The 57671-nt window shown below is 66.4% G+C and carries 50 protein-coding genes and 1 tRNA gene (1 of these 51 running past the window's edge); 26 read left to right on the top strand and 25 right to left on the bottom strand.

From position 1 onward, the window contains the following. The first annotated feature begins 188 nt into the window (after window positions 1–188). The gene (locus NDN16_RS00005) at window positions 189–902 is read left to right on the top strand and encodes a L,D-transpeptidase (protein WP_251111574.1); all 714 of its coding nucleotides are present in this window, start codon (window positions 189–191) and stop codon (window positions 900–902) included. Window positions 903–927: 25 nt separating this feature from the next. Here NDN16_RS00005 and glcF read toward each other — a convergent pair whose 3' ends face one another. From glcF to NDN16_RS00020, 3 genes are read right to left on the bottom strand one after another with little or no spacing between them, the layout of a single operon-like run. After that, entirely contained in the window at window positions 928–2268 is a 1341-nt protein-coding gene (gene glcF / locus NDN16_RS00010; RefSeq protein ID WP_251111575.1) for a glycolate oxidase subunit GlcF, read from the bottom strand. Between the two features lie 4 nt (window positions 2269–2272). Continuing rightward, complete coding sequence (gene glcE / locus NDN16_RS00015; RefSeq protein ID WP_251111576.1) at window positions 2273–3490, bottom strand: glycolate oxidase subunit GlcE; 1218 nt, start codon at window positions 3488–3490, stop codon at window positions 2273–2275. 8 nt (window positions 3491–3498) lie between these two features. Next, entirely contained in the window at window positions 3499–4992 is a 1494-nt protein-coding gene (locus tag NDN16_RS00020) for an FAD-linked oxidase C-terminal domain-containing protein (RefSeq protein ID WP_435301025.1), read from the bottom strand. Window positions 4993–5108: 116 nt separating this feature from the next. Between NDN16_RS00020 and NDN16_RS00025 the strand changes: the two genes are divergently transcribed. Both NDN16_RS00025 and NDN16_RS00030 read left to right on the top strand, forming a co-directional pair. After that, window positions 5109–5657 (top strand): O-acetyl-ADP-ribose deacetylase, encoded by a 549-nt coding sequence (locus tag NDN16_RS00025; protein WP_251111578.1) that lies wholly within the window; start codon window positions 5109–5111, stop codon window positions 5655–5657. A 31-nt stretch (window positions 5658–5688) separates the two neighbouring features. After that, entirely contained in the window at window positions 5689–5865 is a 177-nt protein-coding gene (locus NDN16_RS00030; protein WP_251111579.1) for a hypothetical protein, read from the top strand. Window positions 5866–5918: 53 nt separating this feature from the next. Here the strand turns inward: NDN16_RS00030 and NDN16_RS00035 are convergent, their stop codons facing one another. Continuing rightward, a complete protein-coding gene (locus NDN16_RS00035; protein WP_251111580.1) occupies window positions 5919–6716 on the bottom strand; it encodes an SDR family NAD(P)-dependent oxidoreductase in 798 nt (265 codons plus the stop codon). Between the two features lie 142 nt (window positions 6717–6858). On the opposite strand from NDN16_RS00035, the gene NDN16_RS00040 reads away from it, so the two are divergent. From NDN16_RS00040 to NDN16_RS00085, 10 genes are all read left to right on the top strand, one after another. After that, window positions 6859–7602 (top strand): 16S rRNA (uracil(1498)-N(3))-methyltransferase, encoded by a 744-nt coding sequence (locus NDN16_RS00040; protein ID WP_251111581.1) that lies wholly within the window; start codon window positions 6859–6861, stop codon window positions 7600–7602. 132 nt (window positions 7603–7734) lie between these two features. Continuing rightward, window positions 7735–9108 (top strand): glutamate--cysteine ligase, encoded by a 1374-nt coding sequence (locus NDN16_RS00045; protein ID WP_251111582.1) that lies wholly within the window; start codon window positions 7735–7737, stop codon window positions 9106–9108. Window positions 9109–9176: 68 nt separating this feature from the next. After that, the gene (locus tag NDN16_RS00050) at window positions 9177–9953 is read left to right on the top strand and encodes a hypothetical protein (RefSeq protein ID WP_251111583.1); all 777 of its coding nucleotides are present in this window, start codon (window positions 9177–9179) and stop codon (window positions 9951–9953) included. A gap of 107 nt (window positions 9954–10060) precedes the next feature. Further along, entirely contained in the window at window positions 10061–11377 is a 1317-nt protein-coding gene (locus tag NDN16_RS00055; protein WP_251111584.1) for a hemolysin family protein, read from the top strand. 7 nt (window positions 11378–11384) lie between these two features. After that, window positions 11385–12293, top strand: a complete 909-nt coding sequence (locus NDN16_RS00060) for a LysR family transcriptional regulator (protein WP_251111585.1) — start codon at window positions 11385–11387, stop codon at window positions 12291–12293. A 109-nt stretch (window positions 12294–12402) separates the two neighbouring features. Further along, a complete protein-coding gene (locus NDN16_RS00065; RefSeq protein ID WP_251111586.1) occupies window positions 12403–13623 on the top strand; it encodes a CaiB/BaiF CoA transferase family protein in 1221 nt (406 codons plus the stop codon). After that, the gene (locus NDN16_RS00070; RefSeq protein ID WP_251111587.1) at window positions 13620–14552 is read left to right on the top strand and encodes a hydroxymethylglutaryl-CoA lyase; all 933 of its coding nucleotides are present in this window, start codon (window positions 13620–13622) and stop codon (window positions 14550–14552) included. Before NDN16_RS00065 ends, NDN16_RS00070 begins: the two co-directional genes overlap by 4 nt. Before the next feature lie 63 nt (window positions 14553–14615). After that, window positions 14616–15506: an ABC transporter ATP-binding protein gene (locus NDN16_RS00075; RefSeq protein WP_251111588.1), complete on the top strand. Its 891-nt coding sequence runs from the start codon at window positions 14616–14618 to the stop codon at window positions 15504–15506. Further along, complete coding sequence (locus tag NDN16_RS00080; protein WP_251111589.1) at window positions 15503–16294, top strand: ABC transporter permease; 792 nt, start codon at window positions 15503–15505, stop codon at window positions 16292–16294. Before NDN16_RS00075 ends, NDN16_RS00080 begins: the two co-directional genes overlap by 4 nt. Before the next feature lie 25 nt (window positions 16295–16319). After that, window positions 16320–17357 (top strand): ABC transporter substrate-binding protein, encoded by a 1038-nt coding sequence (locus NDN16_RS00085; protein WP_251111590.1) that lies wholly within the window; start codon window positions 16320–16322, stop codon window positions 17355–17357. 81 nt (window positions 17358–17438) lie between these two features. On the opposite strand, the gene NDN16_RS00090 is transcribed toward NDN16_RS00085, so the two are convergent. Continuing rightward, complete coding sequence (locus NDN16_RS00090; RefSeq protein WP_251111591.1) at window positions 17439–17705, bottom strand: DUF1127 domain-containing protein; 267 nt, start codon at window positions 17703–17705, stop codon at window positions 17439–17441. Between the two features lie 174 nt (window positions 17706–17879). Between NDN16_RS00090 and NDN16_RS00095 the strand changes: the two genes are divergently transcribed. Further along, the gene (locus NDN16_RS00095; protein WP_251111592.1) at window positions 17880–18836 is read left to right on the top strand and encodes a LysR family transcriptional regulator; all 957 of its coding nucleotides are present in this window, start codon (window positions 17880–17882) and stop codon (window positions 18834–18836) included. Continuing rightward, window positions 18836–20407 (top strand): exodeoxyribonuclease VII large subunit, encoded by a 1572-nt coding sequence (gene xseA / locus NDN16_RS00100; RefSeq protein ID WP_251111593.1) that lies wholly within the window; start codon window positions 18836–18838, stop codon window positions 20405–20407. The genes NDN16_RS00095 and xseA overlap by 1 nt, the downstream gene beginning before the upstream one ends. Before the next feature lie 26 nt (window positions 20408–20433). Here xseA and NDN16_RS00105 read toward each other — a convergent pair whose 3' ends face one another. From NDN16_RS00105 to glsA, 5 genes are all read right to left on the bottom strand, one after another. After that, the gene (locus NDN16_RS00105; RefSeq protein ID WP_251111594.1) at window positions 20434–21675 is read right to left on the bottom strand and encodes a glycosyltransferase; all 1242 of its coding nucleotides are present in this window, start codon (window positions 21673–21675) and stop codon (window positions 20434–20436) included. A 6-nt stretch (window positions 21676–21681) separates the two neighbouring features. Further along, on the bottom strand, window positions 21682–22914 hold the full coding sequence (locus NDN16_RS00110) for a glycosyltransferase (RefSeq protein ID WP_251111595.1): 1233 nt from the start codon (window positions 22912–22914) through the stop codon (window positions 21682–21684). Window positions 22915–23074: 160 nt separating this feature from the next. Further along, complete coding sequence (locus tag NDN16_RS00115) at window positions 23075–24520, bottom strand: metal-dependent hydrolase family protein (protein ID WP_251111596.1); 1446 nt, start codon at window positions 24518–24520, stop codon at window positions 23075–23077. A gap of 43 nt (window positions 24521–24563) precedes the next feature. Further along, window positions 24564–26186: an MFS transporter gene (locus NDN16_RS00120; RefSeq protein WP_251111597.1), complete on the bottom strand. Its 1623-nt coding sequence runs from the start codon at window positions 26184–26186 to the stop codon at window positions 24564–24566. Between the two features lie 29 nt (window positions 26187–26215). After that, window positions 26216–27217 carry a glutaminase A gene (gene glsA, locus NDN16_RS00125; RefSeq protein ID WP_251111598.1) on the bottom strand — a complete coding sequence of 334 codons (1002 nt, stop codon included), beginning with the start codon at window positions 27215–27217 and terminating at the stop codon, window positions 26216–26218. A 213-nt stretch (window positions 27218–27430) separates the two neighbouring features. Between glsA and NDN16_RS00130 the strand changes: the two genes are divergently transcribed. After that, window positions 27431–28405: a sensor domain-containing diguanylate cyclase gene (locus tag NDN16_RS00130; protein ID WP_251111599.1), complete on the top strand. Its 975-nt coding sequence runs from the start codon at window positions 27431–27433 to the stop codon at window positions 28403–28405. Between the two features lie 19 nt (window positions 28406–28424). Here the strand turns inward: NDN16_RS00130 and NDN16_RS00135 are convergent, their stop codons facing one another. After that, entirely contained in the window at window positions 28425–29807 is a 1383-nt protein-coding gene (locus NDN16_RS00135) for an MFS transporter (protein ID WP_251111600.1), read from the bottom strand. Window positions 29808–29899: 92 nt separating this feature from the next. On the opposite strand from NDN16_RS00135, the gene NDN16_RS00140 reads away from it, so the two are divergent. Further along, window positions 29900–30793, top strand: a complete 894-nt coding sequence (locus NDN16_RS00140) for an SDR family oxidoreductase (RefSeq protein WP_251111601.1) — start codon at window positions 29900–29902, stop codon at window positions 30791–30793. A gap of 42 nt (window positions 30794–30835) precedes the next feature. Here NDN16_RS00140 and NDN16_RS00145 read toward each other — a convergent pair whose 3' ends face one another. The 3 genes from NDN16_RS00145 to NDN16_RS00155 all read right to left on the bottom strand — a co-directional run bounded on the left by NDN16_RS00145 (window position 30836) and on the right by NDN16_RS00155 (window position 32167). Further along, the gene (locus NDN16_RS00145; RefSeq protein ID WP_251111602.1) at window positions 30836–31360 is read right to left on the bottom strand and encodes a GNAT family N-acetyltransferase; all 525 of its coding nucleotides are present in this window, start codon (window positions 31358–31360) and stop codon (window positions 30836–30838) included. Between the two features lie 99 nt (window positions 31361–31459). Further along, window positions 31460–31536, bottom strand: a tRNA-His gene (locus tag NDN16_RS00150). A gap of 112 nt (window positions 31537–31648) precedes the next feature. Then, window positions 31649–32167 (bottom strand): phasin family protein, encoded by a 519-nt coding sequence (locus tag NDN16_RS00155; protein ID WP_251111603.1) that lies wholly within the window; start codon window positions 32165–32167, stop codon window positions 31649–31651. 237 nt (window positions 32168–32404) lie between these two features. Between NDN16_RS00155 and NDN16_RS00160 the strand changes: the two genes are divergently transcribed. From NDN16_RS00160 to NDN16_RS00170, 3 genes are all read left to right on the top strand, one after another. Then, window positions 32405–35101: a PAS domain-containing sensor histidine kinase gene (locus tag NDN16_RS00160; protein ID WP_251111604.1), complete on the top strand. Its 2697-nt coding sequence runs from the start codon at window positions 32405–32407 to the stop codon at window positions 35099–35101. A 102-nt stretch (window positions 35102–35203) separates the two neighbouring features. Continuing rightward, the gene (locus tag NDN16_RS00165; protein ID WP_251111605.1) at window positions 35204–37075 is read left to right on the top strand and encodes an AsmA family protein; all 1872 of its coding nucleotides are present in this window, start codon (window positions 35204–35206) and stop codon (window positions 37073–37075) included. A gap of 54 nt (window positions 37076–37129) precedes the next feature. Beyond that, window positions 37130–38182, top strand: a complete 1053-nt coding sequence (locus tag NDN16_RS00170) for a hypothetical protein (RefSeq protein ID WP_251111606.1) — start codon at window positions 37130–37132, stop codon at window positions 38180–38182. An 8-nt stretch (window positions 38183–38190) separates the two neighbouring features. Here NDN16_RS00170 and NDN16_RS00175 read toward each other — a convergent pair whose 3' ends face one another. From NDN16_RS00175 to NDN16_RS00205, 7 genes are all read right to left on the bottom strand, one after another. After that, window positions 38191–39036, bottom strand: coding sequence for an ABC transporter permease subunit (locus tag NDN16_RS00175; protein WP_251111607.1), 846 nt, complete (start codon window positions 39034–39036; stop codon window positions 38191–38193). After that, window positions 39033–39959, bottom strand: coding sequence for an ABC transporter permease subunit (locus tag NDN16_RS00180; protein WP_251111608.1), 927 nt, complete (start codon window positions 39957–39959; stop codon window positions 39033–39035). Before NDN16_RS00180 ends, NDN16_RS00175 begins: the two co-directional genes overlap by 4 nt. A gap of 9 nt (window positions 39960–39968) precedes the next feature. Further along, entirely contained in the window at window positions 39969–41120 is a 1152-nt protein-coding gene (locus NDN16_RS00185; RefSeq protein WP_251111609.1) for an ABC transporter ATP-binding protein, read from the bottom strand. A 25-nt stretch (window positions 41121–41145) separates the two neighbouring features. Further along, window positions 41146–42252 carry a polyamine ABC transporter substrate-binding protein gene (locus tag NDN16_RS00190; RefSeq protein ID WP_285292255.1) on the bottom strand — a complete coding sequence of 369 codons (1107 nt, stop codon included), beginning with the start codon at window positions 42250–42252 and terminating at the stop codon, window positions 41146–41148. A gap of 80 nt (window positions 42253–42332) precedes the next feature. Beyond that, the gene (locus NDN16_RS00195) at window positions 42333–42845 is read right to left on the bottom strand and encodes a GNAT family N-acetyltransferase (RefSeq protein WP_251111610.1); all 513 of its coding nucleotides are present in this window, start codon (window positions 42843–42845) and stop codon (window positions 42333–42335) included. Then, window positions 42842–43582 (bottom strand): aspartyl/asparaginyl beta-hydroxylase domain-containing protein, encoded by a 741-nt coding sequence (locus tag NDN16_RS00200; protein WP_353050177.1) that lies wholly within the window; start codon window positions 43580–43582, stop codon window positions 42842–42844. The genes NDN16_RS00195 and NDN16_RS00200 overlap by 4 nt, the downstream gene beginning before the upstream one ends. 73 nt (window positions 43583–43655) lie before the next feature. Beyond that, window positions 43656–45068, bottom strand: a complete 1413-nt coding sequence (locus NDN16_RS00205; protein ID WP_251111611.1) for a helix-turn-helix domain-containing protein — start codon at window positions 45066–45068, stop codon at window positions 43656–43658. A 204-nt stretch (window positions 45069–45272) separates the two neighbouring features. Between NDN16_RS00205 and aceA the strand changes: the two genes are divergently transcribed. From aceA to NDN16_RS00235, 6 genes are all read left to right on the top strand, one after another. Then, window positions 45273–46577 (top strand): isocitrate lyase, encoded by a 1305-nt coding sequence (gene aceA / locus NDN16_RS00210; protein ID WP_251111612.1) that lies wholly within the window; start codon window positions 45273–45275, stop codon window positions 46575–46577. 32 nt (window positions 46578–46609) lie between these two features. After that, window positions 46610–46867: an SMc00767 family acetate metabolism repressor gene (locus tag NDN16_RS00215; protein ID WP_251111613.1), complete on the top strand. Its 258-nt coding sequence runs from the start codon at window positions 46610–46612 to the stop codon at window positions 46865–46867. A 93-nt stretch (window positions 46868–46960) separates the two neighbouring features. After that, the gene (locus tag NDN16_RS00220; protein WP_251111614.1) at window positions 46961–48484 is read left to right on the top strand and encodes a glutamine synthetase family protein; all 1524 of its coding nucleotides are present in this window, start codon (window positions 46961–46963) and stop codon (window positions 48482–48484) included. After that, window positions 48477–49769, top strand: a complete 1293-nt coding sequence (locus NDN16_RS00225) for an NAD(P)/FAD-dependent oxidoreductase (RefSeq protein ID WP_251111615.1) — start codon at window positions 48477–48479, stop codon at window positions 49767–49769. Before NDN16_RS00220 ends, NDN16_RS00225 begins: the two co-directional genes overlap by 8 nt. Window positions 49770–49803: 34 nt before the next feature. Then, window positions 49804–50418, top strand: a complete 615-nt coding sequence (locus NDN16_RS00230) for a biliverdin-producing heme oxygenase (RefSeq protein WP_251111616.1) — start codon at window positions 49804–49806, stop codon at window positions 50416–50418. After that, a complete protein-coding gene (locus tag NDN16_RS00235) occupies window positions 50415–53009 on the top strand; it encodes an HWE histidine kinase domain-containing protein (protein WP_251111617.1) in 2595 nt (864 codons plus the stop codon). The genes NDN16_RS00230 and NDN16_RS00235 overlap by 4 nt, the downstream gene beginning before the upstream one ends. A gap of 7 nt (window positions 53010–53016) precedes the next feature. On the opposite strand, the gene NDN16_RS00240 is transcribed toward NDN16_RS00235, so the two are convergent. The 4 genes from NDN16_RS00240 to NDN16_RS00255 all read right to left on the bottom strand — a co-directional run. After that, complete coding sequence (locus NDN16_RS00240; protein ID WP_251111618.1) at window positions 53017–53493, bottom strand: hypothetical protein; 477 nt, start codon at window positions 53491–53493, stop codon at window positions 53017–53019. Between the two features lie 77 nt (window positions 53494–53570). After that, on the bottom strand, window positions 53571–54383 hold the full coding sequence (locus NDN16_RS00245; protein ID WP_251111619.1) for a glycosyltransferase family 25 protein: 813 nt from the start codon (window positions 54381–54383) through the stop codon (window positions 53571–53573). After that, the gene (locus tag NDN16_RS00250; protein WP_251112063.1) at window positions 54383–55783 is read right to left on the bottom strand and encodes a TrkH family potassium uptake protein; all 1401 of its coding nucleotides are present in this window, start codon (window positions 55781–55783) and stop codon (window positions 54383–54385) included. The genes NDN16_RS00245 and NDN16_RS00250 overlap by 1 nt, the downstream gene beginning before the upstream one ends. Window positions 55784–55937: 154 nt before the next feature. Then, window positions 55938–57671, bottom strand: partial view of an ABC transporter ATP-binding protein gene (locus tag NDN16_RS00255; protein WP_251111620.1) — the 3' portion only. The gene runs 66 nt beyond the window's last position; the window shows 1734 of its 1800 coding nt (coding positions 67–1800); its start codon lies beyond the right edge, outside the window; the stop codon is at window positions 55938–55940.

Consider the following 57671-nt stretch of genomic DNA (forward strand, 5'->3'; position numbering starts at 1 on the left):
CGGCGGGGCGGTTTCGTCCGCGCTTCCGCCCCCTCGCCCGGCACGGCCGCGCAAGCGCGCCCTGTGCCCGTACGGCAACAGCCTGCCGCAATTACGCCGGAATTCGAACTCGGCAACGCAACTATAAGTTGATCGTCCTATTCTTATCCCTCACGGGGCGCGCATGCCCCTTCCATGGGGGATCTCCGATGAAAAGTCTTCGCCTTGCCGGGGCCGTTCTGGTTTCGCTTGCCGCCCTCGGCAGCGCCCTTCCCGCCGCCGCACAGACCACCCGTTACTACGATCATACCGAGCAGCGCTGGGTGCAGGGCGCGCGCGAAACCCGCGCCATGCCCGCGCCGGACAAGCGCTTCGCGCGCACGCCGGTGCTGATCACCACGCGCGAGAAGGTCGGCACGATCATCATCGATACCGACCGCAAGTTCCTCTACCACGTCCATGCCGACGGCAAGGCCACCCGCTACGGCGTGGGCGTCGGCAAGGAAGGGTTTTCCTGGGGCGGCGCGATGAGCGTCGGCCGCAAGGCCGAGTGGCCGGGCTGGACGCCCCCTGCCCGCATGCGCGAGCGCGAGCGCGCCAAGGGCCGCATCCTGCCGGCCTACATGGAGGGCGGGCCCAACAACCCTTTGGGCGCGCGGGCGCTGTACCTGTATCGCGGCGGCAAGGATTCGCTGTTCCGCATCCACGGCACCAACCAGCCCTGGACCATCGGCCAGAACATGTCGTCCGGCTGCATCCGCATGATGAACGAGGATGTCACCCATCTGTACGAGAACGTATCGCCCGGCACCAAGGTGGTGGTGATCGGCCCCGGCGGCGCGGGCCGCGACCGCATCTACACCGAAAACGCCGTGGGCCGGTACAAGCAGCCCGGCTTCCTCGCCAACATCTTCGGCGGCTGACCGCCCGCAGGGAAGGCGGCGGGGGCTACTCCGCCGCCTCCGCCATCGGCTGGCCTGCCAGCTTTTGCGGCCGCGCGCCGCCATAGGCCCAATCCAGCAATTCCACCGTATGCAGGATCGGGACGCCCGTGCCCGATCCGATCTGCGTCATGCAGCCGATATTTCCGGTTGCTATGAGATCCGGCCCGACGCTTTCGATATTGCGCACCTTGCGCTCGCGCAGCCGCGCCGAAATCTCCGGCTGGAGCATGTTGTAGGTGCCGGCCGATCCGCAGCACAGATGCCCCTCGGGCACGTCGCGCACGGTAAAGCCCGCCCTGGCCAGCAGTTCCTTCGGCGCCCTGGTGATGCGCTGCCCGTGCTGCATGGAACAGGCGGAGTGATAGGCCACCACGGCGCCGCCGGGGTTGGCCGGGGCCGGCAGGTCCAGCGTCGCCAGAAACTCGGTCACGTCCTTCGCCAGCGCCGAAACGGCCTTGGCCTTGTCGGCATAGGCCGGGTCCAGCCGCAGCATATGGCCGTAATCCTTGATGGTCGTGCCGCAGCCGGATGTGGTGACGATGATTGCGTCCAGCCCGCCCTCGTCCATCGCACGCGTCCACGCGTCCACATTGCGGCGGGCGGAGTCCAGCGCCTCTTCCTCGCGCCCCATATGGTGGGTCAGCGAGCCGCAGCAGCCCTCGCCGCGCGGGATCACCACCTCGACGCCCAGCCGGTTCAGGAGGCGCGTGGCGGCGCCGTTGATGCCGGGATCCAGCACGGATTGCGCGCAGCCGGACAGCAGCGCCACCCGCTTGCCATGCGCCGGGCCGGCGGTCGCGCCCTCTGCCCTCATGCCGGGGCCATGGCCGCGCGCGGCGGCCGGCACGGATTGCGGCGCAAGGCGCAGCATGGCGGCCAGCGGCCGCAGCGGCCCGGCCTTGTCCAGCAAGGGGGCGAAGGGCCGGCCGAGGGCTGCCAGCTTCAGCGCGGCGCGGAAACGCGCCGGATAGGGCAGCACCTTGGCCAGCATGGCGCGGATGAGCCTGTCGGGCAGCGGGCGGGTGTAGGTTTCCTCGATATGGGCGCGGGCATGGTCCACCAGATGCATGTAGTTGACGCCCGAAGGGCACGTCGTCATGCAGGACAGGCAGGACAGGCATCGGTCGATATGGGTGACGACCTGGGTATCGGCGGGCCGGCCGTTTTCCAGCATGTCCTTGATGAGGTAGATGCGCCCGCGCGGGCTGTCGAGCTCGTTCCCCAGCGTGACATAGGTGGGGCATGTCGCGGTGCAGAAGCCGCAATGCACGCATTTGCGGATGATCTCTTCCGAATGCGCGACATCGGGGTCTGCAAGCTGCGCCAGGGGAAAATGTGTCTGCATGGCGTCAGCCCATCCTGCCGGGGTTGAGAATTCCTTGCGGGTCGAACTGGGCGCGCAGCCGTTGCGACAGTGCCGCAAGCGCCGGCGGCTGCGGCTGGAAGACGGGGGTGGACAGGCGCTCGTCCAGCCCGGCCCGCACCAGCGTCGCGTGGCCGCCGCCATGCTGCGCGACCACGGCGCGGATACGCTCCGCCTCCACCCCATGCTCGAGCCGCAGGAAGATCAGCCCGCACTGCCAGTCGTAGAGCGCGTCGGCCGCCATGTGCATGCGCAGCGCCATGACGATCTCCGGCCCGCGCGTCGGCGTGACGGACAGCCGCCACACCGCGCGGTGGTCGGGCCCGGCAAAGGGCGCGACGTCGCGCACCTGCCGCCACAGCAGCCGGGATTCGTCCCGCTCCAGCCGCTCCACCGGACCGACGCGCTCCATCGCCGCGGCCAGATGTCCGGCCCGCGCGGCGACGGACGGGCCGAAGCCCTCCAGCCGCACCAATGTCGCCGCCTGTTTGCCGAAGCGCCCGTCCAGCACGCCGGCCGCGACGCCGTAGGGCAGATGCGCCGCGCCGGATGCCTCGGCGGACGAGCCCATGGCCGCCGACAGAGCGCCCGCGGCCTCGTCGTCCTGCAGGTTGCGCAGGACCAGCGTCGTCTCGGTTTCCGCGTCCGGCATCACCTTGATGGTGATGTCGGTCAGGATGGACAGCGTGCCCCAGGCCCCCGTCATGCCCTTCGACAAATCGTAGCCCGTCACGTTCTTCACCACCCGCCCGCCGGCGCGGTAGATCTCGCCCCGGCCGGAAACGGCGGCTATCCCCAGTATATGGTCGCGTGCCGCGCCCTGCTTGATGCGGCGCGGGCCCGACAGGTTGCACGAGATGGCGCCGCCGAGCGTGCCCTGCCCCGCCGGCTGGCCGAGAAGCGGCCCGTAATCGATGGGCTCGAACTCCAGTCGCTGCCCCCGCGCCTGCAGCGCGGCCTCGATCTCGGCCATGGGCGTGCCGGCACGGGCCGACAGCACCAGCTCTTCCGGCTCGTAGAGGGTGATGCCGGAAAGCCCGGCCGTGGACAGCGTGGCCGCCGCCTGCACCGGCTTGCCGATGGCGGCCTTGCTGCCCGTGCCTTCGACCGCCAGCGGCGCAGAGTCGGCCAGCGCGGCCTGCACGGCATCGCGCACGCCTTCTGCCGTGTCGGGACGGATGATCCTGCTTTGGGTGTTCGGCATGGTCTTCGTCAAAATCTCGGCAGGTCCGGAAAGGGCACCTGGCCCCGGTGCACATGCATGCGGCCCAGTTCGGCGCAGCGGTGCAGCACCGGAAACACCTTGCCGGGGTTGAGGAGATGCTTGTCGTCGAAGGCGCATTTGACGCGCTGCTGGTGGCGCAGATCATCCTCGCCGAACATTTCGGGCATCAGGTCGCGCTTTTCGATGCCCACGCCATGCTCTCCCGTCAGGACGCCGCCCACCTCCACGCAAAGGCGCAGGATGTCGGCGCCGAAATCCTCGGCGCGCTGCAGCTCGTCGTCCTTCGATGCGTCGTACAGGATCAGCGGGTGCAGGTTGCCGTCGCCGGCATGGAACACGTTGGCGACGCGCAGCCGGTATTTTTCCGAAAGCGCCTTCATGCCGGCCAGCACGCGCGGCAGTTCCTTGCGCGGAATGGTGCCATCCATGCACAGATAGTCGGGCGAGATGCGCCCGACGGCTGGGAAGGCCGCCTTGCGCCCGGCCCAGAAGGCCGCGCGCTCTTCCGCCGATTGCGACACGCGCGCCGTGGTGGCCCCGTTGGCGCGGGCGATGGCCTCCACCTCCTGCAGAAGGTGGGTGCATTCCGCCTCGGGGCCGTCCAGCTCCACGATCAGCAGCGCCTCGACGTCCAGCGGGTAGCCGGCATGGACGAAATCTTCCGCCGCGTGGATGGCCGGCCTGTCCATCATCTCCATGCCGCCGGGGATGATGCCCTTGGCGATGATCGCGGCCACGGCGGCGCCCGCCTCCTCGCTGGTCGGAAAGCCGATCAGCACGGCGCGCGCCGTCTCGGGCGCCTGCAAAATCCGCACGGTGACTTCCGTCACTACGCCCAAAAGGCCCTCGGAGCCCGTCATCAGGCCGATCAGGTCGTAGCCTTCGCTGTCGAGATGCTTGCCGCCGAGGCGGATGACCTCGCCCTCGATGGTCACGAACTCGACGCCGAGCAGGTTGTTGGCGGTGAGCCCGTATTTCAGGCAATGCACGCCGCCCGAATTCTCGGCCACGTTGCCGCCGATGGAACAGGCGATCTGCGAGGACGGGTCCGGCGCGTAGTAGAAGCCGGCATGCTCCACCGCGCGCGTGATGCCGAGGTTGGTGACGCCCGGCTGCACGACGGCGCAGCGATTGTCGAAATCCACTTCCAGGATGCGGTTGAACCGCGACAGAACCAGCAGCACGCCGTCTTCCAGCGGCAGCGCCCCGCCCGACAGCGAGGTGCCGGAGCCGCGCGGCACCACCTTGATGCCCTCGGCGTGGCAATATTTCAGCACCGCGGCCACCTGCTCTACAGTCTCCGGCAGCACCACGACCAGCGGAAGCTGGCGATAGGCGGTCAGCGCGTCCGTCTCGAAAACGCGCATCTCGTTGGTCGCGTCGACGACGCCCTCGCCGGGCACGATGGCGCGCAATGCGGCCACGATGGCCTCCCGTCGCGACAGAACCTCCCGGTCCGGCTTCGGCATGGCTATGGTCATGACGCTCCCGGCCTCCCATCTCATCACTACCCTGGAATGCAACTAAAGAAAGACCGCGGGCAAGTCCACGCCCGCCCCGGTGCCAAGCATGTGAGGAAGCGCAAGGGAAAGCAGCCATGAAGACGACACGCAACGGAACGGACATCGAGGTTATCGTCGGCGACATCACGCAACTGGCGGTCGATGCCATTGTCAATGCGGCGAATGAAAGCCTGCTGGGAGGCGGCGGCGTGGACGGCGCCATCCATCGCGCCGCCGGGCCGGAGCTTCTGGAAGAATGCCGCAGCATCGGCGGCTGCCCCACGGGAGAGGCCCGCATCACCTTCGGCTACCGCCTGCCGGCCCGCCGCGTCATCCATACCGTGGGGCCGGTGTGGCATGGCGGAGGGCGCGGCGAGCCGCAGCTTCTGTCCGACGCCTATCGCAACTCCTTCACGCTCGCCCGGCAGAACGGGGTGCGCAGCATCGCGTTTCCGTCCATCTCCACGGGCGTCTACGGCTATCCCAAAAGCGAAGCCGCCGGGATCGCGGTCCGGGCATGCCTGGACGCGGCCGATGGCGGCGGCTTCACGCGCATCGTGCTGTGCGCGTTTTCCACGGCGGACGCCGCGATCCTGAGTGCGGCACTGGTGGCAGGAACGGGCGGGGTGGATACCCGTTCCTGATCCGAAGGATCAAGTTCCAAGGGAGAGCGTCATGAGCGAGGTCAATCGCGTAGACCGCGAGATGGAAGAGGAGAACCGTTTCCGCAGCGACAAGGTGGAACGTGAAAAGTCGTCGAAAAAAAGGAATGATCAGGACGCATGTCTGGACGAAGCCTTAGATGACACTTTTCCGGCATCCGACCCCGTCCCACCCAAGACCATCGAGTGACCCGGCGCAGGCAAGGTCACCGGGGCGGGGCAACGCCCCGCCACGATGGATGATCAGTTCTGGACGGCCATCACCGACCCGCCGTCGACGCGCAGATTGGCGCCGTTGATGAAGGAGGCCCGGTCCGACACGAGAAGCGCGATGGCGGCCGCCACCTCTTCGGGCTTGCCGCGCCGCTTCTGCACGATGCCGGGCCGCTCTTCGTCCAGGAAAGAGCGTACCGCCTCGTCGAACGAGATGTTCATCTCTTCCGCGCGCTTCTTCATCATGCCGTCCGTCATCGGCGTCTCGATGAAGGCGGGCGCGACCGTGTTGCACAAGACCCCGCTTTCGGCCTCGCGGTAGGACAGGCCCTTCATGAAGGCTCCCAGCGCGGCCTTGGCCGAGTTGTAGGTGGCTTCCTCCCAATAGGGCTGCACTACGTTCTCCGAGGTTATGCACACGAACCGGCCCCATCCGCCCTGGCGCATCTGCGGAATCGCCGCGCGGGCGATGCGGACGGCGGACATGAAATCGATTGCCCAGGCCTCCTGGTATTCTTCGTCCGTCACTTCCAGCGGATCGCCCTTGCCCCCGGTGATGCCGGACGTGTGGACGACGATGTCGACCGTGCCGAATGTCTCGATCGTCCGCTGCACGAGCGCGTTCACGTCATTCTGGCTGGTCACGTCGGCCGCGACGGCCAGGGTGTCGCCGCCAAGGATCGCGGCCGCTTCGTCGACATCCGATTGTTGCTTGTCGGAAAGGACCAGCTTGACCCCTTCGTCCGCCAGAAGTTTCGCCGTGGCGAAACCGATGCCGCCCGAGCCGCCGGTGATGATGGCGACGCGCCCATTGATTCCGAGGTCCATTGAAGTCCGTCTCCTTGAGGCTCGACCGTGATGGCGGCTGCGTTTGCGATTGAACCGGTTCCAAAGCAGCCCTTATGTGCGCATGGAAACGAGACGGGCGGCGATTCGGTTTCTGCCTGCGACAAGTGTTCTGGAGGCCGCCATGCCGGACTATGATTTCAGCGCCCCGCGCCTTCATGTCGAGGACGCCCTCGCCGAAGGGGCGACGCTGGCCGCGACGCCGGAACAGGCCAACTACCTGATGAACGTCATGCGGCTGGGCGCCGGCGACGCGGTACTGCTGTTCAACGGGCGCGACGGCGAATGGCTGGCCGGGCTGGCCCCCGTTTCGAAAAAGCGGCTCGATCTGGCCGTGCAGCGGATGACCCGGCCACAGACGCCGGCGCCCGACCTTCATTATCTCTTCGCGCCACTGAAGAGCGCGCGCCTGGACTACATGGTGCAGAAGGCGGTGGAGATGGGCGCCGGAGTCTTGCAGCCGGTGATGACGCAGCATTGCCAGGCGCCGCGCATCAAGCTCGACCGCATGCGCGCCAACGCGGTCGAGGCGGCAGAGCAATGCGGCATCCTGTCCATCGCAGAGTGCCGCGACATGGTACGGCTGAACCGGCTTCTGGACGGCTGGGACGCCGGCCGGCAGCTCATCTTCTGCGACGAGCGGGCCGTTGAAGCCGCCGTGCTGGATATCCTGTCGCCGCTGGCCGGCAGGCCGCTTGCATTGCTGATCGGCCCCGAAGGCGGCTTCTCGGCCGACGAGCGCTCGATGCTGACTGAGCTGCCCTTCGTAACGGCGATCCCCCTCGGCCCGCGCATCCTGCGCGCCGATACGGCGGCCGTCGCGGCGATGGCCGTGGTCCAGGCGGCAGCGGGCGACTGGCGCGCATAATGCCGACCGGTTGCGATCGGTACTTGCATGAGGGCCGGTCCGGGCAATAGAGCGTTTCCATATGAGTAGGAAACGCTCTAGACAGCCTGAGTGACTATCGACCGCCTGCGGCGGACAGCGGACTGGAAAGCCATGGCGCGCGACACGACCGATTTGACGCCGATCGACAGCGTCGACGACCTGACCCTCTACATGAAGGGCGGGGAAAAGCCGAAGGCGCAATTCCGCATCGGGACCGAGCACGAGAAATTCGGCTTCTATGCCGATACGCTGGAGCCCGTTCCATATGAAGGGGAGCGCGGCATAAGGCGCCTACTGGAGGGGATGCGGCAGCTGTCCGGCTGGGAGGCCATCACCGACGACGGTCGCATCATCGGTCTTGCCGGCGCGTCCGGCCAGGGCGCGATCTCACTGGAGCCGGGCGGCCAGTTCGAGCTTTCCGGCGCGCCGCTGGAAACCATCCACCAGACCTGCCGCGAATCCAATGCCCATCTGTCGGATGTGCGCAAGGTGGCGAAGGATATCGGCATCGAGTTCCTAGGCATGGGGTCCAGCCCCCTGTGGACGCTGGCACAAACGCCGATCATGCCGAAATCGCGCTACGACATCATGCGCAACTACATGCCGAAGGTGGGCACGCGCGGTCTGGACATGATGTTCCGCACCTGCACCATCCAGGTCAATCTGGACTTCGCCGACGAAGCCGACATGCGCCGCAAGATGCAGATCGGCATGAAACTGCAACCCGTCTCTACCGCGCTCTTCGCCAACTCGCCCTTCACCGAAGGCAAGCCGAACGGCCTCGTCTCGTGGCGTTCGGACGTCTGGCGCGATGTGGACAACCAGCGCTCGGGCCTGCTGCCGTTCGTCTTCGAGCCCGGCTTCACCTACCGCGACTACGTGGAATGGGCGCTCGACGTGCCCATGTATTTCGTGATGCGCGACGGCGTCTACCACGACGCCACGGACATCACTTTCCGGCAGTTCCTGGACGGAGCCTTCAAGGGCCGCGTCGCGGACGCGACGCCGAACATGGGGGACTGGACCAACCATCTGTCCACCCTCTTCCCGGATGTAAGGCTGAAGCGTTTCATCGAGATGCGCGGGGCCGACGGCGGCCCCTGGCGCCGCATCTGTGCCCTGCCGGCGCTGTGGGTGGGCCTTCTCTACGACGAAGCCGCGATGGCCGAGGCGGAGGCGCTCTGCGCCGACTGGACCTTCGAGGAAGTCTCGGCAATGCGGGAGGCGGTGCCGGCAACCGGCTTTGCGACGCGCTTCCGCGACGGCAGCGTGCTGGAACTGTCGCGCGCGGTGGTGGCCATCGCGCGCAAGGGCCTCAAGGCCCGCGCCCGGATGAACGAGGAAGGCAACGACGAAAGCCACTTCCTTGCGCCGCTGGAGGAAGTGGTGGCGCGCGGCACCACCTCGGCCGAGGAGCTGGTGCGCCTCTACGAGACGCAGTGGAACCGCTCCATGGCCAAGGTTTTCGCTCATTTGACCTATTGAACGCGCTTGCCTCTTGGCAGCGATGACGTTTGGCCCCATGCTTGTCGGCCAATGAGCGGAAAAGGACCATGAACGGTTTTGCCGACTGGCTTGCGGCCACGGCCCAGATGCAACAGGCGATGCAAGGGCTTCAGGCGCAGTTTCGCCTGAGCGAGCACGAGATGCGCGAGGCGACGGATGCCCTCGCCCCCGCCTTTCTGCTGGGCCTTCGCCGACTGCAGGCCAACCAGGCCGCATTCGCCGACATGATGGCGAAGGTTTCCCTGCTGCCGGCGGACAGTCGCGCCGCGGGCAGCACGGCCATGAAGGGCCTGTTCGGACCGGCCGGGCTTGCCGACGCGGTGGCGCGCCAGGCCTCGATGGTCAGCGGGCTGGCGCCCGACACGCTGATGAAGATGATGCCGACCCTGTCCGCCATGACGCTCGAGGCGTTCATGCACAATGCCGGCGGCCGGCCCGATCGTCAGCCCCTGCCCTCCGATACCGCCGGCGTCTGGATGGCGGAGGTGATGCGCCGGTCGGCCAATGCGATGGAGGCCTTCAGCCGGCCATCCGGCCGGGACGCCGCGCCCGATCCCGCCGCCGCCATGACCCGTCTCTTCTCCGACGCGTTCAAGGGCTTTCCGTGGCCCTTCGCCATGGACGCCGCCGAATCGCCCCAGACCACCAGGGCCGAAGAAGCCACGCCGCAGCCGGCGCCGACGGCGGAGCGCCAGCGCACGCCCATGGACATGGCTTTCGACATGATGGCCAGCGGCCGCGAGATGCAGGCCGGATACTGGCGCGACATGATGGCCGTCTTCGAGCGGCACCCGCCTTCCCGGAGGCCGGGAAAGAGCCGATGACCCCCTGTCCTTCCACGCCGGCCCGGCCTGCGTGCCATCTCCCGATCTCTCTGGGCCATGCGCCCTCCCTGGGCCGTCGCGCCCGCTGAAAAGGTTCCCCGAGCCGGATGCTTGTCTTCAACGCAGTCGTCGTAATCTTCCTTATTTTCCTGAATGGCTTCTTCGCCATGTCCGAACTGGCCGTCGTCTCCGCACGGCGCGGCCGCCTGCAGCAAATGGCGCAGGAGGGCAGCAAGGGTGCCGCCCGCGCCCTGAAGCTCGTGGACGATCCCACCAGCTTCCTGTCCACGGTGCAGGTCGGCATCACCCTCGTCGGCATATTCGCCGGCGCCTTCGGCGCCTCGGCCTTTGCCGGCCCGCTGGCCGAGATCCTCGATCCGCTGCCCGTCGTCGGCGCCTATTCGCAGGGTACGGCCTTCGCCATCGTCGTCGTCATCATCACCTACCTGTCGCTCATCCTCGGCGAACTGGTTCCCAAGCGGTTCGCCCTGACGCATTCGGAGCGGATCGCCGCCTTCGTCGCGCCCTTCATGCTGCTGCTCGCCAGGATCGGCGCGCCGATCGTGTGGTTCCTGCGCATATCGACGGAAACCGTCTCTCGCCTCGTCGGCGTCCCCAGCCAGGCCGAGAACACGGTGACGGAGGAAGAGGTGAAGGCGATGATCGCCGAAGGCACGCAGAGCGGCGTCTTCGAGCCGAAGGAACGGGAAATGATCGAAGGCGTGCTGCGCATCGCCGACAGGACGGCCCGCTCCGTCATGGTGCCGCGCCCGGACGTCTTCTGGGTGTCGATCGAGGACGAGCCGACCGCCGTCCTGGACGAGATCCGCACGAGCGGCCATTCCCGCATACCGGTGGCGGGGGAAAACCCCGACGACATCATCGGCGTGGTGCAGGCGAAGGACCTTCTGGACCAGTTCCGCGAGTCCGGCGGCATCGACGTGCGGACCGCGCTGCGCGAGCCGCTCTACGTCAACGAGGCGATGCCGGTGCTGAAGCTTCTGGACCGCTTCCAGTCCGCCTCCACGCACATGGCCATCGTGCTGGACGAGTACGGCTCCTTCGAAGGCGTCGTCACCCCCACCGACATCCTCGCGTCCATCGCCGGCGCATTGCCGGAGGGCATCGAGGAAGAGCACGGCGTGACGCGGCGGGCCGACGGCTCCTGGCTGGTGGATGCCGGCATGACGGTCGACAATGTCGAGCGCGCCCTTGTCCAGCTTACCTTCCCCCGGGACCGCGACTACGAGACGCTGGCCGGCTTCATCCTGGACGAGATCGGGCATATTCCCGAAGTCGGCGAGGTGCTGACCTACGAGGACTGGACCTTCGAGATCGTCGACATGGACGGCCGCCGCATCGACAAGGTTCTGGCCACGCACCAGCCGGCGCATCCCGTGGGCGGCGAGATGTCCGAGTTCTGAGCCGGCCTTGGCGTCCCTCGACCTCATCCGCCGGATCGACCTGACCAGCCTCCGGCTGTTCGTGACCGTATGCGACGAGCAGCATCTGACGCGCGCGGCGGAGCGCGAGAACATCGCGCCATCCGCCCTGTCCAAGCGGCTGGCGGAGCTGGAGGCGGTCCTGGGCGCGGCGCTGTTTACGCGCCATCCGCGCGGCATGAGCGCGACCGTGGCGGGAGAGGCCCTGCTGGGGCACGCTCGCGCCATCCTGGCCAATGTCGAGCGCATGGGCGCCGAACTGGCGGACCACGCCGGCGGCATGCTGGGCCATGTGCGGATACTTGCCAACATCTCGACCATCGTGGAGTTCCTGCCGGAGGATCTGTCGAGCTTCTACAAGACGCATCCCGGCATCCGCATCGAACTGGAAGAGCGCACCAGCGCCGCCGTCATCCGCGGCGTGGAGGAAGGCGTCGGCGACATCGGCCTTTGCGTCGCCACCATGGACAGCCGCGCGCTGTTCGCCGCCCCCTATCGCCGCGACCGGCTGATGCTGGCCGTACGCGCCGACCATCCGCTGGCGCGGTGCACCGAAATCGGCTTTGCCGATACGCTGGAATACGAGCATATCGGCCTGCACCAAGACAGCGCCATCTATCGCCGCTCCGAAATCGCCGCCGCGATGGCGGGGCGCGACGTGAAGCTGCGTTTCCACGTGCCTGGCTTCGACGCCGTGCTTCGCATGGTGGAAAGCGGCATCGGCATCGGCCTCATTCCCGACCGTGTCTTCGCCGTCATCGGCCCGGGCATGCGGCTGAAGGCCATCCCGCTGACGGATGAATGGGCCCACCGGGAGCTGAAGCTCGTCAGCCGCGATCCGTCCGAGGCGACGCCCGCCGTCCGCCTGTTCCGCGAGCATCTCCTGGCCGGCGCCTGAACCGGCATTTCTTCGCGCGGTACGAACGTGCGTTTGCGCAAGGCGACTGGAACGCGGCCTGCCGAGCTTGCAAACCTGCCTGCGGCCCAGACGGGCCGGGGAGGACATCATGGAAGATACGCCGAGGCACGGTCCGTTGACCGGGCTGACAGTGATCGAGCTTGGCCATTTCGTCGCCGCGCCATTCTGCACCCGCCTGCTGGGGGATCTTGGCGCCGACATCATAAAGGTCGAGCCGCCCGGCGGCGACCCGGTCCGCCAATGGGGCCAGCACAAGAACGGGCATTCGCCCTGGTGGTCCATGCATGGCCGCAACAAGCGCTGCATCACGCTCGATCTGAAGAAGCCGGAGGCGCGCGACGTGGTCCTGCGTCTGGCCGCCCGCTCCGACGCACTGGTGGAAAACTTCCGAGCCGGTCAACTCGACCGGTTCGGACTCGACGCCGCCAGTTTGCGCGCCGTCCGGCCCGATCTCGTCATTGCGCGCATTTCCGGTTTCGGCCAGACAGGCCCGTTCCGCGACAAAGCGTCCTTCGGCGTCATCGGCGAGGCGATGGGCGGCCTGCGCTACCTGACCAACCATCCGCCCGAAATGACCGATTTGCCGCCATCGCGCGTCGGAATCTCCATCGGGGATTCAATTGCCGGCCTTTACGCGGCGTTCGGCCTGATGGCCGCGCTGTGGCAGCGCGATGCCGGCCGCACCACGCCGCAGGCCCTGACGCTGGACGTGGCGTTGACGGAATCCGTCCTGTCCATGATGGAGGGCATGCTGCCCGAATATGGCAGCCTGGGCACGATCCGCGAGCCGCAAGGCGCGCGTATAAAGACGGCCGCGCCCACCAGCGCCTACCCGACGTCGGATGGCGGATGGCTGCTGATCGCCGCCAATTCCGACCCTCTTTTCCGCCGGCTTGCCACAACGATCGGCCGGCCGGAACTGGCCGCAGATCCGCGCTTCGTCGACAATTCCGCACGCCTGGCGCATGTCGAGGCGCTGGATGGCATCATCACCGGATGGACATCGGCCCGCAACGCCGCCGACGCCGCGGCCGAGCTGGACGCCGCCGACATTCCTGCAAGCCTTGCCTATACGGCGGCGGATATCGCCGCAGATCCGCAGTATCGCGCCCGCGGCATGGTCCGCAGCATCGACGACCCGCTGATCGGGCAGACGCTCCATGCCGGGATCGTGCCGCATGTTCCGGAAGCGCCGGGGGATATCCGCTGGCCCGGCCCGGCCATCGGCGCGCACACCGACGAGGTCCTGGCGCAGGCCGGCTTCGCGCCCGACGAAATCGCAGACCTCCGCGAAAGGAAAGTCGTGTGAAACACGCTCTTCTACCGATCCACGACGTCGAGATCGTCGAAGTCGGACCCCGCGACGGGTTCCAGCCCATCGGACCGTTCATTCCCACCGCGCAAAAGCTCGGCTTCGTGGAAGACGCGGCGAAAGCCGGCCTGCGCCGCATCGAGATCGGCTCCTTCGTCAGCGCCAAAGCGGTTCCGCAACTGGCCGACACGCCCGAGCTTCTGAGAGGCGTAGAGGGGCACGAGCGCCTCCTGCCGCAGGTTCTGGTGCCGACGAGCAGGCGCGGCGAGGAAGCGCTGGCCGCCGGCGCGCCGATGATCGCGTTCGTGCTTTCGGTATCGGAAGCGCACAACCGCAACAACGTACGCCAGACACCGGCCGAGTCCGCCGAAGCCTATGCCGCGCTGATGCAGAGGACGCCGGCGACGATCCCGGTCAGGCTCAACCTTGCGACCAGCTTCGACTGCCCCTTCGAAGGGCGCGTCGGCCCCGACGCGGTGCTGGCGCTGCTGGAGCGCCTGGTGCCGCTGCGGCCCGACGCGGAAGTCTGCCTGTGCGATACGACGGGGCGCGCGGCGCCGGCGGAGGTGCGCCAGCTTTTCGCAGCGGCGCGGGCGGCCTTCCCGCAGGTCCGGCACTGGGCCCTGCATGCCCACGACACCTACGGGCGCGGCGTCGCCAACGTGTTCGCCGCGTTCGAGGAGGACGTACGCGTCTTCGACGCGGCCATGGGGGGCCTTGGCGGTTGCCCGTTCGCCCCCGGCGCCACCGGAAACGTCGCGACCGAAGACCTCGTGTCGATGTTCGACCGCATGGGCGTCGCTTCCGGCGTGACGCTCGACGCGCTGGTTCCGCTCGCCAACCGGGCCGCCGCCCTGCCGGGGGCGCAGGCCGGTGGCCAGGTCCGCCATGTCGTTCGCCAAATGGAAACGCCCATTCCCGGCTGACGTATTTCGCGAAACGCATAATAATCATAGGTTGCGCACGCAATGGGAGGAGACAATGCAAGCATGCCAGACGTTCGGGCGCGCCCTCGCGCCGGCGGGTCGGTGCTCGTGAGCGCGGCGACACGCGCCGCGCCGGCCGTCGCGGCCGCCGATCCGGCCATCGACCTCGACAAGGTCGAGATTTCCTTCAGGCTGTCCAACGGATTGAAGTTCGACGCGGTGGCGGCGACGGACCTGGCCGTCCGCGACGGCGAGTTCGTAGCCATCGTCGGGCCGACAGGCTGCGGCAAATCCACCCTGCTCAATGCCGTGGCCGGGCTTCTGAAACCCTCCGCCGGCACGGTCCGCATCGACGGACGCCCGCTGGAAGGCCTGAACGGCAAGGCCGGCTACCTGTTCCAGCAGGATTCCCTGATGCCGTGGAAAACGGTGCTGGACAATGTCGCCATCGGGCTGGAGGTCGCGGGCACGCCGCGCCGGCAGGCTCTGGAGCGGGCGCGCGAATGGCTCGGGCGCGTCGGGCTGGCCGCCTTCGCCGACCGCTATCCCCATATGCTGTCCGGCGGCCAGCGCAAGCGCGTCGGCCTTGCCCAGGTTCTGATCCGCGATCCCAAATTCCTGCTGATGGACGAGCCCTTCGGCCCGCTCGACGCGCAGACGCGCGTCATCATGGGAGACCTGTTGCTGGACCTCTGGTCGCAGGACCGCAAGGCCGTCCTGTTCGTGACGCACGACCTGGAAGAAGCGATCGCCCTGTCGGACCGTGTCGTCATCATGTCGGCCGGGCCGAAGTCCCACATCATGGGTTCCTACGACATCACTCTCGCCCGCCCGCGCGAGATTTCCGAAATCAAGCTCGACAAGGCCTTCCACGATATCCACCGCGAGATATGGCACGCGCTGAAGGAAGAGGTGCTGAAGGGCTATCGGCAGACGAGTGGGGTTCGGTCATGAAGAAGCATCTGCTCCTGCCGGCGCAGATCGGCGTCGCGCTTGTGGTCATCCTGGTCTGGCACCTGTTCACCGCGACCACCGTCTTCGGCAATCCCTCCAACGCACGGTTCTTCTTTTCCACGCCGGTGGACGTCGCGGTGCGCATCTACGAGTGGTTCGTGGCCGGAACCATCTGGTACCATCTCGGCATCACGCTGCTGGAAGCGACGCTGGCCTTCATCATCGGCTCGGTCGGCGGCATCGCCATCGGTTTCTGGTTTGCCCGCAAGCCGATGCTGGCCGCCGTTTTCGACCCTTACGTCAAGGCGGCAAACGCCCTGCCCCGCGTGGTGCTTGCGCCCATCTTCATGCTGTGGCTGGGCCTCGGCATCTGGTCGAAAGTAGCCTTGGGCGTAACGCTGGTCTTCTTCATCGTGTTCTTCAACGTCTACCAGGGCGTGAAGGAGGTAAACCAGACCGTCCTGTCCAACGCCCGCATGCTCGGCATGAACGAGCGTCAGCTGCTTCGCCACATCTATCTGCCCTCCGCCCTGTCCTGGACCTTCTCCAGCCTTCATACCGCCGTCGGCTTCGCCGTGGTGGGCGCGGTCGTCGGCGAATATCTCGGCTCGGCGGCGGGCCTCGGCTACCTGATCCATCAGGCCGAAGGCGTCTTCGACGTAACGGGCGTCTTTGCCGGCATGTTCGTACTGATGGCTTTCGTGCTGGTGATCGACTGGCTGGTGACGCTGGCCGAGGACCGGCTTCTCGTCTGGCGTCCGCAGGCCGCCGGCACGGCGACCGCCTAACAAGCAAAAAGGGAGGTACAATACCATGACGACACGCAGAACGGTCCTGATGGGGAGCGCCGCACTCGGCCTCACATCCATTCTCGGGCGCCTGCCGGCCTATGCGCAGGATGCCTCCGCGACGCCGGAAAAGGCCAGCCTCGCGCTCGGTGTCGGCGGCAAGCCGCTGCTGTACTACCTGCCATTGACCATCGCGGAACGGCGCGGCTTCTTCGAGGAAGAAGGCCTGACCGTCTCCATCAACGATTTCGGCGGCGGCGCCAAATCGCTGCAGGCCCTCGTCGGCGGATCGGTCGACGTGGTCACGGGCGCCTACGAGCATACGATCCGCATGCAGGACAAGGGTCAGGACATCAAGGCGGTCTGCGAGCTCGGCCGCTTCCCCGGCATCTGCATCGGCATCCGCAAGGATCTTGCGGAGGAGGTGAAGAGCATCGCCGACCTCAAGGGCCGGGCGATGGGCGTAACGGCGCCCGGCTCCTCGACGGCGCTTCTGCTGCAATACGCTCTCGTCAAGAACGGGCTGACGGCAAACGACGTATCCATCATCGGCATCGGCGGCGGAGCCAGCGGTGTCGCAGCCGTCAAGCGCGGCGAGATCGCAGGCCTGTCGCATCTCGATCCGGTCATCGCGCGGCTGGAAGCCGACGGCGACATCGAGATCCTGCTGGACACCAGAACCGAGGAAGGCACCCGCGCTTTGTTCGGCGGCACCAACCCCGCCGCCACCGTGTACCTGCAGCAGAGCTTCATCGACGCCAACCCGGTGACCACGCAGCGCATCGTCAACGCCTTCGTCAAGTCGCTGCACTGGCTGCAGGACGCCACCGCGGACGACGTCGCCGACACCGTGCCGGAGGAATACCTGTTCGGCGATCGCGAGTTCTACAAGACCGCCTTCGAGAATTCGCGCGCCATGTACAGCCCCGACGGCATCATCGGCGAGGACGGGTTCGACAGCCTGTTCGAGATGCTGAAGACGCTGGACCCGGAACTGGCCAATGCCGACGTGACCTTCCAGCAGACCTTCGTTCCGCAGTTCGTGGAAGCCTCCAGGGCCTGAACGCAAAACCGCCACGGATCTCGTCGATCCGTGGCGGTCATCTTACGGCAGTTGAACCGGCGCCCGGCCGGGGTCGTCGCATCAAAGCCCGCGCCGGCGCCTGGCCGCCCTTACCGCGAGCTTGAACGTCGGGTCTTCCCGCCAGCTTGCGCCCAGTGCCTCGTGCACGTCATCGCGCCGGATGCCGAGATCGTTGAGGAGATAGTCCGGCATTTCGGACAGGCGGTAGGCCTGACGACGATTGCGCCAGGAGCGCCAGAGCGCGGGAATGGCCGCGAAGCCGACCCGCACGGAGGAGGCGAGACCGGCGAACTCGTTGCGGCCGCTACCCTTCAGGGTGATAGACATTCTCGTTCCCTTTCGCTGTCGAGAAGCCAGCCGAAGCCGTTCGGCAGAAGGGCTTCCCCTGCCGTTCCAGGCCTTTGGACGCTGGCTGACAACCAAGGAGATAAGACTGCCTCATTGATTAGGCCAACGAATGTTTGTAATGCTATCCATCATCATCAATGATGGGTTGAGTTCATGGCCACGCCTCTCGATCTGGACCAGCTCCGAACCTTCATCGCCGTCGTCGACACCGGCAGTTTCACGCGCGCCGCCGAAGACGTCTTCAAGACGCAGTCGGCCGTATCGATGCAGATCCGCCGTCTGGAAGACCGCCTCGGAAAAGAGCTGTTCGAGCGTAATGGCCGCAGCGTGAAGCTGACGGACGACGGCGCCCGCCTTCTCAGCTACGCACGGCGCATGCTGGCGCTGAGCCAGGAAACGCTGACCGCCTTCGACGAAGAGCATATTTCCGGCCATGTCCGCATCGGCCTGCCCGACGATTACGCCGAGCGCTTCCTGCCCGAGATCATGGGCCGCTTCGTGCGCTCCAATCCGCGCGTGGAACTGCAGATCGCCTGCGAGACGACGAACAGCCTGGTCGAGCATGTCGAGAAAGGGCATCTGGACGTTGCGCTGGTGTGCCCGTCCAAGACGCATGCCTGGTCCGAGATCGTCCGGCGCGAGCCGCTCCATTTCGTCACTTCGGCGTGTCACACGGTGCACCTGGAAGAGGTTCTGCCGCTGGCCATCGGCCGCGCCGACTGCGTCTGGCGCAAGCAGGGCATCGACGCCCTGCGACAGGCCGGGCGGCAGCATCGCGTGCTGTTTACCAGCTGGTCGGCCACCATCGTCACATCGGCCGTTCTGGCGGGTCTGGCGATCAGCGTCCTGCCCGAATGCGCGCTGCGGCCCGGAATGCGCGTCTTGACCGAAGAGGAAGGGTTCCCGAGGCTCAAGGATGCCGAGATCGCGGTGATGCGGGGCAAGAACACCGACACCCCGGTCATCTCCGCGCTGATCGAGCATATCAGGGAAAGCCTGCGCAACCTCGTGCCGCCGACCGAGGAGACGCCGTTGACGCGGCAGTTGCCGGAAACGCGGGTGATCCGCTCGCAACGCCTGCGCCCCGGCATGACGGCGACCGGCTGGTGATGTCGGACGGGCTCTTCGCGCCACAGGGCACCAATGCCGCCGAATATTCCGTCTCGGAATTGTCCGGCGCCTTGCGGCGCACGGTCGAGGATGCGTTCGGCAATGTCCGCGTGCGCGGCGAAATCTCCGGATATCGCGGTGCGCACGCCTCGGGCCACGCCTATTTCACGCTCAAGGACGACCGCGCCCGGCTGGACGCCGTGGTCTGGCGCGCCACCTTCGCCAAGCTGGCCTTCCGGCCGGAGGAAGGGCTGGAAGTCGTCGCCACCGGACGGCTGACGACCTATCCCGGCTCATCCAAATACCAGATCGTCATCGACGACCTGAAGCCGGCCGGCGCCGGCGCCCTGATGGCCCTCCTGAACGAGCGACGGCTGAAGCTGGAAGCGGAGGGCCTTTTCGACGCGGCCCGCAAGCGCGCCCTTCCCTTCATGCCGCGCGTCATCGGCATCGTGACCTCGCCCACCGGCGCGGTCATCCGCGATATCTGTCACCGCATCGCCGATCGCTTCCCCGTGCATCTGCTGGTCTGGCCGGTCCGGGTGCAGGGGGAGACGTCCGGGGCCGAAGTCGCCGCCGCCATCGACGGGTTCAACGCCATCGACCCGGCCGGCAAGGTTCCGCGGCCCGACCTGATCATCGTGGCGCGGGGCGGCGGCAGCCTCGAGGATCTGTGGGGCTTCAACGACGAATCCGTCGTGCGGGCGGCTGCGGCGTCCGCCATTCCGATCGTCTCGGCGGTCGGCCACGAAACGGACTGGACCTTGATCGACCACGCGGCCGACCGGCGTGCGCCGACACCCACCGGCGCGGCGGAAATGGCCGTCCCCGTCCGGGCGGAACTGCTGGCGCAGGTCGCCGCCCTGCATGCCCGCCTGCGCGCCGGCATCAGCCGGCAGTTGCAGCAGGAGCGCCGCGCGCTGGTCGCGCTGACGCGCGCCATGCCTGGCGCCGACATGATGCTCGCGACGCCGCGACGCCGCCTGGACGACCTTGCCGCCGGGCTGGAACGCGGCCTGACGGCCTACGTCACCACCGAAAGGCGGCGCTTCCTGTCGGCATCAGCACGGCTGCAACCCGGCCGGCTGGCCATCATGATCGGACACAGGCGCGCGCATCTGACGGAATTGGCCAACCGGTCCGGCCATGCGATTTCCGGCCGTGCATCCGGTGCACGGAACCGATTTTCCGGCATTGCGGCCGGGCTTCGTCCCTCGGTGCTGGATCACCGGCTGGACGGTGGGCGCCGGCGGCTGATGCCGCTTGGCGCGATGCTTGACCAGACCTGGGAGCGATCGGCCGTCCGCCGCACCGAACGGCTGGCAGGCGTCTGGCGGCTTGCCGCCAGCCTGGATCCGCGCCGGGTGCTGGAGCGCGGCTATGCCATCATCCGCGATACGGCCGGCCAGCCGATCACCCGGGCAGACGGACTTTCCGCAGGACAGCGCTTTTCCATCGAGTTTTCCGGAGGCGAAAGCCGCGAGGCCATGGCGCTGGACGGTGACGGCGCCGCCGGCCAGCCCCGCCGCGCGGCGAAGCCGGACAAGCCGGAGCAGGGGAAGCTGTTCTAGCAGGTTTCCGGCCCGCGAGGCGTCGGCTAACCGGCCGCCACCCGGTCGATCCACTCGGCCTGCCGCCTCGCGCAGTACGCAACATCATAGGTATCGATGACGAACTGTCGTGCGGCGGCCCCCATCCGCGTCCGCTGCAGCGGGGCCGTCGCAAGCCGGACGAGCGTATCCGCCAGCGCCGCGCTGTCGAAAAAGTCGACCAGAATGCCGTTGCGCCCGTGCTCCACCATCTCGCGGACGGGCGCGGTATCGCTGGCGACGATGGCGGCGCCCGCGCTCATCGCCTCCAGCAAAGACCACGACACCACGAACGGATAGGTCAGATACACGTGGACGGTGGACACCTGCAGCACCTGCACGAAGCGCTCATAGGGGATACGGCCCAGAAAATGCACCCGGGCCCATTGTGCATCATCCATCTGCGGCCGGACTTCCGCAATGAACCTGTCCTTCCAGGTTCCGCTTTCGGGCAGCGGGCCGTAGCCGCCATCCTTGCCTTCCGACCCGACGATGACGACATGCGCCGCCGGTCGCCGGCGCAGAAGCGCCGGCAGGGCGCGCATGAAGGTGTGGAGCCCGCGATAGGGTTCCAGATGACGGCTGACGAAGGTGAACACCTCGTTCTCGCGGGTCAGTACGCCGCCGTCTACCGCCAGCCGCGCGCCTCCGTTGGGCCGGATCTGCGCGGTATCGATGCCGTCATGCACCACTTCGATGCGACGGCGGATGGTCTCGGGAAAGGTATCGGCCTGCCAGCGCGTCGGCGAAAGGCCCGCGACCGCCCCCTCGAAACTGAGGTCGAAGGGAATGTTCAGCATCCGCGCCTTGCACACGGCCGCCGGGTTGATCCTGTCGAGGAACTCGGGATCGAAGTCCCAACTCGATTCCCGGTGCCGGTAATAGAGTTCGCAGTACAGGCCGATACGCGCCCGGGGCCAGATGTCCTGCAGGAACATCATCTCGCCCCAGCCGTGATGGCCGATGATGACGTCCGGTTCGTACCCCGCCTTGCGCAGGTCCAGCGCCCAGCGCGTGGCCGCCTCGCCATGGATGAGGGCGTTTTCAAGCTGCACCAGCCACGGATGCACTCCGGCCGACATGGCGCCGGCGGGCGTATAGCCGTGGAGGCGCATGCCCAGCGCCTCTTGGGGCAGATCCGACCTTTTGTGGAGGGCGGCTACGGCGTAGCGCTTTTCGCGCGCCAGCAACGGCCCCACATGCTTGAACTGGGCGGGGAAGTTATTGTGGACGAAGAGAAGGTTTCTCATGGCCGGTCAGGCTGCGACTGCCTCCAGCCATGCCTTCGCCCGGGGCAGCGTCACCTCGTTCAGATCCCAGCCGGCACAGGCCGCCGCGCGGGCGCGCTGTCCCAACTCGGCCCGCATGGCGGCATCGGTCAGCAGGGAGGCGATCGAGGCGGCCATGCCGGCTGGATCGAAATAGTCGACCAGAATGCCGGTTTCGCCGTGCGTTATCGCTTCGCGCACAGGTTCGGTATCGCCGGCCACGACCGCGCATCCCGCGCTCATCGCCTCGATCAGATGGGGCGACAGGGGGAACGGATAGGACAGGTGGACATGCACCGAGGACGCCTGCGCCAGCGCCAGGCGTCCGCGCTGGTCCGGCCGCCCGATGAAATGGACGCGGGCCCAGTCCGCCGGACCGACGAGCAACCGCACCTCGTCGATGAACTTCTGCTTCCAGCTTAGTCCGGCGGCCGGCCAGTCCGCCGGTGCGCCCTCCCCGCCCGCGATGACGATGTGCGCTGTCGGCCGGGCTGCCAGAAGGTCCGGCAGCGCGCGCATGAAGACGTGATACCCGCTGCCGGGCTCCAGCACGGGGGCGCAGAAGCTGACGACCTCGTCGGCTCGGGTCAGCACGAGGCCATCGCCGACATCGACCGCTGCATCGGCGCGTGGCGCGAAACGGCCCGTGTCGATACCCTCCGGTATCACGGTTATCCGCTCCCGGAAGAATTCGGGGAAGGCCGTGGCCTGGAACCGCGTCGGCGCAAGGCCGGCATCCGCCTCGCGCAGGGTCATGTCCAGATGCAGGTTACGAAAGGCGACGCGACTGGCGTCGAGCGGGTCGGGCGTGACGAATTCGGGGTCGAAACCCACGTCGCCTCCATCCTTGCGGAAATAGTAATCGCAGTGGACCACCATGCGCGCCTGCGGCCAGACGTCCTTCAGGAACATCATTTCGCCCCAGCCCGGATGGCCGATGACGATATCGGGTTCATACCCCCGCTCGCGCAGCGCGTTTGCCGCGCGAAACGCCGCTTCGCCCCGGATCGTCTTGGTTTCCAGGTCGCGCAGCCAGGGGTGCACGTCCCGCGTACTGCTGCGCGAGGGACGGTAGGAAACGAGTTGAACGCCGTCGACGCGGTCGGGCAGGTCCGCACGCATATGGAGAGCGGCGACACGGCGATCGGGCGATCGGGCCAGCGCCGGCGCAAGGTGGCGAAACGGACCGGGGTAGTTCTGATGCACGAAGAGCAGCTTCATGTAAGACTTCAATCCTAGCTCACGGCGACGCCGTATCCGCCGCAAGGTCAAGGATTATCGTCCGAAAAGCGCTTCGTCCATCGGCAATTCCTGCCCGGACGTCGATGCTCGCAGAATTTTGGTATAAACGATAATATATGTCTTCGGGTGCGGACGCGCTCTATTCGAGCATGGTCTTGACGATGACCCCGTCCTTGACGATCAGGCTCAGCCGCTCCGAGGGATTCTCCAACAGGGAGAGGTCGTCCAGGGGATTTCCGTCGATCAGGATCATGTCGGCCAGCGCACCCGCCTGGATCACGCCGAGCCGGCCATCGTAAGGCGTTCTCGGCCCGGACATCGCCAGAAGCTCGGCATTGACCGACGTGGCGCTGCGCAGAACCTCGGCATTCGAATACCAGCGGCCGAGATGGGTGAGCATGATGTTCTGGCGCGGGGCCAGCTCGGGCGAGAAGAGCACGTCCGAACCCCATGCCGTCCGGATGCCGTATCTTCGGGCATACTCGTAGACGCGTGGCGTGCCCTCGAACAATTGTCTCACGCGCTCGACGCCCGGCCCCGTCTGCGACGCCGCGTCATCCATGGTCAGGAAGGGCTGCGTGCTCAGCCACACTTCCCGCTCCGCGAACAGGCGGGCCGTCTCCTCGTCCATCAGATGCGCATGCTCCACGCAGCCGACCCCGGTCATCAGAGACCGGCGGACGGTTTCGGGCGCATAGGCATGGACGGACACATAAGTGTTCCAGTCGCGCGCGACGGCAACGGCGGCGCGCAACTCGTCCTCGTCGAAGGTGGACATGTCGAGCGGGCTGCGCGGAGACGAGACGCCGCCACCGCCGACCAGCTTGATCTGCGAGGCGCCCTGCAGCAGTTGCTCGCGCACACGGCGCTTCAGGTCGCCTGCATCGTCGACGATCGCCGCGGTGCCCATCAGTTCGCTGACGCTCAGCGCGCCGTCACGGGGGATCTCGAACGGCATCCGCAGGTCGGCATGGCCTCCGGATGTCGTGATCATGGCCCCGGAGGGAAATATCCTCGGCCCGACGATGATGCCGCTGTCGATCGCCTGCTTGAACGAAAACACCGGGCCGCCCATGTCGCGGACGGTGGTGAAGCCGCGCATCAGCGTCCGCTCGGCCTCGGCGGTGGACGCCGCGAAGATCATGCCGGGCTCCGCCGTCATCAGCACGGGAAGCGGCACGGCGGCATAAAGCGTGTGCCAATGGGCGTCGATCAGACCGGGCATCAGCACCCGGCCCCCGCAATCGATAACCCGCGCATCGTCCGGCGGCGTTGCATTGGTGGTGTCCAGAGCCGCGATGCGATTGCCTTCGACAACCACCTGAACGCCATCGGCGAGCGTATCCGCAGTGCCGTCGAACAGGCGCAGGTTGCGCAGGACGATGCGCGCCGACGGCCTGTCCTGGGCCTTGCCCATCGTCGGCAACGCCGCTGACAGCATTGCCGCGCCGCCGCCGATCAGAAATCCCCTCCGGGAGAAGCTTTCCAGCCGTCCGGCAACCTTTTGCAGGGCGGGGCTATGGCATGGACAAGGGCCTCCGGTGACCAGATGGGCGTATTTGGAACCCAGACGAAACCGGCTCATGATGTTCTCCTGTATGCCTGGCGGCCTATCCGACCGATCTGTCTCATGGCGCGGGTATCTCCCCCGGCCGGTAATTGGGCAGGCGGCTTGCCGGAATGATCGAAACGATGGCCAGAGCGGCCATGATCATCAAGCCGATCCGCAGTGCCTGAAGGCGGGATTCGGTGTTGACGCGGATCGCCTCGGCCTTCTGCTCCGGCGTCGCGCCGGTACGGGCGACGATGCCGGCGAACTGCTCGTTGTTCACGAAAGTGATCTCGCCCAGGTTCACCTGCGCCTGCAGTTCGGGCGTCAGCACGGGGTTCTCGGCAAGGCGGGTGACGACGGCCGCGCTGAGAAGGCCCACCATCAGGGCACCGGCCAGCGCCGTGCCGACCGCCGACGCAAGGTTGTTCGTCGTCCCGCGCAAGGAGCCGACATCGCCTGCCAGTTCCTTCGGCGAGGCCGTCACGAGCACATTGAAGACCAGCGTGACCAGCGAGCCCTGCCCGATGCCGAAAAGCACCAGGCCGGCCAGCACCGGCCATTCGCTCCAGTCGTTGCGCACCACGTAGGAAAGCCAGACCAGGGCGATCGAACAGAGGATGAAGCCGGCGCGGCCGATCTGCCGCGGCGTGAAACGTCCGTAAAAGCGAACGATGACCAGCGCCGCCACGAAAACCGTCAGGTTGAACGGCAGCATCGCGACGGCGGTCGCGAGAGGCGACCGCCCCTGAACGATCTGGATATACAGCGGCACGGAAAAGTTCAGCGCGGCTTCGAGTGCGACGACGGCGAACATGGCATAGACGGCAGCGCGCTCGTGGACGGAATCCAGCACCGCAAGTGCCAGCAGCGGCGTCAGCCCCCGTTGCTCCCGCCGCCGCGTCCACAGGAAAAACAATTGGCCCAGCAGAACACCGAAGGCGATCATCAGCGGCGCCGGGGAGAGGCCGGCGATATGGAACGGTGCTGTTTCCCGGGCCAGCCCGAAGCCCCATCCGTTGAGGTTGTTGAAGCCGAAGCTGATGAGGATGATCGCTGCGGCGGCAAGCAGCACGCCGACCACATCGATGCCGACGCCCGGTCGGCCCTTGTCCGGGGCAAGCCGGAAACTCAGGACCACCACGACGGCGGAGGCGACCATCAGAAGGCCGAAGGCCGGTCGCCAGCCGATCGTGCTGCCGAGCACGCCTCCGATCAGGAAAGCCGCGACGCCGGCCCCTGCCCGTGCGGAACCCAGCGCGCCTACGGCGGTCGCCTGCTGGCTGCCATGGTAGTTCTCTGCGATCAGGGCGACCAGGGACGGCACGATGACGGCGGCGGCCGCGCCGCACAGCGCCTGCGCCACGATCATCACCGATGCCGTGGGGCTGAATGTCATAAGGGCCTGCGCACATCCGAACAGCACGACCGCCGCGCGGAAGACCTGCAATGCGCCCAGCCGTTGCACCAGCTTGGCGCCCAGCATGACGAAGCCGGCAACGATCATCGAATAGGCCACGATGCCCGTGGCCACCGTCGTGGGGGGGACGCCGAAGCTTTCGACCATGCCGCCCATGGCGACGGGCAACGACGCGACATTGTAGGACATGATGACCTGCCCCAGCGCAATCGCGATCATGGGCACCCAGGAGCGGCGCTCCTCGTCTCGCAGGTCCGGTCCGGTGGATGTCGCATAGGCCATCGCATTCCCCCTTGGCGGCATCCGCCGTGTTATCGTTCCGGTACGGAAACCAGGAGATCCAGGCCAAGGCGCTGCGACAGGAACTGCGTCGCCAACTGTCCCCGAACGCTGTTTCCCGCGTCGTCCAACGGCGGCGCGAACGTTCCCAGACCGCCCTTGCCGGGCGAAACCGTGACGATGCCGCCGCCGATGCCGCTCTTGCCGGGCAGGCCGACCTCATACAGCCAGTCTCCCGATGTCTCGTAGAGGCCCGCCGTCAACATGACGGCCAGGGTGTAGTGGCAGACGTCGGGTCGCACGACCTCTTCGCGCGTTACGGGGTTGAATCCGCCATCGGCCAGGGTTGCGCCCATGACGGCCAGATCGCGCGCGGTGACATCGAGCGAGCATTGGCGCGTATAGAGGTCGACAGCCTCGAGCGGGTCGCAATAGATGCCGTCGAGGCCGCGCAGCATCCAGGCGAGGCTTCGGTTGCGGAAATTGGTTTCGGACGCGGACCGGTAGACGTCCTCGTTGAGCGAGAGTTCGCGTCCGGCGAACCGCGACAGGCCATTCAGGATGAAATTCCACTTGTGCTCGACAGTATCGCCGGGCGCGAGGCTGGTGGCGGCAATGGCGCCGGAATTGACCATCGGATTGGTCCTGCCGCCGGGCGCGCGTTCTGCGGAAATCGCCGAGTTGAAGGCCTGACCCGTCGCGTTGACGCCAAGCCGCTCGCGAGCGCCGGTCGGCCCGATCCGATCGCATATGAGGGCGAAGAGGAACGGCTTGGACACGCTCATGATGGTGAACGCATGGTCGCAATCTCCCACCGTATGGACACCGCCGCCCGTCTCCACGACGCTTATGCCGAACAGGGCCGGGTCCGCCCGCGCCAGGGCCGGATAGACCGTGGAGACGAGGCCGTCATCGACGTTGCGGAACCGCTCGTACGCGTCTTCGATCAGGGAGCCTATGCGCGACGGGGGCGGCAGCCTGCCCGTGGAGACGTAGGCAACGGCCTCGTCGACGAGCGGATCGAGCAGTTCCATGTCACCGGCCCTCCCCGATGCGCGGCTCCATCACTGTGTATGGCAGCCAAACGAGCACCCACGCGTGGTTGCACGATCAACGATCGACGCAATAGTGACTTAATCCAAAGTTGTGTCAAGGCGCCGCACCATCCCGCGGAATGAGCCTCGGCTTGGCCATCTGCGTCCTATTACGTATGGTTGCGTCCAGATGTCCGTGAAGAGAGTTTGTCGATGTTCCATGACCTGAAGCTCGGTGACGAGGCCGGCCGGCTTTCCGCGGTAGCGCGCTACGACATCCTGGACACACCGGCCGAGCCGCAGTTCGATAATATCGCCAGCCTGCTGAAAACGATCTTCAAGGCGCCGATCGCGCTGATCTCGGTGATCGACGACAAGCGACAGTGGTACAAGGCCTGCGACGGTCTCGACGTCGGAGAAATCCCGCGCGACATGGCCTTCTGCAATTATACGATCCGGTCGTCCGACATCCTCGCCATCGAGGACACCACCCTGGATCCGCGTTTTGCCGACCATCCTCTGGTTGTCGGCTCACCGCATCTGCGAAGCTATCTGGGAATTCCGCTGACGTCTCCCGATGGCTATAACATCGGCACCATTTGCATCGTGGACACGCAGCCACGGACCTTCGGCCCGGACGATTACGCGACGCTTCGACAGTTTGCGGCGGTGGCGATCTCCCAGTTCGAATTGCGCCAGATCGCCTCCCGCGACGGCTTGACGGGCATGGCGACGCGCCGCGCATTCACCGAGGCCGCGGAGCGGGAGCTGAGCCGATTCCTGCGTCATGGCCAGCCCGTCACACTGGTGCTTTTCGATCTCGACCGCTTCAAGTCGATCAACGATTCCTACGGACACGGCATCGGGGACGCCGTGCTGAAAAGCGCCAGCGCCGCTTGCGAGGCGGTCAAGCGCAGCGAAGAGCAGATCGGGCGCATCGGAGGCGAGGAGTTCGCTATCCTGCTCGTCAATACCGGCCTGCCGGAGGCCTGGACGGCGGCCGAGCGCTTTCGCGCCGCGATCGAGGCCGCGACGATAGAAGAGCGGCCCGACTTGCCGTTTACCGCCAGCTTCGGCCTGGCGCAATGCGATGTCGAAACGTCGGACGTCGCAACCTGGCTGGATCGGGCCGACAAGGCCCTATATGCGGCCAAGGCGCAGGGCCGCAACCGCTGCATCGCCGGTTGACCGGCCGGAAAGGCCGGAGCTATCCCCGTCCCGTAGCGGTCGGCCAGACGAAGTGATGGTCGTCGATAGTGAAGGCGTGGCGGTGCCGGATCGGCGCATGGCGGTGGGGATGGCGATGGGGCTCCGGGCCCTCCCATCCTTCATGCTCGTGCTGGTGATGTTCGTCATGGACATGCATGACGTCGTGGACGAAGGCGGCGTGCTGGTGCTCGATTTCGACCGCATCGTCGGTGGGCCATAACCTGGCCGCACTTGCCGCACCGGCAAGGCACGCCGTGGCCAGGATCATGAAGGTCGCGTCGAGGCCGATCGAAGCTCCCAGCCATCCGGCGAGCGGATAGGTCACCAGCCAGCAGGCATGCGACAAGGCGAATTGCGCGGCAAACAGCGCGGGCCTGTCCGCCGCGCCGGACGACCGTCGCAGCACGATGCCGGCCGGCGTTCCGATGGCGGAGGATGCCGCTCCCATCAGCACCCACAGGCAAAGGCTCGACGTCCAGTCCAGCCCCAGGCCGCCGATCATCAGCAGGCATGACATCGCCACGCCGCCGCCGATCATCATCGTGCGCGCCGATACCATACCGAGAATACGGGCCAACAGCATGGCGACCGCCATGGAACCGAACCCGTAGGCGGCGAACAGCAGGGCCACGTCGTCGTTGGAGCCGCCCAGCTCGGTGCGGACGTGCACCACCGTATTGACGATGACCATGGAGCCGCCGGCGGAAGCGGCAAAGGACACGGCCAGCAGCCCCCGCAGACGGGGCGTGGCGAGATAGATGCGCGCTCCGCGGCTGAACCGATCGATGAAGCTGGCGCCGGCAACCGGCTTCGCCGACGGCAGGGCGACCGTGGCGACCAGGCACGCGGAGGCCATGAAGCCAAGGACCGTTCCCAGGAACAGCCAATGAAAACCGATCACGGTGAGGAGCAGAGCCGCAAGAAGCGGACTGGCGAGGCTTTCCAGATCGTAGGCGAGGCGCGACAGCGACAAGGCATTGGTATAGTCGCGCTCGTCCTGCAGTATGTCCGGGATGGTTCCCTGGAAGGTCGGCGTAAACAGCGCCGACATGGACTGGAAGGCGAAGACCAGGGCATAGACCTGCCAGATCTCGGTAACGAAGGGCAGCAGAAAGACGAATCCGGCCCGGACGAGATCCAGTGTCACCAGGAATGTTCGCCGGGGCAGCCATGCCGTCAGGACGCCTGCGAACTGCGAAACACCGACATAGGCGATCATCTTGATGGCGAGCGCGGTTCCGAGGACCGCGCCGGCATCTTCACCGGCCAGGTCGTAGGCGAGCAGCCCGAGCGCGACGGTGGTCAGCCCCGTTCCGATCAGGGAAAGGATCTGTGCCGCAAATAGATGACGGTAGGACCGGCAGCGGAGGACAGCCAGCATCGAACGACGCTCCAGAAGCAAGCCGCCTGCCCGGCGGCGGAACGTATGATGGCCGACGGGATTGCTCTTGTCGACAGATTGGAGACCTTTTGATGACCAGCCGCACCACCATGCAGGACCCTCGGACGCAATATCCCCGCCCGCCGTTTCCGAATCAGCCCCAGCCCCGTCCGGGACTGGCCACGAAAATGGAACCCGTCCCCGACCATGGCGAGACGAGTTATGTCGGCCATGGCAGGCTGCAGGGCCGCAGGGCCCTGATTACGGGCGGCGACAGCGGCATAGGCCGCGCAGCAGCCATCGCCTATGCCCGTGAGGGTGCCGACGTCGCGATAGCCTACCTGCCCTCGGAAGAGGCCGATGCGGCCGAAGTCATCGCCCTGATCGAAGCCGAGGGCCGGAAAGCCCTGGCGCTGCCGGGCGACGTGATGGACGAGGCGTGGTCGCGCGAACTGGTGGACCTTGCGGCGTCGCACATGGGCGGTATCGACATACTGGTCGTCAACGCCGGCCGTCAGCAGTTCCGCGAGAATATCGCGGAACTGTCGTCGGAGGATTTCGACAAGACGCTCAAGACGAACCTCTACGCGCTGCACTGGATATGCCAGGCGGCCGTGCCGCACATGCCGGCCGGCGCCGCCGTCATCACCACCGCCTCCGTGCAAGCCTACGACCCGTCCGACATCCTTCTGGATTACGCGACCACGAAGGCTGGAATCGTCGCCTACACCAAGGCGTTGGCGAAGCAGCTGATCGAGAAGGGCATTCGCGCCAATGTCGTGGCTCCCGGCCCGTTCTGGACCGTCCTGCAATCCAGCGGCGGCCAGCCGTCGGAGAAGGTGCAGCAGTTCGGCGGGCACAGCGCGTTCGGCCGGCCGGGCCAGCCTGTCGAGATCGCTCCGGTCTACGTGCTGCTGGCCAGCCAGGAGGCCAGCTACATAACGGGCGAGGTCTACGGCATCACCGGTGGCGCGGGGATCGCCTGAAGGCAGCCATGCCCTTTCCGTTGGCGCGAAGTCGGCTTCACGTCAACGGATCGGGACGGGCTCGAAGCGTTCGAACATCAACGGTCTGGCATCGCGGTACGATACCTCGCCGATCCGCTCGTATCCAAGAGCCTCGGAAACACGCAATGAAGCAGTGTTGTCAGGATGGATGATGCAGACTGACCGGCTCATGGCGTGTTCCGCGGCCATCCAGCGGTGCGCGCATTCCGCGGCCTCCCTCGCATAACCCCGTCCATGAGCGTTTGGATTTATCATCCACGCCGCTTCCGGGGATGCCTCGAAGGATTTGCCGAACCCCCGGCAGAAGTGAGCCAGCCCGACCTCGCCGATGAAAGAGCCATCGCGCTTGGCGCGGGCCGTGAAGACGCCGTAGCCATAGGCCGACCAATGGCCAATTCGCTGCAGCAGCTTTTTCCAGACATCCTCGCGTCCGAGAAGCTTGCCGCCCGTGTATAGCGCCATCGTCTCGGCCTGATGCATGGCCAGGCTGTCTTCGAAGTCCTCGATGCGGGGCGGCGAGAGGATAAGGCGTTCGGTTTCGATCATGGCTCAGGCACGTATGGAATGCGATCCGCGGGCGGCCGTCCAGGTTGCATGGCGCGACCCGACCGTCTTCCAGAAACGCGATATCGAATGATCTGGGGATGGTACGGTTGGGTGGGTTCGAACCACCGACCTCTGGAGCCACAATCCAACGCTCTAACCAGCTGAGCTACAACCGCATACCGAGGAGCTCTTCGCTCCATGGCGGTTCACATAAATTCATTCGGCGCGGGACGCAAGCCCATCCCGCGCTTGGAAACCACCTTGAAGACGATGCCGCCGGGCGCAGGATTACTCCTTGCGGGCGCGCGCCTTGTCCATGGCCTCCTTGCCTGGCCGCACCAGCTCGTTGGCGACCGTCCGCGACAGCGACTGCATGTCCCGGATCTGCCCGGCCATCAGTTCGGTCTGCTCCCGCACATAGCCTGTCTGCAATTCGACCAGCTCGGCCACGGACCGCACCTTCGTCATCTTTTCCAGATGCGCAAATCCCAGTTCGGCGTTCGTCCGCAGGGCCTCTATGGCCTTCTTGGACAAGGACAGCGATCCGCTATGCGCGTTCTCCAGCGTCGCCTCCAGGGTCTTGGTCGCCTCGTCGGCATTGTCGCGGATCGCCTGATAGGTCCTGCGCGACTGCTCTACCGTGCGCTCCGTCAAACCGCGCAGCGCCTCCTGGAAACGTTCGGGGTCGAGTCCGAGCGCGGCTTGCGCGCGCGCGACGTTCTCCGGGTCCATCGCCTGCTTGAAGGCGTCCTCGGCTTGCGAAAACTCCGCCGAAGCCTTGCCTGCGGGCCTTGCCTTCTCCTTCATCGCACTCTCCCTCGCCTTGGTGAGACCCATAGATGAGCGGATTTCCTTTGTTCTGACAACTGACAAGCCGTTCAACGCATGATGGCGGGGATATTAACCCTTCCGGGCGAATGATGGGCGGGCCCTGGCCATCGCAATGGATTTCGCACGTGCCGGGCGTTATTAACGAAGGCGTAACCAACAAGATGGGCGAGGCCCTCGACAGGACATTTTCAGCACATGAACCCTCTGGAGATCATGGCATTTGAAGATGTACGCCGCGCCGGCGAAGCCGGCTGCGCGGTCGTGGCGCTGTCCGCCGACCTGACCCGGACGCTTTGGCACAACGAAGCGGCCGATACGCTCCTGTCCGGGAAGCTCTCTCCCCTTCCCCGCATACAGCAGTTCGCCGGCGCCCTGATGCGCGACGGAGAGGTGACGACGCGGCTTCCCACGCAGTCCGGCGCCGGCTTCGTCTCCACCACGATCCGCCTTCGCATGGCGGTGGCGGCGGCCGGCGAGGAGTTCGCCCTCCTGTCCAGTCTCCACCCGATGGCACGCCCGGATGTCGGAGCCATGCTGGCGGAGCGTTTGCTGCGCGAAGCCGGCATGATCGGACGTCCGGCCGCGATGATCGCGGCCGACGGCCTGCAGGCGATGAGCGCTTCGCTGGGCCCGGAGCGGGCTGCCGACTTCGCCGACGCAGCCGAAGAATTCCTGACCGGCCCGATCGATTACCTCGAGATCGCCGACGACGGCCGCAAACTGGCCTTCGCGCGCCTCGGCACCGGCCTTGCCCTCGTTGCGGACACAGGCCCCTGGACGGCCGTGCAGGCCGCCGCGCCCAGGGCGGCCGAACCGGCGCCGGCCACCCCGGCAGAGCAAACCGGCACGACCGGTTCACAGCCGTCGACGACACCGATCGGGCAGATCGTCCAGAGGTGGCATGAACGCCTTTCCGAGAAGGCGGTCACCCTGCGCCACAAGGCTGCGGAATCGCGCGACAGGCTTCGTACCGAAACGATGCCCCGGCAGTCGGGGACCGCGGAACCGACGCCGTCCGTGGCCGTGGGCGAAGGCCGCTTCGAATGGCGCGTCGACGCCGCCTACCGCTTCACGGAAGTGGGCGCGGAATTGGCCGCCGCCATCGGGGCAGATGCGACGGCGTTGCATGGCCACGACATCTTCGACGTCGTGGAGCGGCTGGGCCTCGACCCGTCCGGCGAAATCGCGACGCTGCTGCGCAGCCGCGCCCCATGGTCGGGCCGGATGGTGGACTGGCCGATCGACGGCAGCGACGACAGGATGCGGATCGAACTTGCGGCCCTGCCCGTCTACGGGCGTGGAACGGTCTTCGAGGGCATACGCGGCTTCGGCCGCATCGTCGAGCGGGTCGGCGCGGAACGCCGCCCCGAACCGGTCGCCGGAACCGGCCTGTCCGGTACGGAGGCCGACGCCTTCGCCTCCATCGGTGCGGCACTCGGCGGGCTCGGCGAGACGCCGCCCGTCGCGGCTTCGTCGGACTTGCCGGGCGACGTCACCGCCTTTCTGGATGCGCTGCCCGTCGCCGCACTGGTGCAAATTCGCGGACGGCTTGCGCATGCCAACCGCAGTTTCTTCGACCTGTCGGGATATGCCGACCTGGCGGCGCTCGAGGGCGCGGGCGGGCTCGAGGTTCTTGCGGCGGACGATGGCAGGCTCGGCGAGGCGCAGGGCTGCATCCGGCTGCTGCGGCAGGACGGGGAAGTGGTGCGCGTCTCCTGCCAGATGCAGCGCGTCACCATTGCCGGAACGGCGATCCTTCTTTTCACCTTCCAGCGCCCGGTACCGGCCCCCGCCGACGAGGAGGCGATCGAGTTGCGGGCCGTCCTCGACACCGCGACGGACGGCATCCTGATGCTGGAGGATGACGGTACGCTGCGCGCAATGAACGGCTCGGCAGAGGCGCTGTTCGGCCTTTCGGCCGCCAGGTGCCGCGGCTATCCCTTCACCGACCTCATCGCCGAGGACAGCCGCGCGGCGGCGACCGCCTATCTGGCCGCGCTGCGCGACGGCGGCATGCAGAGCATCCTGAACGATGGCAGGGAAGTGCTGGGCAAGGTGGCGCGCGGCGCGCCGATACCGCTGTTCATCACCATCGGCAAGCTGGGCGCCGGGCGGGGCTGGTGCGTCGTCATCAGGGATATCGGCCATTGGAAGCGCATCGAGGAAGAACTCGTGGCGGCGCGGCGGCAGGCCGAGGACGCCAGCCTGCACAAGAGCCGCTTCCTGACCAATATCAGCCACGAGTTGCGCACTCCCCTGAACGCCATCATCGGCTTTGCCGATGTGATGGCGGCGGAAAGCTTCGGCCCCATCGGCAACGATCGCTATCTGCAATATCTGCGCGACATCAAGCATTCCGGCCATCATCTGCTGGACCTCGTCAACGACCTGCTGGACATATCCAAGATCGAGGCCGGCAAGGCCTCGCTGAAGATCGCGCCCGTATCGGCCGTCGACATCGCGGCGGAGATCGTTTCCCTCATGCAGCCGCAGGCCGGCAGGGCCCGCGTGATCCTTCGCAGCGATCTGCCGCGGGGCCTTCCGCACATCCTGGCCGACGCCCGCTCCATCCGCCAGATCGCACTCAACCTCTTGTCCAACGCCATCCGCTTCACGCCGGCAGGCGGCCAGGTCGTCGTTTCGGCGAGCGTGGACGCGAAGGGCTGTTTCGTCATGCGCTTCCGCGATACCGGCATCGGGATGAGCGAGGACGAGATGTCTGAGGCCATGACCCCCTACAGCCAGGTCAGCGCCATCGCCCGCGAAAGGGGCGACGGGACCGGGCTCGGCCTGCCGCTGACGAAGGCGATGGTGGAGGCGAACTCCGCCCGTTTCGCATTGCGCTCGACCCAGGGCGAGGGCACCATCGTCGAAATCACCTTTCCCGCAGACCGTGTCGTGGCGCAATGACCGGTCGGGCCGCTGCACTCGCATCGTGCGGAGATGTCCCGTATATACACCCTACAGTTTAGTCCGCGCCACGAGACCCGCTTGCCCGCCCACGATACGCCCATGAATTCGCCGCACAGGGACGGCCGCAAACGCCGCCTCTTCGGCTGGACTTTCGCCGCCGTTGCTGCGGCCATTGTGGCCGGCGTCGTATTCCTTGCCAATTCCAGCCTGTCGCTGAATCTCGAGAACGCGCGGCACGGGATAGAGCAGCGCCTCGCCGCCCTGACGGGGCGCAGCGTGCAGGTGGATGGCGGCGCTACGTTCCGGCTTCTGCCGCGCCCGGTCGTGGAGTTGTCCAACATCCGGTTGGACAGCGCCGAAGACTCGCGAGAGTTGCGTGTGGCGCGCGTCATCGCGCAACTCGATCTCATCGACGCCCTGATCGGACGAACGGATATTTCCCGCCTGACGCTGGTGCGGCCGGAATTCACCGAGGCGGAAGATCGGCCTGCCGGCCCATCGACGTCCGATCCGGCGCAGCCCGCCCCGCGGAGCCCGACAGGGTTTGAACCGGAGGGTGATCCGCGCGTGCTCGATCTTGCGACGCACACGCTGCGCGCCGTGCTGCAGCGGTTCGAGGGCGTACGCTATATCGAGGTTCGCGACGGGCTGTTCCGTCCGCGGGGCGACGCCGCCGGCATCAGCAACATCAACCTGACGCTGGAATGGGATGGCAGGCGTCAACCGGCGGAGCTGTCCGGCAGTGTCGTCTGGAACGGCCAGCCGGCCGACATCCTCCTGACCGTCGGCTCGCCAGCGGCGTTCCTGGCCGGCGACCAGAGCCAGCTTTCGGCCACGTTGCGTTCTCCGCCCGTCAATTTGCGGTTCGAAGGGACGGGCACGGGCGGCACCCCGTTCCAGCTTGACGGACGGCTTTCCCTGGACGCGCCGTCGCTTGCCCGCCTCAGCCGATGGATCGGCAGCCCGGGCTTCACGCTTCCGGACTTCGGCCCGATCGCGCTCGAAACGGATCTGCGGCTTGCCGGGGAGCGCGCCTTCCTGAATCGCACCAGCGTCGTTCTCGACGACATGCGCGCGCAGGGCGCCCTGGAAATCGCCATGCTTGCCGATGGCCGCCCCATGCTTGGCGGCACCCTCGCATTCGAAAGCTTCGACTTCGATACGCTGGGAGGCGCGATCGCGCCTCTTCCACGGAACGTGCTGGACCTGCAGCGGCGTATTCCCCTGCACTTCGTGCGCAACATCGATCTGGACCTGCGTCTTTCCGCAACCCGGTCGCGGCTGGCCGGAGTGGGCATGAGCGATCTGGCCGCCACGGTGAAGTTCGCCTCCGGCAACGCCGTCATAGATATCGGCGACGTCTCCCTTTTCGGTGGACGCGCGCAGGGACGCGTCGCGCTGGATGCCAATGCCGCCGCACCCCATCTGGTCGGCACCTATGCGCTTCAGGGCATCGAGGCCGCCGCACTTGCGCAGCGCCTGTCGTCGGAGGACATGCAGTTGACGGGCACCGCCACGATCAGCGGCAAGCTCGATCTGCCGGTTCGCAGTTGGGCGGAGATCGCCAACGATAACCGGATCGAGGCGCAGGTGAACATCGATTCCGGCACGGTGGCCGGATTGCCGCATGTCGGCGACCTTCAGGAAGGCCGGCGCAGCTTTACCCTGCAACCGGGCGGACAACCGTCATCATTCGATACCCTGACCGCGCGGCTGTCCACCGCCGGAAGCTTTCTGCGCGTCGGGAACTTCGAGATGGCGGGCCCCACCGGGCTCATGACGCTTCAGGGCCTCGTCGCGCTGGCGGACATGTCCGTGTCGCTGGAGGGTCTCTTCGAGCCGGCGGCGGCCGATGTCGCGGATGCCAATCGCAACGCCACGTTCACCTCATCGAAACCCATCGAGTTCATATTGCGGGGCGAGTGGCCGGGGTTGGACGTCACCGTGACGCCGCGCTCCAAGCCGATCTGAAACGACACATTCGCCGCCGGACCGTCCTCCGCGCCGCGAGGACGGGTTCGAGGCATGCCGGCAAGAGCGACCATCGGCTTCATCGGGATCACCGCCGCCCTGGCCATTTCCGCGTCGGCCCCGGCCGCACTGGCAGGCCCGTCGGACGATTATCACGTGGCCCTGCAGGCGGTGAAGGCGAATGCCTTCCAGCGCCTCGCCGACATCGACGTCAAGGCCATGCTGGGCACGGCGCCCGGCGATGCGCGCCTGCCCGGCAAGCTCTCGATCTCCGATATTCCCGGCAAGGCGGATGCGCCGGTGGCCAAGGCAAGGCGGCTTGCCGGCCAGCTTGCCGCGCAACGCGGCGCACGGTCCCTGCCCGCGACGGCCTCCAACCGCTGGGTCGCGGAACGGGTCCGCACCGACCTGTCGGATTATCTGTCACAGGGCCCCTCACCCTACCTCTGCTCCGGCCTCGACAATTATCTCGGCACGTTGCGCAGCTACACCAACCAACTGGCCGTAACGGACCTGCGGCTGGACGAGGCCGAGGCATTCCTGGCGCAATCCGCCCGCGACAGTGCCGCGGCCGCACTCGACGCGATGATGCCGCCGCCCGCGCCGCGCTACGCTCCGGCGGACCGCCCCGGCCTGCAGATCGCGGGGCCGGGGGGCCTGCCGTCCATAGACGCGGAGGAAGAGCAGGGCGACGGTTCCGGCCTGCTGACCCTTGTGGCGTCCGGTGCGACCGCGCCACTTTCGTCGGTCGATCTCGGGCCAGCGACGCGGCGCCCCTCCATGGCGCTGGAGACGCGCGGCGAACTCGAGCGTGCCGCGCGTCGGCTCGTCTTCGCTGCGCGGCGCGGCGGCTTCATCGACCTGGACCGGCAGACTGCCGCAACCGCCCCGGGGCGTGGCGCGGCAACTTATGTGGCGGCGGTCGCGCCGGCCCTTCCGTCGGTTACCGACCCCCTTGCCCGCCCGGCGTTGATCGCCGCGCTTGCCGACATCGAGGCTCTGGATGTCGTGATGGCGGCACGCAGCGGAGGCCAGGACCCCGTGGCCGCCGCGCTCGACGAAACCATGAATGCCATCCGCGCGGCGCACGATACGGCCTGTCGCTAAGCCCCCCGTCAGGCGGTGGACGCCAAGGCCTGGCGTTCCGCTTCCTGCGCCAGTTTCTCGTCGCGCACGCGGCGCGCCTCCTGCTGCTTGGCGACGAGCGAGGCGATAAGGACGCCAACCGCGACGACGCCGATCATGATGGTCGATATGGCATTGATCTCGGGCGTCACGCCCAGCCTGACCTGGCTGTAGATGCGCATGGGCAAGGTGGTGGCGCCTGGGCCGGAGGTGAAGCTTGCGATCACCAGATCGTCCAGCGACAGGGTGAAGGCCAGCATCCAGCCGGCCAGCACGGCCGGCCAGATGACCGGTATGGTCACCAGCAGAAACGCCTTCAGGGGCGGGCAACCGAGGTCCTGCGCCGCCTCTTCGAGGGAACGGTCGACGCCGATCAGCCGCGACTGCACGACCACGGCGACGAAGCACATCGAGAATGTCGTGTGCGCCAGCGTGACCGACCAGAAACCCCTGTCGAAATTGATGGCCACGAACAGCAGCAGCAGGGAAAGGCCGGTGATGACTTCCGGCATCACGAGGGGCGCCGCCACCATGCCGGAAAACAGCAGCCGCCCGCGGAAATTGCCGTAGCGCACCATGGCCATGGCCGCCAGCGTGCCAAGGATGGTCGCTATGGTTGCCGAAAGGATGCCGACGCGCAGGGTGATGAAGGCCGCGTCGACGAACAGGCTGTTGCCCGCCAGCGCCGCATACCAGCGCGTGGAGAAGCCGCCCCATACGGTCACGAGTTGCGAGGCGTTGAAGGAATAGACCACCAGCAGCACGATGGGCAGATAGAGGAAGGCGAAGCCGACCACCAGCGATACGATGTTGAAGGGCGACAGCCGGCCGCTCATGTCAGGCTCCGGGCCTGGATCTTCTGGAAGATCATGATGGGCACCACCAGCACGAGCAGCAGGAGGACGGCCACGGCGGAGGCGACGGGCCAGTCCCGGTTGATGAAGAATTCGTCCCAGAGGACCTTTCCGATCATCAGCGTCTGGGAGCCGCCGAGAAGATCGGGAATGACGAACTCCCCCACCGCCGGGATGAAGACCAGGAACGAGCCGGCGACGACACCCGGCAGCGACAGCGGGAAAGTGATCTTCCAGAAGGCCCAGAAAGGAGGGCAGCCCAGGTCGTTCGCCGCTTCGACCAGCCTGTGGTCCATCCGCTCCAGGCTCGCATAGATGGGCAGCACCATGAAGGGCAGGTAGGAATAGACGATGCCGATATAGACGGCGAGCTCGGTGTTCAGAAGGTTCAGCGGCTGCGAGACGAGGCCCGTCCACAGCAGGAACTGGTTGAGGTAGCCCTCCCCCCGCAGGATGCCGATCCACGCATAGACGCGGATCAGGAAGCTTGTCCAGAACGGCAGGATGACCAGCATCAGGAGAACCGGGCGCAGGCCGCCCGGCGCGCGGGCCATGCCGTAGGCCAGGGGATAGCCGACCGCCAGCGCCAGCACGGTCGAAACGAAGGCGATGCGCAGGCTGGAAAGATAGGCGTTGATATACAGCGGGTCGCCGCCGAGCCAGACGTAGTTTTCGAAGGACAGCTCGCGCAGGGCCTGCCAACTGGCCGACAGATCGCCCAGGTCGAAGGTCGGCAGATAGGGAGGCTGGGCGATCGCCGTTTCCGAAAGCGAAATCTTGAAGACGATCAGGAAGGGAATGAGGAACAGGGCGACCAGCCAGAGATAGGGGATGCCGATCACCCCTGCCCGGAACCACCGGCCCGAACCTGGTTTGCCGTCGCGGGCCCTTGTTTCAGCCGCCATGGCGCGCCCTCATGCCGACAGGATGACGCCGGCGTCGGCAGGGAAGGAAAGATACACTTCCTCTTCCCAGCCGATCTGCTCCGGCGCGACGCGGAAGGCGTTCATGACGGTGGCCCGCATGATCGTGCCGCTGTCGAGCTTGACGTTGAAAAGGGTCACATCTCCCAGATAGGCGATGTCCCAGACCGTGCCCTTCAGCACGTTGGCGGCGCCGGCCTCAGGCGGGCGGCGGCTGAGGGATATCTTTTCGGGCCGGACCGCCAGCGCGGCCGGCGCCCCCTTCGCCAGTTGCGGTGCGCCGTCGACTGTCAGGACGCCGCCTTCGGCCGCAAGGCGCAGCCGGTCGCCGGAGACATCCTCCACCGTTCCCTCGACGATCGAGACATTGCCGATGAAGTCGGCGACGTAGCGCGAATTCGGCGCTTCGTACAGGATGGCCGGCGTCGCCACCTGCTCGATCCGGCCGGCGCGCATCACGGCGATCCGGTCGGACATGGTCATCGCTTCTTCCTGGTCGTGGGTGACGATCACGAAGGTCAGGCCGAGCTCCTGCTGGAGGTCCATCAGCTCGAACTGGGTTTCCTCGCGCAATTTCTTGTCGAGCGCACCGAGCGGCTCGTCCAGAAGCAGCACCTTGGGTTTCTTGGCCAGCGAACGGGCCAGCGCCACGCGCTGCTGCTGGCCGCCCGAAAGCTGTTGCGGCTTTCGCTTCGCATAGGGCGTCAGCTTGACCAGCCGCAGCATCTCGGCCACGCGATCCGAAATCTCCGACCGTGCCATGCCGTCCTGCCTGAGGCCGAAGGCGATGTTCTTCTCGACGCTCATATGCGGAAACAAGGCATAGGACTGGAACATCATGTTGAGCGGTCGACGGTAAGGCGGCACGCCGGTCAGGCTTTGGCCGCCCAGCCTGATATCGCCCGAAGTCGGCGTCTCGAACCCCGCCAGCATACGCAGCAGGGTCGACTTGCCGCACCCCGACGGCCCCAGCAACGCGAAGAATTCGCGCGTGTAGACGTCGAGGCTCAGATCGTCGACGGCGTTGAAGTCGCCGAAGGTCCGGACCACCCGGTCGAACTCGATCAGGGGTTTTGCCGCGGGGTCGTTCCACGGATCGAAGTTCCGCCGGATGCTGCCGAGCGATTTGAGCGCCGTCGCCATGATCGAACAGAGCCTCGCCTTGCGGTTACTGGCCCGTCCGGACGGTGGTGAAGGCGCGCGTCACCAGGCGTTGCGCGCGGGCATCGTAGGGCAGCTTGATGTACAGCTTCTCCAGCGTGGCCTCGTCGGGGTAGACGGCCGGATCGTTGAAGATCTCCGGATCGATCAGCTTCTGCGAGGCGAGGTTGCCGTTGGCATAGACGACATAATCCGTTGCGCGCGCGATCACCTCGGGACGCATCATGTAGTTGATGAAGGTGTGGGCGGCTTCGACATGCGGCGCATCGGCCGGAATGGCCATCTGGTCGAACCACATCATCGCGCCTTCCGTGGGGATGGCGTAGCCGATCTCCACGCCCGCGCCCGCTTCTTCCGCGCGGTCGCGCGCCTGGAAGATGTCTCCGGAGAAACCGACCGCCACGCAGATGTCGCCATTGGCCAGCGCGTTGATGTATTCGGACGAATGGAACTTGCGGATGAAGGGCCGCACCTTCAGCAGCAGGTCCGTCGCTTTCTGGATATCCTCGGGCGTCGCCGCGTCCGGGTTTACGCCCAGGTAGTTCAGGGCCGCGGGAATGATCTCGCCAGGCGAATCCAGCATGTCGATGCCGCATGTCGCCAGCTTCTCGGCATGTTGCGGATCGAAGACAAGCGCCCAGCTATCCAGCGGCGCATCGGGCAGCGCTTCCGCCACCTTGGCCTTGTTGTAGCCGATGCCGGTGGTGCCCCACATGTAGTTGACCGTATAGGCGTTGTCCGGATCGAAGGCCGCGACACGCTCCTGGATCATCGGCCACATATTGCCGAGATTGGTCAGCTTGGACGGGTCGAGCTTCTGGTACACGCCTGCCTGGATCTGCCGCGCCAGATATTCGGCCGAGGGCACCACGATGTCGTAGCCGCTGCCGCCCGCCAGCATCCGGGTTTCGAGTATCTCGTTGGAATCATACGTGTCATAGACGACGCGAATGCCCGTTTCCTTGGTGAAGTCCTCGATGATCGACGGGTCGATATAGTCCGACCAGTTGTAGATGTTGAGCTGTTGCTGCTGTGCGGCAGCCTGCCCGGTCAGGGCGGTGAAGGCGACGAGGGCGACAAGGCTGCATGTGGGACGGTTGGGCAAGATCTGCATCTCCTGAAGTCACGCGAGGGGGCCGCATGCCCGACTATTTCCGAGAGTCGGGCATTTTGGTAGCCCCTAACTGCTCAAGATCACAAGCGGTTGTCGCGCTGCATATAAATCGCGTCGGGACCATAGGCCGCAAGCTTGGCGCCGAGCGCTGCATCGTCGAGGGCGACGAAGCCGAAGCGGGCCCAGAAAGGCCCCGTGCCGTAGACGGAGATCAGCGTCGTCACCGGGAAGCGCGCCGCGATGCCGAGCAGCCTGTCGATACCCTGCCGCGCCTCTCCCCGTCCGCGCCGCTCCGGCGCGACGACGACATCGTGGATGTAGAAGGCATCCGCCGCCGGCTCCAGCCGGTCGAGGATGGTGTCCAGCGGCGGCGGCGACAACCGTTCGATCGGGTGTGCGACGCCGTAGCCGACGATGGCATCGCCGGTATGGAGCACGATCGCCCCTTCGGCGAAGAGTTCGATGCGATTGGCAAAGACCTCCGGCCGTTCCGGCAGGCCGGGATGCACCCTGTCGGCCAGCGCGATGACGGCGGCTACGTCACGGTGCGTCATCGCACGCCACCGGGCCTGCATCGTCGCACGATCGCTCATCGGTGCTTCTGCCCTGCTCCGTAGAATATCTTCTCCCACGCCTTGTGGGCCTTGTAGCCCTCGCGGATGAAGGGCGTGAACACGGCCATGTTCAGGACGGCCCTGTTGGTCAATCGCCCCGGAAAGCGCAGCGGCTTCTCGAAATCCACGAACAGCACCACGCGGACCCCATCGGAGTGGTTCCACGCCTCGTGCTCATAGGCATCGTCGAAGATGAGCGCCTTGCCTTCCTGCCAGTGGCAAAGCGTGTCGGCGATGCGGATGCCGATCTTGTCGGGCTCGTTCGGAACGATCAGGCCGAGATGAAAGCGCAACACCCCGTTATATGGTCCGCGATGCGGTGGAAGATGCTTGCCCGGCTCGAAGATCGAAAACATGGCCGATTTCATGCCGGGTATCTTCTGCAGGATACGCCACGTCTCCGGGCATTGACGGATCGCCTCCTCCGACTTGATGCCGTAGCCGCACAGGAAGAAAGTCTTCCAGTTCCGGTCGGAGGAGATGGAGCGTACCTCCGAGGATATTTCATGGAAGGCGGGCAACTCTCCCTTGCGGGTCAGGACTGCGTCGAGCTCCCTGCGGATGAGGGGCCATTCGGCCTCCACATCCGCGGCCCAGGGAAATACCGAGTTGTCATAGACCGGCGGGTTGCCCACGGTGGAGCAGGACAGGTTCCATGCCTCCGCGCCGTCCACCACCTTCTGCACGGCCCGAGCGACAAGGCCCTGCCGGCTCATCGTATCTTCCAGGCCCTCTGTCTTCGTTTTCTGGGCCGAACCGTTACGCATATCCACCGGTGGACACTCCTGCTTAAAAATCGAAGGCCGACAGACCGCCGACCCAGGTATCGAGGCCCAGAGGCCGCGTCAAAGGCGGCTCGGCCCGGGCCAGACAGGCTTGCCGCTCGCAGAGCCTGCACGACGGCCCGACAGGCACAGGCGACATCCGGCCGAACCTGCCATAGATGACCCTGTCCTTGAAAGCGGCTTCGCAGGCCAGCAGCAGCGCCGTGCGGCGGGGCCGCTCGGCGAAGCCGGCCTTCAGGCCTTCCAGCGTCCGCGAGATCGTCAGGAAGACGGCGCCGTCGGGCATTTCCACCTCTTCCACAAGCACGCGCCCGGCCTCGGAAAAACTGTTGTGGATGGCCAGCTTGACGCAGCCGCCGCCGAACCGGCGCGTGGGGAAACCTTGTGCCCCGGCGCGCCGGAAACGGTTTCCGGCCTGGTCCACCTCCATCATGAAGAAGGGAACGCCGGGCGCCCCATGGCGCTGCAGCGTGGTCAACCGGTTGGCCACCTGCTCGAACGAGGCCTGGAAGCGGCCCGCCAGGGCGTCGATATCGTAGGCCGCCCGTTCCGCGGCGGCATGAAAGGGGCCGTAGGGCATCATCAGCGCGTGGGCCGCGTAGCGCGTCAGCTCGAACAGGGCCAGCCGCCGCGCCTCAGCGCTGGCGAAGGAGAAACTGGCGAGCTCCGCCTCGATCGGCTGCGCCAGCGCAAGGGACGCCGCTTCGAACGCCACCTCCCGCAGGCGGTCCGGCGCCGAAAGGCGCTCGGACAGGAACAGGCGGCGCGAATGCCGGTCGAAACGGCGGCGCCAGTTGGGCATCGTCTCGACCGGCAGCACGCGGACGGACACGTCGTACCGTGTTCGCAGCCAGGTCTTCAGCGCGCTGTAGGCATCGTCGCCGAGGGCGATCTCGGCACTCAGGCCCTCGGCCGCCCCGTCGATGCCGGCGAAGTAGTTGGGCCTGTCCTCCAGCACCTCGCGCACCGCGTCCATGGGCAGGCGCGAGCCCGCGGCATCCAGCGCCTTGCCCTGCCCCGCCAGAAGGACGGACAGGTCCGACAGACGCGCCTCCATCTCCTTGTAGGCGCGATAGAGCTTTGCCATCCCGGCTGCGGCATTGGGCGCGGCGTCGGCGAAATCGCTCATTTCCTGTGGTCCGGGCAGTTCGCCCGCAAGCAGCGGATCGGCGAAAGCCGCCTTCAGGTCGGCGCGCAGGCTGTCGCCCTCGCGCGCCTGAAGGCCGGACAGGTCGACCTCGTAGATCTCCGTCAGTCGAAGCAGAATCTGCACCGTCAGCGGACGCTGGTTGCGCTCCAGAAGGTTCAGGTAGGAGGGCGAGATGCCGAGCTCCGCCGCCATGGCCGTCTGCGTCAGCCCCAGGCCGTTGCGCAGCCGGCGCAGCCGTGGCCCGGCAAAGACCTTGTTGTCAGCCATGCTGTTTTGACCGCATTTTTACAAGACCATTCTTTGACAGCATTTACATCATGACATGGCGGTTTTGTCAAAGCGCGCACAACCCGACATCTTTTCGATACCAGAAATGCCGGTTTCTTCTGTGTCGCGTGTGATGATCTGTCAATCTTCCCTTCATGGCGCAGTGCAGCGAAAGCCTGGGCCGATATCAGGGAGTGATTGGACATGACTGAATTTTACAACCTCGTTCCCAGCGCACCGGCAGGCCGTTTCGATACGGTCGAGCGCCCCTACGCGGCCGAGGATGTAAGGCGGCTTCGGGGATCCGTTCCCATCCGCTACACGCTGGCGGAGAACGGAGCCAACCGGCTTTGGGAACTGCTCCGCACGGAGGATTTCGTCAACGCGCTGGGGGCGATGACGGGTAACCAGGCCATGCAGATGGTGCGGGCGGGGCTGAAGGCGATCTACCTTTCGGGCTGGCAGGTTGCGGCCGACTCCAACACGGCTTCCTCCATGTACCCCGACCAGTCGCTCTATCCGGCCAACGCCGCGCCGGAACTGTGCCGGCGCATCAACCGCACCTTGCAGCGCGCCGACCAGATCGAGCATTCGGAAGGGCAGAAAAGCGTCGAGACCTGGTTCGCGCCCATCGTCGCGGATGCCGAAGCCGGCTTCGGCGGACCGCTCAATGCGTTCGAGATCATGAAGGCCTTCATCGAGGCCGGCGCGGCGGGCGTCCATTTCGAGGACCAGCTGGCCTCCGAAAAGAAGTGCGGCCATCTCGGCGGCAAGGTGCTCATTCCCACGTCGGCGCATATCCGCAACCTGACGGCGGCGCGCCTGGCGGCCGACGTGATGGGCGTGCCGACGCTGGTGATCGCCCGGACCGATGCCGAGGCGGCCAAGCTCGTCACTTCCGACGTCGACGAGCGCGACCGACCCTTCGTCGATTACGATGCCGGCCGCACGGCGGAAGGCTTCTACCGGGTGCGCAACGGGCTGGAGCCCTGTATCGCCCGCGCCATCGCCTATGCGCCGCATGCGGATCTGATCTGGTGCGAGACATCGAAGCCGGATCTGGATCAGGCGCGCCGCTTCGCCGAGGGTGTCCACAAGGTGCATCCCGACCGGATGCTCGCCTATAACTGCTCGCCCTCCTTCAACTGGCGCAAGAACCTGGACGAGGCGACCATCGCCAGGTTCCAGCGCGAGCTCGGCGCCATGGGCTACAAGTTCCAGTTCATCACGCTGGCCGGCTTCCATCAGCTCAATTTCGGCATGTTCGAGCTGGCGCGCGGCTACCGCGACCGGCAGATGGCCGCCTACTCGGAGTTGCAGGAGGCCGAATTCGCCGCCGAGGCGGACGGCTACACCGCGACCAAGCACCAGCGCGAGGTCGGCACGGGATATTTCGACGCCGTCAGCATGGCCATCACCGGGGGTGCATCCTCCACCACCGCCATGGGCGAATCCACCGAGAGCGCACAGTTCCGCCCGGCATCGCCGCTGGGCGTCGCCGCCGAATAACGCAACAACCTTTCTCAAAGGGAGAGACCGATATGAGCCTTGTCATGGAAGAAAAGCGCCCGCGCACCCGCGTCCGTGAACGCGCCGAAGAGCAGTCCGCCACCATGGACACCACGCAGCAGGCGGCCATCCGCGCCCTCGCCAACGATCTGCATCGGCTTAACCAGTCGGTCATGAAGGCGGTGGAGGAAGGGCTGTCGGTCGAACTGGTGCGCTCCTCGCGCCATCATTCGGGCAATGGCTGCTGGGGAGACCTGCTCGTTCCCGTGATCGTGCGCACGGAACGCTGAAAAACCGGGCAAGGAGGCCGCACCGCCGCCTTGCCCGCCTTTACCAGAACTGGCTATCATCCGCCGACGCCGAAACCCGTCGCGAAGGATCGCATGGCCAAACGTCCGAAATCCCCCAAATCCGAGGCGGGCACCCCCTCGAGGATCAAGAAGAACGGACAGGTCAGGACAGGCGCCCCCGCCATCGGCGAAAGCGGGCGCAGCGTGACCTCCTTCGCCAAGGCGACGCGCAAGCGGCCGGCCTTCCTCGATTCCCGGCGCGGCGTCGCCGACATGGACGAGGCGCGCGAATGGCTCGCCGAGCGCCGGATCGAGGATGTGGAGTGCATCACCCCCGACCTGGCCGGCGTCGCACGCGGCAAGATGATGCCCGCCAAGAAATTCACCGGCAACACCTCGCTGGCGCTGCCGTCGGCCCTCTTCATGCACACGATATCGGGCGAGTATCCGGAAGAGACGGGCAGTTTCCGCTATTCGCCCAACGATGGCGACCTGAAACTGGTGCCGGACTTCTCCACCATCGCCGAAGTCCCGTGGGAGACGGACCCGACGGCGGCCATCATCTGCGACCTCGTGGACGTCAACGGCAAGGCGGTCGGTTACACGCCGCGCAACGTGCTGAAGCGCGTCGTGGAGCTTTACGAGGACAAGGGCTGGCGCCCCATCGTCGCGCCCGAGATCGAGTTCTATCTGGTTTCGCGCAACGTCGACCCGGATTATCCGCTGACGCCGCCCATAGGCCGCTCGGGCCGGCAGATCCAGAGCGGCCAGAGCTATTCCATCGGCGGCATCAATGAATTCGACGAACTGATCGACGATATCTATCACTTTTCCGACCGGCAGGGCCTGGAGATCGACACGCTGATCCACGAGGACGGCGCCGCCCAGCTGGAAATCAACCTGCGCCACGGCAACCCGATCGAGCTGGCCGACCAGGTCTTCATGTTCAAGCGCACCATCCGGGAAGCGGCGCTGAAGCACGATATCTATGCAACCTTCATGGCCAAGCCGATCCAGGGCCAGCCGGGCTCGGCCATGCACATACACCAGTCCGTCGTGGACCGCAGGACGGGCGCCAACGTCTTTTCCGATCCGGACGGGTCGCCCTCGCAGCTGTTCCACCATTTCATCGGCGGCATGCAGCGCTATGTCCCGGCCGCGCTGGTGATGATGGCGCCCTATGTCAACTCCTACCGGCGCCTGACGCACGGGATGAGCGCGCCCACCAACAATGCCTGGGGCTACGACAACCGCACCACGGCCTTCCGCGTGCCGACGTCCGAACCTGCGGCACGGCGGGTGGAGAACCGCCTCCCGTCATCCGACGCCAATCCCTATCTGGCGCTGGCCGCCTCGCTGGCATGCGGCTATCTCGGCATGACGGAGGGGATCGAGCCGGACCAGCCGACAGACCGCACCGTCAACGAGGACGGGGTCATCTCGTTGCCGCGCGGCCTTTTGGAAGCGGTCGCGGCCTTCGAGGCGGAAGACTCGTTCCAGAACGTGCTGGGCCGCGAGTTTCTGGCCACCTATGCCGGCATCAAGCGCGGCGAATTCGAAACCTTCATGCAGGTCATCAGCCCCTGGGAACGGGAGTTCCTCCTACTCAATGTCTGAGGCCGGCTACCAGTCTCCCATTTCACCGGGCCGCTCCTTCTACGAGGATTCGATCGCCGAGCGGCCACGCCACCCGCGCCTGGACGGCAACCGGCAGGCCGATGTCGTGATCGTGGGGGGCGGCTTCACGGGCCTGTCCGCTGCCGCGCATCTTGCGCAGGGCGGGGCGAGCGTCGTTCTTCTGGAGGCGGCCCGCCTGGGCGACGGGGCGTCCGGCCGAAACGGCGGGCAGTTCGGCACCGGCCAACGGCTGTGGCCCGAAGAGCTGGAGCCGCGCATCGGCCTGCAGGGCAGCCGCGCCCTGTTCGACCTCGCCGAGGATGCCAAACGCCACCTTCTGGGCTTCATGGCGCGGCATGGCATCGATGCCGATCTCGGCACGGGCCAATTGTCGGTCGTCCATCGCAAGCGACTGGCGGCGGAGTACCGGGCCCACGCCGAGCATATGGCCAGCCACTACGACTACCCCCATCTGTCCTGGCACGAGCCGGCCGACATGGCCGCGCTTCTCGGCTCGGACAGCTATCATGGCGGCCTGCGCGACGCCGCGACCTTCCACCTGAACCCCATGAAGCTCCTCGTCGGAACGGCGCGCGTTGCGCACGAGGCAGGCGCGACGCTGCACGAGCAAAGTCCGGTGACGCGGCTGGAGCCTGTCGCAGAAGGCATTCGCGCCCATACCCCCTTCGGCGTCGTGACGGCCGCGAGGGCGCTCGTCGCCACCAACGGCCATGGCGGATCGCTGGAGCCGCGCGCCGGCGCCCACATCATGCCCATCCGCTCCTACATCGCGGCGACGGCCCCGCTGGCGGAGCCGGAGCGCGTGCTTCCCGGCGGCGAAGCCGTGGACGATTCCCGCTTCGTCGTGCGCTATTTCCGCAAGAGCGCCGACAACCGGCTGCTGTTCGGAGGCCGCGAGGCCTATATGAGCGGCGAAGGCGATATAGCCGGCCCGCTGCGGCGGCTGATCGGCAGCCTGTATCCGCACCTCGAAGGCGTCGATTTCACACATGCATGGGGCGGCACGGTGGGCATAACAATGACCCGCATGCCTTTCGTGGATGCGCCCCGGCCCGGCCTGACGGTCATCGGTGGCTTTTCAGGCCACGGCGTCATGCTGTCGAACTATTTCGGGCGGCTCTATGCGGAGCTCGCGCTGGGATCGGCGGACGGGCTTGCGCCCGTGCGCGCGCTGGACGTGCCGGCCTTTCCCGGCGGTCCGCGGTTCCGCTCCGCGCTATTGTTCCTGGCCATGACATGGTTTTCGCTCCGCGACCGGTTGTGATAACCGACAGTAGAAACTCGTCTGAAGGCTGCAAATGAGCGTCGACGCAAATGCTTTCCCACGTCTCCGGTTTCGCCTGCGTGCCGAGACCCAAAGCCAGCACGAGGCGTTGGACCGGTCCTTCGCCGGGCTGCTGCCGGTGCCCGAGATTGCGGCCTACCGCCATTTCCTCCGCATGAACCATGCGGCCCATGACGGAGTGGAGGCGTGGCTGGCCGCGACGCCGCTGACGGAGTGGCTGCCGGAATGGCCGGAATGGAGCCGGCTCGCCGACCTTGAGGCGGACATGGACGTCATGGGTCTGGCGCCGGTCGCCATGCCGCCCTTCGCGCCCGGAGCCGGCGAGCTGCCGGAAGCCGTTGGCGTCGCCTATGTGCTCGAAGGCTCCCGGCTCGGGGCGGTCTTCATGCATCGCGCCTTCGAGAAAGCCGGCGCATCCGCGCGGATGCCGGGCGCAAGCTTCCGCTACCTCCGCTGTTCCGGCGAGGGCAAGCGCTTCTCCCACCTGACCGCGCGAATGGACGATCTTGCCTTTGCGCAGGAGGAGACGGAACGCAGCATAGGGGCCGCTCGTTCTACCTTCGATTATTTCATGAGGGCGCGCGACGACGCGGCCTCCTCAGCCGACAGGGTCATGGTGCCGGTTTGACATCTCAGGATAATGCGCTTTCCTTCGTAGCCGACCTGACCAATTGCGAGCGCGAGCCCATCCAGTTCCTGGGCTCGATACAGCCCATCGGCTTTCTGGTCTGCGTATCGACGGACTGGCTGGTACAGCGCATTTCCGCGAACATATCCGATTACGTCGATCGCACCGTGGACGACCTTCTGGGCGAACCGCTGGAGCTGCTGCTTCCGGCCGCAACGCTGCATACGCTGCGTGGCCGGCTGCAGGTGCTGGCCTCGCCCGACAGCGCCGAGCGCCTTTTCGGCATCGACCTGTTCCAGGACGGACGCCTGTTCGACGTAGCCCTGCACCTGTCGGCGCAATCGATCATCATCGAGGCGGAGCCCTCTGCGGGCAGCGGTTACAACCCCGGCGTCCTCATCAAGAACATGATCACGCGGATCCACCGCACGGATACGCTGGAGAACCTCTACCGGGAATGCGTCCGGCAGTTGCGCGGCGTTACCGGCTTCGACCGCGTGATGCTGTACCGCTTCTCCCCGGACAATTCAGGCCACGTCATAGCGGAATCGGCCCGAAGCGGGATCGGATCCTTCCTCGACCTGCATTACCCCTCGACCGACATTCCGGCGCAGGCGCGCAGCCTGTATGTGCGCAATCCCATCCGCATCATCGCCGATGTCGACGCGGTCGCCGTGCCGGTCGTGCCGACGCAGGACCCAATGGGGCAGTTGCTGGACCTGTCGCTTGCCGGCTCGCGCAGCGTATCGCCCATCCATCTGGAATATCTGCGCAACATGGGCGTCGGTGCGTCCCTGTCGGTCTCCGTCATCATCGACGGGAAGTTGTGGGGCCTGTTCGCCCTGCATCACTATCAGCCGCGTGTGCTCGGCATGGAGTTGCGGTCTGCCGTGGAGCTTTTCGGTCAGATCGTCTCGCTGACGATCGAAGGCCGCCTCAACAAGGAACGGCGGCTTCTGGAAGAAGCCGCGCGCGACCTGCACGACCGCTTCATAGCAAAGATCGTCGCGGCGACGCCGTCCATCGAAGCGATCGCCGATTTCGCCGAGGAACTGCGCGCCATCATTCCCAATGACGGCTTCGCCGTATGGGCGAAGGGCGAGGCGAAGCTGTTCGGGCAGACGCCGACTGCCGAAGAGGTCCAGGCCCTCGCCCGCTTTCTCAACCGCGCCGGCGCCAGCCGTATCTATGCGACCGACAATCTTTCCGCCGTCCATCCGCCCGCGGCCGACTACGTCGAACGCGCCGCCGGCGTTCTCGCCGTGCCGATTTCGCGGTCGCCGCGCGACTATCTCCTGTTCTTCAGGCGCGAGCTCGTGCAGACGGTCACCTGGGCGGGCGACCCCTCCACCAAGGAGCGGACGGTCGGGCCGCATGGCGTCAGGCTGACCCCGCGCAAAAGCTTCGAGGCCTGGAAGGAAACCGTCTACGGCCGGTCCGAAAGCTTTTCCGAGGCGACGTTCAAGGCTGCGGAATCGCTGCGGATCAGCATCCTGGAAATTTTGCTTCGCTTCAACGAGGAAAGCGAGCGCCAGCAGAGCCTGGCGACGCAGCGGCAGGAATTGCTGATCGCCGAGCTGAACCATCGGGTGCGGAACATCCTGAGCCTGATGCGCGCCATCGTGGCCCAGTCCAAGCCGGGCGCGAAGTCGATCGAGGATTTCGGCCGCATCATTTCCGGACGGGTGCAGGCGCTGGCCCGGGCGCACGACCAGCTGACCGCGGACAATTTCAAACCGGTGCTGCTCAGCAGCATCGTCCATACGGAAGTTTCGGCCTATATCGGCAACAAGGCGTCGCGCGTGGAGGTGAAGGGGCCGGCCGTGACGGTCGAGGCATCCGCGTTTTCCACGCTTGCACTCGTCTTCCACGAACTCGTGACGAACTCGGCCAAGTATGGGGCGCTCTCGGATTCGACCGGCAGCGTGCATGTGGAAACGGCGATCGACCACGACGGCAATTGCCGCATCACTTGGCGCGAGGCCGGCGGCCCCGCCGTCACCGCGCCGACGCGGCGCGGCTTCGGCACCACCATCATCGAGCGCTCGATACCGCACGACCTTGGCGGCGAAGCCCGGCTCGATTACCGTCTGTCGGGCCTCGTCGCCACTTTCCTGCTCCCGGAACGCAGTTTCCGGCCGTCGTCGCAGGTGCAGGGCGGCGACCTTCGAGCCCCTATGAAGGAGGCCGCCGCCATGATGGAAGCGCAGCAGCTTAGTCTCGACGGGCTGTCCGGCCTGATCGTCGAAGACAACATGATCATTTCGCTGGATGCCGAGCAGTTGATGCTGGACCATGGCATGAAGACTGTCTTCATCGCAGCCAGCGTCGGCGACGCCCAGGCCATCATCGACAGCGAGACCGTCGATGTCGCCCTTCTGGACGTCAATCTCGGCATGGAAACGTCGTTTGCGCTGGTTCCGCGGTTGAACGACCGCAAGATCCCCTACGTCTTCGTCACGGGTTACGGCGAAAAGGTGGAACTGCCGGCCGAGGCCGGATCGGCCCAGGCGATCCGCAAGCCTTTCGCCTCGGACGACCTTCTGGCCGCGCTGACCGTCGCGCTTGGGCGCTCGGCCCCCCGGGGATAAGGCCGCGTCAGACCAGCCCGCGTGAGCGGCAGAACTCCACCCGATCGAACATCGTATCGGTCTGCATGACGGAAAAATGTGGGCTACCATCCGGCGCGCGCGTCAGATGCCCGACGAAAAGCATCATCCGCGCATCGCCGCCGCTCTGGTGCATGGACTGGGCCAGTCCGCAGAGTTCGACGACACCGGCCGTGCGCGTACGGGCCTGCACCCGCACGACGCGTCCGCTTGCCGGGTCCGAAAGCTGCGGGGCCACCGCCTTCAGGATCTGGTCCAGCTCGGCCTCGTCCGGCATGTAGGGCTGTCCGTGCGGCGCCTTCTCGGCCTTGCGCGGAAACGGCGTGAGCCGTGAATAATCATAGGTCTGGAGAGCGGTCGCGGCCGTGGAAAAACCCGGAGCCTCGCCCGTGCCGCTGCAGCCCGACAGGGGCAGAACCGCAAGGCATAGGCCCGCATACAGGCCCGGCAAGACAACCGACTTCACGTCCCCGAATCCCCCGTCCATCACGATCGACGGCAAACTCTACCGCTTTAAGCCGCGTGGCTGGAGTCGCGAGACGGTCACATTCTCTGTCGTGTGGTGTTATTCGGTGAGGTGGCGTCGAAATGCACTCGCCTGTACCGCAATGCCCGCAGCCTGCCGAGATGGAAAGGCAGGAGCCGCAACTGCGTGCGCAGCCGCCGCAGCATGAAAGGCAGGTTGGCAAGGGTCGGCGCCGGGCGCCTTCGTTCGGCCTGCACGGACGACGCGCCGGCGGCAGGGCCCGGCGCGACACCCTCCCGCGCCGCGAGCACATGCTGCTGGATGGCCATGGCGGGCTCGCACACGAAGGCGAAAAGGCCGGCTTCGGCATGCAGGAAGGCATCCGCCGGCGCGGCACGGCTTGCCGCCAGCGCCAGCAGCCGCCGCGCACCCGCCGGCCACACGATATAGGCGGCCGAGCCAGCCTTGTCGCGCGCCAACGGCACGGCCGCCACATCGTCGATCAGCGGCCGCGCACCCGCCCTGCGGACGAAGCGGCGCTTGCCGAAATCCTCCAGGTTCAGGAATTCCATGCCGCCCACCGCCTCGCTGGCGCGCAGGACCTGCGGAATACGTGGCGACAGCACGGCATCGTCCTCCAGCACCAGCAGGGGCATGCCGGCGTCGGCTGCCCTTTGCCACGCCGCGCGGTGCGACAGGAAACAGGCCAGTTCCGCCCGCGACAAAGGGCGCTCCCAGCTACGCCCCAGCGTGGCGCACGTCGCATCGTCGATGGACCCTGCCTCCACCGCCGGCAGCCTCCGCAACGACAGGCCCAGAGCCGTGGCCTGCGTTTCCATGAAGGCGCGCCGCTCCACCGCGCGGTCGAGATTGATGTAGACGGCGTCCATCACCTGTCTCTCCAGAAGGCCGGCGACAACAGGATAAGCACGGTAACGATCTCCAGCCGCCCGACCAGCATCAGGAAGGAGAGAACCCAGAGCGCGGGATCGTCGACGGCGGAGAAATTACCCGCCGGTCCGATGACCTCGCCGAACCCTGGCCCCGTATTGGCCACCGCCGTCAGGGCGCCCGAGAATGCCGTGACGAAATCCAGCCCCAAAGTGGCCAGCATGGCGGTACCGAGCATCAGCAGCATGAAGAACAGCGATACGAAGATGGTGACGCTCTGGATGCCGTCCGCCGAAATGTCCTTGTGCCCGTATTTCAGGGACTGGACCGAGCGCGGGCGCAGCAGCCGGCCGAAGCCGGCCTGCACTACGTTCCAAAGGATGAGGATCCGGTTGACCTTGATGCCGCCCGAGGTCGAGCCAGCGCAACCGCCGATGAACATGGCCACGAAGAAGACGCCGACGGCGGCATGCGACCAGCGTGTGAAATCCTCCGATATGAAGCCGGTGGTCGTGATGATCGAAACGAAGTTGAAGGCGGAGCTGACCAGCGCCTCGCCCAGGCCGACCTCGTTGTGCACCATGCGCATCGCCACCAGGATAGCGGTCGCGACGACGCAGATGCCCAGGAACAAAGGCACCTGCGGATCGCTCCAGCGCTGGAACTGCCGCGGCAGGAAGAAGCGGATATACAGGACGAAGGGAAGGGCGCCGAGCGTCATGAAGACGGTGGCGACGGCCAGGATTCCGTCATTGTCGAAATAGCCGAGACTGGCGTCCTTGGTGGAGAAGCCGCCTGTCGCAACCGTGGACATGGCGTGGTTGACGGCATCGAAATCGTCCATGCCGAACGAGCCGTAGCTGACGGCGCAGGCAACGGTGAGCACGAGGTAGACCGAGACGATGCCGCTGGCCAGTTGCTGCACGCGGGGCAGCATCTTGTCCGACCGGTCGGAACTTTCGAGATGGAACAAGGACAGGCCGCCGACGCGCAGCGACGGGAGAATCAACAGAACCATGCCGACGATGCCGATGCCGCCGAGCCAGTTGAGGAGCGAGCGCCACAGCAGGATGCCGCGCGGCATGTCGTCGAGGCCGTTGATGACGGTGGCGCCGGTGGTGGTCAGCCCCGATACCGATTCGAAGACGGCGTCCGATACGGTCAGCCCGATGGACGCCATGTAGAGCGGCACCGCCGCCACCGCGCAGCTGACCAGCCAGACCCCCGTCACCAGCACGAAGCCGAGGCGCGGCGATGGCTGCACGCGCGGCCCGCGCGTCGCCACGGCGACGAGGGTGCAGAGCGCGGCGATCAGCAGCGAAGAGCCGACGAAGACGAGATAATCGTCGTTGCCGTCCGCGAAGTCGACCAGCGCGGGCAGCAGCATCGCCCCGGCCAGGGCCAGGCCGAAGATCGACGAGACATGGGATACGATCCTGAAAATACCACGCGCCCCGAGCAGACTTCGTCTTCGCCGTTCTAACGGCTTACGGCTTGTCGGGAAAGACGAGAAACCCCTGCCCGCGCGATGCGGCCCTGCGCGGGCAGGCCTTTCAGCCTGCCCGCAACTGTTCGCTCGTCGCGCCGGCCTGTTGCTCGGTCAGCCGGCGATAGATGCCGCCGCGCCGCTTGAGCAGTTCGGCGTGGGTGCCGTCCTCCACGATCCGCCCCCTGTCGAAGACGAGGATGCGGTCCAGCGTGCGCACCGTCGAAAGGCGGTGCGCGATGACCAGGGAGGTGCGCCCGGCCATCAGACGCTCCATCGCCTTCTGGATCAGCAGCTCCGATTCCGAATCCAGCGCCGAAGTCGCCTCGTCGAGGATCAGGATCGGGCAATCGGCCAGGAAGGCGCGCGCCAGGGCGACGCGCTGGCGCTCGCCCCCCGACAACTTCACGCCGCGTTCGCCGACGAGGGTTTCGTACCCTTGCGGCAATCGCATGATGAAGTCGTGCGCGGAGGCCAGACGTGCCGCATGCTCGATCTCGCCTTGCGTGGCGCCCGGCCGTCCGTAGGCGATGTTCTCCGACAGCGTGCGGTGGAACAGGATGGATTCCTGCGGCACGATGGCCACGTTCCGGCGCAGGGACTGCTGCGTGACATGCGCCACGTCCTGACCGTCGATCCGGATGGCTCCGCCGCTGACGTCGTACAGACGCTGGATCAGCTTGACGAAGGTCGTCTTGCCGGAGCCGGAATGGCCCACCAGCCCGACGCTCTGTCCGGCCGGGATGACGACATCCAGACCTTCGTACAAGGGCGTTGCGTGGCTGCCGTAGCGGAAGTCCACCCGGTCGAAGGCAATCGCACCCTCCGTCACGCGCAAGGGGCCGGCATCCGCCGCGTCGACGATCTGCGGCGCCTCGTCATGGAGGTCCACCAGCTCTTCCATCTCGTTCACGGAGCGCTGCAGGTTGTTCACATGCATGCCGATGTCGCGCAGATAGCCCTGCAGCACGAAATAGGTGGTCAGCACATAGGTGACGTCGCCGGGCGTCGCCTGCCCGGTGTGCCAGAGATACAGGGCCAGCCCGGCCAGGCCGATACGCGTGATCCAGAGGAGCACGGTCTGCAGCGATCCGGCCCAGGTGTGGCGCATCCACGTGACGGCGGTTCGCCGCTTCCACTCCTGCGTCGCGTCGGCAAGCCGAAGCTCTTCCCGCGCTTCCGCGCCGAACGCCTTGACGACGGCGTTGCAGGCAAGCGCGTCGGCCAGCACGCCGCCGATCCGCGTATCCATGCGGTTGGAAAGGCGCGCCGCAGGTGCGATCCAGCGCACCGAAAGGACGACCGTGACGAGGATGTAGGCAATGGCGCCGGCGCCCATGGCAAGGCCCATCACCGGCCATTGCCATCCGAGGATCGCGACGGCGCCCACCAGCACCACGAGCGAGGGCCAGAGCGCAAGCAGAAGCACGTCGTGCATGATGTCGAGAGACCACATGCCACGGGTGATCTGCCGTACGGTGGAACCGGAGAAACTGTTGGCGTGCCAATCGGCGGAGAAGCGCTGCACCTGCGCGAAACCACCGCGCGAGACGCGTTCCATGATGCGCAACGTCATCGGCACGACCGCCGCCCATGCGATGTGCCGCAGCACGACATAGGCGAGGCCGAGAACGGCCATGGCGGCAAGCGCGTGCAAGGCGGTCTTGAGCCCGCCGCCTGCGTCCGAAGAGGCGATCGCGTCGACCAGCCTTCCCGCGAAGACGGGCATGGCGATGTCGGCCAGCGTGGCCAGCGTGATCGTGCCAAGGATCGTGGCGACCAGACGCCACTCGCTGCGCCA

Source organism: Aureimonas altamirensis, from assembly GCF_023702225.1.
Lineage (GTDB): Bacteria > Pseudomonadota > Alphaproteobacteria > Rhizobiales > Rhizobiaceae > Aureimonas > Aureimonas altamirensis_B.

Bases quoted from the DNA above. Each gene is read 5' to 3' on its own strand.
- NDN16_RS00170 (WP_251111606.1), top strand. From the start codon at position 37,130: ATGCCGGCAAGAGCGACCATCGGCTTCATCGGGATCACCGCCGCCCTG.
- NDN16_RS00160 (WP_251111604.1), top strand. From the start codon at position 32,405: ATGGCATTTGAAGATGTACGCCGCGCCGGCGAAGCCGGCTGCGCGGTC.
- xseA (WP_251111593.1), top strand. From the start codon at position 18,836: ATGTCGGACGGGCTCTTCGCGCCACAGGGCACCAATGCCGCCGAATAT.
- glsA (WP_251111598.1), bottom strand. From the start codon at position 27,217: ATGGAACTGCTCGATCCGCTCGTCGACGAGGCCGTTGCCTACGTCTCC.
- NDN16_RS00175 (WP_251111607.1), bottom strand. From the start codon at position 39,036: ATGAGCGGCCGGCTGTCGCCCTTCAACATCGTATCGCTGGTGGTCGGC.
- NDN16_RS00115 (WP_251111596.1), bottom strand. From the start codon at position 24,520: ATGAGCCGGTTTCGTCTGGGTTCCAAATACGCCCATCTGGTCACCGGA.
- NDN16_RS00120 (WP_251111597.1), bottom strand. From the start codon at position 26,186: ATGGCCTATGCGACATCCACCGGACCGGACCTGCGAGACGAGGAGCGC.
- NDN16_RS00200 (WP_353050177.1), bottom strand. From the start codon at position 43,582: ATGAGCCGGCAGGGCCTTGTCGCTCGGGCCGTGCAGAAGGTGGTGGAC.
- NDN16_RS00005 (WP_251111574.1), top strand. From the start codon at position 189: ATGAAAAGTCTTCGCCTTGCCGGGGCCGTTCTGGTTTCGCTTGCCGCC.
- NDN16_RS00035 (WP_251111580.1), bottom strand. From the start codon at position 6,716: ATGGACCTCGGAATCAATGGGCGCGTCGCCATCATCACCGGCGGCTCG.
- NDN16_RS00040 (WP_251111581.1), top strand. From the start codon at position 6,859: ATGCCGGACTATGATTTCAGCGCCCCGCGCCTTCATGTCGAGGACGCC.
- NDN16_RS00110 (WP_251111595.1), bottom strand. From the start codon at position 22,914: ATGAAGCTGCTCTTCGTGCATCAGAACTACCCCGGTCCGTTTCGCCAC.
- NDN16_RS00195 (WP_251111610.1), bottom strand. From the start codon at position 42,845: ATGAGCGATCGTGCGACGATGCAGGCCCGGTGGCGTGCGATGACGCAC.
- NDN16_RS00130 (WP_251111599.1), top strand. From the start codon at position 27,431: ATGTTCCATGACCTGAAGCTCGGTGACGAGGCCGGCCGGCTTTCCGCG.
- NDN16_RS00190 (WP_285292255.1), bottom strand. From the start codon at position 42,252: ATGCAGATCTTGCCCAACCGTCCCACATGCAGCCTTGTCGCCCTCGTC.
- aceA (WP_251111612.1), top strand. From the start codon at position 45,273: ATGACTGAATTTTACAACCTCGTTCCCAGCGCACCGGCAGGCCGTTTC.
- NDN16_RS00205 (WP_251111611.1), bottom strand. From the start codon at position 45,068: ATGGCTGACAACAAGGTCTTTGCCGGGCCACGGCTGCGCCGGCTGCGC.
- glcF (WP_251111575.1), bottom strand. From the start codon at position 2,268: ATGCAGACACATTTTCCCCTGGCGCAGCTTGCAGACCCCGATGTCGCG.
- NDN16_RS00140 (WP_251111601.1), top strand. From the start codon at position 29,900: ATGACCAGCCGCACCACCATGCAGGACCCTCGGACGCAATATCCCCGC.
- NDN16_RS00080 (WP_251111589.1), top strand. From the start codon at position 15,503: ATGAAGAAGCATCTGCTCCTGCCGGCGCAGATCGGCGTCGCGCTTGTG.
- NDN16_RS00020 (WP_435301025.1), bottom strand. From the start codon at position 4,992: ATGACCATAGCCATGCCGAAGCCGGACCGGGAGGTTCTGTCGCGACGG.
- NDN16_RS00245 (WP_251111619.1), bottom strand. From the start codon at position 54,383: ATGGACGCCGTCTACATCAATCTCGACCGCGCGGTGGAGCGGCGCGCC.
- NDN16_RS00230 (WP_251111616.1), top strand. From the start codon at position 49,804: ATGAGCGTCGACGCAAATGCTTTCCCACGTCTCCGGTTTCGCCTGCGT.
- glcE (WP_251111576.1), bottom strand. From the start codon at position 3,490: ATGCCGAACACCCAAAGCAGGATCATCCGTCCCGACACGGCAGAAGGC.
- NDN16_RS00135 (WP_251111600.1), bottom strand. From the start codon at position 29,807: ATGCTGGCTGTCCTCCGCTGCCGGTCCTACCGTCATCTATTTGCGGCA.
- NDN16_RS00215 (WP_251111613.1), top strand. From the start codon at position 46,610: ATGAGCCTTGTCATGGAAGAAAAGCGCCCGCGCACCCGCGTCCGTGAA.
- NDN16_RS00225 (WP_251111615.1), top strand. From the start codon at position 48,477: ATGTCTGAGGCCGGCTACCAGTCTCCCATTTCACCGGGCCGCTCCTTC.
- NDN16_RS00145 (WP_251111602.1), bottom strand. From the start codon at position 31,360: ATGATCGAAACCGAACGCCTTATCCTCTCGCCGCCCCGCATCGAGGAC.
- NDN16_RS00030 (WP_251111579.1), top strand. From the start codon at position 5,689: ATGAGCGAGGTCAATCGCGTAGACCGCGAGATGGAAGAGGAGAACCGT.
- NDN16_RS00155 (WP_251111603.1), bottom strand. From the start codon at position 32,167: ATGAAGGAGAAGGCAAGGCCCGCAGGCAAGGCTTCGGCGGAGTTTTCG.
- NDN16_RS00050 (WP_251111583.1), top strand. From the start codon at position 9,177: ATGAACGGTTTTGCCGACTGGCTTGCGGCCACGGCCCAGATGCAACAG.
- NDN16_RS00090 (WP_251111591.1), bottom strand. From the start codon at position 17,705: ATGTCTATCACCCTGAAGGGTAGCGGCCGCAACGAGTTCGCCGGTCTC.
- NDN16_RS00085 (WP_251111590.1), top strand. From the start codon at position 16,320: ATGACGACACGCAGAACGGTCCTGATGGGGAGCGCCGCACTCGGCCTC.
- NDN16_RS00185 (WP_251111609.1), bottom strand. From the start codon at position 41,120: ATGGCGACGGCGCTCAAATCGCTCGGCAGCATCCGGCGGAACTTCGAT.
- NDN16_RS00025 (WP_251111578.1), top strand. From the start codon at position 5,109: ATGAAGACGACACGCAACGGAACGGACATCGAGGTTATCGTCGGCGAC.
- NDN16_RS00095 (WP_251111592.1), top strand. From the start codon at position 17,880: ATGGCCACGCCTCTCGATCTGGACCAGCTCCGAACCTTCATCGCCGTC.
- NDN16_RS00180 (WP_251111608.1), bottom strand. From the start codon at position 39,959: ATGGCGGCTGAAACAAGGGCCCGCGACGGCAAACCAGGTTCGGGCCGG.
- NDN16_RS00220 (WP_251111614.1), top strand. From the start codon at position 46,961: ATGGCCAAACGTCCGAAATCCCCCAAATCCGAGGCGGGCACCCCCTCG.
- NDN16_RS00045 (WP_251111582.1), top strand. From the start codon at position 7,735: ATGGCGCGCGACACGACCGATTTGACGCCGATCGACAGCGTCGACGAC.
- NDN16_RS00165 (WP_251111605.1), top strand. From the start codon at position 35,204: ATGAATTCGCCGCACAGGGACGGCCGCAAACGCCGCCTCTTCGGCTGG.
- NDN16_RS00105 (WP_251111594.1), bottom strand. From the start codon at position 21,675: ATGAGAAACCTTCTCTTCGTCCACAATAACTTCCCCGCCCAGTTCAAG.
- NDN16_RS00065 (WP_251111586.1), top strand. From the start codon at position 12,403: ATGGAAGATACGCCGAGGCACGGTCCGTTGACCGGGCTGACAGTGATC.
- NDN16_RS00055 (WP_251111584.1), top strand. From the start codon at position 10,061: ATGCTTGTCTTCAACGCAGTCGTCGTAATCTTCCTTATTTTCCTGAAT.
- NDN16_RS00075 (WP_251111588.1), top strand. From the start codon at position 14,616: ATGCCAGACGTTCGGGCGCGCCCTCGCGCCGGCGGGTCGGTGCTCGTG.